The organism is Streptomyces sp. NPDC058620 (genome assembly GCF_042717135.1).
GTDB lineage: Bacteria > Actinomycetota > Actinomycetes > Streptomycetales > Streptomycetaceae > Streptomyces.
On the sequence record NZ_JBHXQO010000012.1, the window covers coordinates 1 to 57671 of the forward strand.

44 protein-coding genes and 4 pseudogenes (1 of these 48 running past the window's edge) are annotated in these 57671 nt (G+C 68.2%); 21 read left to right on the forward strand and 27 right to left on the reverse strand.

Features of this window, described 5'->3' with window-relative positions:
• The 3 genes from ACFWSK_RS14525 to ACFWSK_RS14535 all read left to right on the forward strand — a co-directional run.
• The coding region (locus tag ACFWSK_RS14525) for an IS4 family transposase (protein ID WP_383784926.1) at positions 1 to 926 on the forward strand (926 nt) is incomplete at its 5' end.
• Positions 927 to 2237: 1311 nt separating this feature from the next.
• Positions 2238 to 3338 carry a substrate-binding domain-containing protein gene (locus tag ACFWSK_RS14530; RefSeq protein WP_383784929.1) on the forward strand — a complete coding sequence of 367 codons (1101 nt, stop codon included), beginning with the start codon at positions 2238 to 2240 and terminating at the stop codon, positions 3336 to 3338.
• Between the two features lie 254 nt (positions 3339 to 3592).
• Positions 3593 to 6019 carry a polysaccharide lyase 8 family protein gene (locus ACFWSK_RS14535; protein ID WP_383784933.1) on the forward strand — a complete coding sequence of 809 codons (2427 nt, stop codon included), beginning with the start codon at positions 3593 to 3595 and terminating at the stop codon, positions 6017 to 6019.
• 135 nt (positions 6020 to 6154) lie between these two features.
• Here the strand turns inward: ACFWSK_RS14535 and ACFWSK_RS14540 are convergent, their stop codons facing one another.
• The 3 genes and pseudogenes from ACFWSK_RS14540 to ACFWSK_RS14550 form a co-directional block, all read right to left on the reverse strand.
• Positions 6155 to 7423, reverse strand: a complete 1269-nt coding sequence (locus tag ACFWSK_RS14540) for a PP2C family protein-serine/threonine phosphatase (RefSeq protein ID WP_383784936.1) — start codon at positions 7421 to 7423, stop codon at positions 6155 to 6157.
• Complete coding sequence (locus ACFWSK_RS14545) at positions 7423 to 8223, reverse strand: alpha/beta fold hydrolase (protein ID WP_383784939.1); 801 nt, start codon at positions 8221 to 8223, stop codon at positions 7423 to 7425. Before ACFWSK_RS14545 ends, ACFWSK_RS14540 begins: the two co-directional genes overlap by 1 nt.
• Before the next feature lie 978 nt (positions 8224 to 9201).
• A pseudogene (locus ACFWSK_RS14550) lies at positions 9202 to 9631 on the reverse strand (metalloregulator ArsR/SmtB family transcription factor); the annotation flags it as partial.
• A gap of 318 nt (positions 9632 to 9949) precedes the next feature.
• Here ACFWSK_RS14550 and ACFWSK_RS14555 point away from each other — a divergent pair.
• A complete protein-coding gene (locus tag ACFWSK_RS14555; protein WP_383784942.1) occupies positions 9950 to 10207 on the forward strand; it encodes a WhiB family transcriptional regulator in 258 nt (85 codons plus the stop codon).
• 145 nt (positions 10208 to 10352) lie between these two features.
• Here ACFWSK_RS14555 and ACFWSK_RS14560 read toward each other — a convergent pair whose 3' ends face one another.
• From ACFWSK_RS14560 to ACFWSK_RS14570, 3 genes are all read right to left on the reverse strand, one after another.
• Positions 10353 to 11129 carry a hypothetical protein gene (locus ACFWSK_RS14560; protein WP_383784944.1) on the reverse strand — a complete coding sequence of 259 codons (777 nt, stop codon included), beginning with the start codon at positions 11127 to 11129 and terminating at the stop codon, positions 10353 to 10355.
• A gap of 195 nt (positions 11130 to 11324) precedes the next feature.
• Positions 11325 to 12896 carry a PQQ-binding-like beta-propeller repeat protein gene (locus ACFWSK_RS14565; RefSeq protein WP_383784947.1) on the reverse strand — a complete coding sequence of 524 codons (1572 nt, stop codon included), beginning with the start codon at positions 12894 to 12896 and terminating at the stop codon, positions 11325 to 11327.
• Between the two features lie 461 nt (positions 12897 to 13357).
• Positions 13358 to 14521 (reverse strand): serine hydrolase domain-containing protein, encoded by a 1164-nt coding sequence (locus ACFWSK_RS14570; protein WP_383784950.1) that lies wholly within the window; start codon positions 14519 to 14521, stop codon positions 13358 to 13360.
• Between the two features lie 606 nt (positions 14522 to 15127).
• Here ACFWSK_RS14570 and ACFWSK_RS14575 point away from each other — a divergent pair.
• Positions 15128 to 16624, forward strand: a complete 1497-nt coding sequence (locus tag ACFWSK_RS14575) for an esterase/lipase family protein (protein ID WP_383784953.1) — start codon at positions 15128 to 15130, stop codon at positions 16622 to 16624.
• A 104-nt stretch (positions 16625 to 16728) separates the two neighbouring features.
• On the opposite strand, the gene ACFWSK_RS14580 is transcribed toward ACFWSK_RS14575, so the two are convergent.
• Both ACFWSK_RS14580 and ACFWSK_RS14585 read right to left on the reverse strand, forming a co-directional pair.
• Positions 16729 to 18147, reverse strand: a complete 1419-nt coding sequence (locus tag ACFWSK_RS14580) for a family 43 glycosylhydrolase (RefSeq protein WP_383785332.1) — start codon at positions 18145 to 18147, stop codon at positions 16729 to 16731.
• Between the two features lie 50 nt (positions 18148 to 18197).
• Positions 18198 to 19652: a family 43 glycosylhydrolase gene (locus tag ACFWSK_RS14585; RefSeq protein ID WP_383785334.1), complete on the reverse strand. Its 1455-nt coding sequence runs from the start codon at positions 19650 to 19652 to the stop codon at positions 18198 to 18200.
• Between the two features lie 583 nt (positions 19653 to 20235).
• Between ACFWSK_RS14585 and ACFWSK_RS14590 the strand changes: the two genes are divergently transcribed.
• Positions 20236 to 22509 carry an immunoglobulin-like domain-containing protein gene (locus ACFWSK_RS14590; protein ID WP_383784956.1) on the forward strand — a complete coding sequence of 758 codons (2274 nt, stop codon included), beginning with the start codon at positions 20236 to 20238 and terminating at the stop codon, positions 22507 to 22509.
• A gap of 88 nt (positions 22510 to 22597) precedes the next feature.
• Here ACFWSK_RS14590 and yjfF read toward each other — a convergent pair whose 3' ends face one another.
• The 5 genes from yjfF to ACFWSK_RS14615 form a co-directional block, all read right to left on the reverse strand.
• Positions 22598 to 23620: a galactofuranose ABC transporter, permease protein YjfF gene (yjfF, locus tag ACFWSK_RS14595; RefSeq protein WP_383784958.1), complete on the reverse strand. Its 1023-nt coding sequence runs from the start codon at positions 23618 to 23620 to the stop codon at positions 22598 to 22600.
• Positions 23617 to 24702 (reverse strand): ABC transporter permease, encoded by a 1086-nt coding sequence (locus ACFWSK_RS14600; RefSeq protein ID WP_383784961.1) that lies wholly within the window; start codon positions 24700 to 24702, stop codon positions 23617 to 23619. Before ACFWSK_RS14600 ends, yjfF begins: the two co-directional genes overlap by 4 nt.
• Complete coding sequence (locus tag ACFWSK_RS14605; protein WP_383784964.1) at positions 24699 to 26237, reverse strand: sugar ABC transporter ATP-binding protein; 1539 nt, start codon at positions 26235 to 26237, stop codon at positions 24699 to 24701. Before ACFWSK_RS14605 ends, ACFWSK_RS14600 begins: the two co-directional genes overlap by 4 nt.
• Before the next feature lie 103 nt (positions 26238 to 26340).
• Positions 26341 to 27363, reverse strand: coding sequence for an ABC transporter substrate-binding protein (locus ACFWSK_RS14610; RefSeq protein ID WP_383784967.1), 1023 nt, complete (start codon positions 27361 to 27363; stop codon positions 26341 to 26343).
• Between the two features lie 121 nt (positions 27364 to 27484).
• Positions 27485 to 28522 carry a LacI family DNA-binding transcriptional regulator gene (locus tag ACFWSK_RS14615; RefSeq protein WP_383784970.1) on the reverse strand — a complete coding sequence of 346 codons (1038 nt, stop codon included), beginning with the start codon at positions 28520 to 28522 and terminating at the stop codon, positions 27485 to 27487.
• A gap of 473 nt (positions 28523 to 28995) precedes the next feature.
• Between ACFWSK_RS14615 and ACFWSK_RS14620 the strand changes: the two genes are divergently transcribed.
• Entirely contained in the window at positions 28996 to 29337 is a 342-nt protein-coding gene (locus ACFWSK_RS14620) for a HEAT repeat domain-containing protein (RefSeq protein ID WP_383784972.1), read from the forward strand.
• Between the two features lie 196 nt (positions 29338 to 29533).
• On the opposite strand, the gene ACFWSK_RS14625 is transcribed toward ACFWSK_RS14620, so the two are convergent.
• Both ACFWSK_RS14625 and ACFWSK_RS14630 read right to left on the reverse strand, forming a co-directional pair.
• Positions 29534 to 29929 carry a hypothetical protein gene (locus ACFWSK_RS14625; protein ID WP_383784975.1) on the reverse strand — a complete coding sequence of 132 codons (396 nt, stop codon included), beginning with the start codon at positions 29927 to 29929 and terminating at the stop codon, positions 29534 to 29536.
• Positions 29930 to 30029: 100 nt separating this feature from the next.
• A complete protein-coding gene (locus tag ACFWSK_RS14630) occupies positions 30030 to 33908 on the reverse strand; it encodes a GDSL-type esterase/lipase family protein (RefSeq protein WP_383784978.1) in 3879 nt (1292 codons plus the stop codon).
• Positions 33909 to 34716: 808 nt separating this feature from the next.
• Here ACFWSK_RS14630 and ACFWSK_RS14635 point away from each other — a divergent pair.
• From ACFWSK_RS14635 to ACFWSK_RS14650, 4 genes and pseudogenes are all read left to right on the forward strand, one after another.
• Positions 34717 to 34968 (forward strand): hypothetical protein, encoded by a 252-nt coding sequence (locus ACFWSK_RS14635; RefSeq protein WP_383784981.1) that lies wholly within the window; start codon positions 34717 to 34719, stop codon positions 34966 to 34968.
• Positions 34969 to 35068: 100 nt separating this feature from the next.
• On the forward strand, positions 35069 to 35947 hold the full coding sequence (locus ACFWSK_RS14640) for a hypothetical protein (protein WP_383784984.1): 879 nt from the start codon (positions 35069 to 35071) through the stop codon (positions 35945 to 35947).
• Between the two features lie 162 nt (positions 35948 to 36109).
• Positions 36110 to 36383, forward strand: a pseudogene (locus ACFWSK_RS14645) (ABC transporter ATP-binding protein); the annotation flags it as partial.
• 102 nt (positions 36384 to 36485) lie between these two features.
• The gene (locus tag ACFWSK_RS14650; protein ID WP_383784987.1) at positions 36486 to 36845 is read left to right on the forward strand and encodes a hypothetical protein; all 360 of its coding nucleotides are present in this window, start codon (positions 36486 to 36488) and stop codon (positions 36843 to 36845) included.
• A 38-nt stretch (positions 36846 to 36883) separates the two neighbouring features.
• Here the strand turns inward: ACFWSK_RS14650 and ACFWSK_RS14655 are convergent, their stop codons facing one another.
• The 4 genes from ACFWSK_RS14655 to ACFWSK_RS14670 all read right to left on the reverse strand — a co-directional run bounded on the left by ACFWSK_RS14655 (position 36884) and on the right by ACFWSK_RS14670 (position 40856).
• Positions 36884 to 37435, reverse strand: a complete 552-nt coding sequence (locus tag ACFWSK_RS14655; RefSeq protein ID WP_383784989.1) for a uridine kinase — start codon at positions 37433 to 37435, stop codon at positions 36884 to 36886.
• A 177-nt stretch (positions 37436 to 37612) separates the two neighbouring features.
• Positions 37613 to 38467, reverse strand: coding sequence for a carbohydrate ABC transporter permease (locus tag ACFWSK_RS14660; RefSeq protein ID WP_383784992.1), 855 nt, complete (start codon positions 38465 to 38467; stop codon positions 37613 to 37615).
• Entirely contained in the window at positions 38464 to 39402 is a 939-nt protein-coding gene (locus tag ACFWSK_RS14665; RefSeq protein WP_383784995.1) for a carbohydrate ABC transporter permease, read from the reverse strand. The genes ACFWSK_RS14660 and ACFWSK_RS14665 overlap by 4 nt, the downstream gene beginning before the upstream one ends.
• A 134-nt stretch (positions 39403 to 39536) precedes the next feature.
• Positions 39537 to 40856 (reverse strand): ABC transporter substrate-binding protein, encoded by a 1320-nt coding sequence (locus tag ACFWSK_RS14670; protein WP_383784998.1) that lies wholly within the window; start codon positions 40854 to 40856, stop codon positions 39537 to 39539.
• 279 nt (positions 40857 to 41135) lie between these two features.
• Here ACFWSK_RS14670 and ACFWSK_RS14675 point away from each other — a divergent pair, with 279 nt between their 5' ends.
• Together ACFWSK_RS14675 and ACFWSK_RS14680 are read left to right on the forward strand one after the other, a co-directional pair.
• Complete coding sequence (locus tag ACFWSK_RS14675; protein ID WP_383785001.1) at positions 41136 to 43541, forward strand: glycoside hydrolase family 2 protein; 2406 nt, start codon at positions 41136 to 41138, stop codon at positions 43539 to 43541.
• Complete coding sequence (locus ACFWSK_RS14680; protein WP_383785004.1) at positions 43538 to 44569, forward strand: LacI family DNA-binding transcriptional regulator; 1032 nt, start codon at positions 43538 to 43540, stop codon at positions 44567 to 44569. Before ACFWSK_RS14675 ends, ACFWSK_RS14680 begins: the two co-directional genes overlap by 4 nt.
• A gap of 185 nt (positions 44570 to 44754) precedes the next feature.
• On the opposite strand, the gene ACFWSK_RS14685 is transcribed toward ACFWSK_RS14680, so the two are convergent.
• Together ACFWSK_RS14685 and ACFWSK_RS14690 are read right to left on the reverse strand one after the other, a co-directional pair.
• Entirely contained in the window at positions 44755 to 46377 is a 1623-nt protein-coding gene (locus ACFWSK_RS14685; protein ID WP_383785007.1) for a cellulase family glycosylhydrolase, read from the reverse strand.
• Positions 46378 to 46739: 362 nt separating this feature from the next.
• Positions 46740 to 47717, reverse strand: a complete 978-nt coding sequence (locus ACFWSK_RS14690; protein ID WP_383785336.1) for an ROK family protein — start codon at positions 47715 to 47717, stop codon at positions 46740 to 46742.
• Between the two features lie 204 nt (positions 47718 to 47921).
• On the opposite strand from ACFWSK_RS14690, the pseudogene ACFWSK_RS14695 reads away from it, so the two are divergent.
• A pseudogene (locus tag ACFWSK_RS14695) lies at positions 47922 to 48056 on the forward strand (family 1 glycosylhydrolase); the annotation flags it as partial.
• A 56-nt stretch (positions 48057 to 48112) separates the two neighbouring features.
• Here ACFWSK_RS14695 and ACFWSK_RS14700 read toward each other — a convergent pair.
• Both ACFWSK_RS14700 and ACFWSK_RS14705 read right to left on the reverse strand, forming a co-directional pair.
• Positions 48113 to 48298, reverse strand: a pseudogene (locus ACFWSK_RS14700) (hypothetical protein); the annotation flags it as partial.
• Positions 48241 to 48408, reverse strand: a complete 168-nt coding sequence (locus ACFWSK_RS14705; RefSeq protein WP_383785010.1) for a hypothetical protein — start codon at positions 48406 to 48408, stop codon at positions 48241 to 48243. The pseudogene ACFWSK_RS14700 and the gene ACFWSK_RS14705, both read right to left, overlap by 58 nt.
• Positions 48409 to 48478: 70 nt before the next feature.
• On the opposite strand from ACFWSK_RS14705, the gene ACFWSK_RS14710 reads away from it, so the two are divergent.
• Both ACFWSK_RS14710 and ACFWSK_RS14715 read left to right on the forward strand, forming a co-directional pair.
• Complete coding sequence (locus ACFWSK_RS14710; RefSeq protein ID WP_383785013.1) at positions 48479 to 49213, forward strand: TetR/AcrR family transcriptional regulator; 735 nt, start codon at positions 48479 to 48481, stop codon at positions 49211 to 49213.
• Positions 49214 to 49263: 50 nt separating this feature from the next.
• Positions 49264 to 50709, forward strand: coding sequence for an MFS transporter (locus ACFWSK_RS14715; RefSeq protein WP_383785339.1), 1446 nt, complete (start codon positions 49264 to 49266; stop codon positions 50707 to 50709).
• A gap of 12 nt (positions 50710 to 50721) precedes the next feature.
• Here ACFWSK_RS14715 and ACFWSK_RS14720 read toward each other — a convergent pair whose 3' ends face one another.
• Positions 50722 to 51339, reverse strand: a complete 618-nt coding sequence (locus ACFWSK_RS14720) for a TOPRIM nucleotidyl transferase/hydrolase domain-containing protein (RefSeq protein WP_383785015.1) — start codon at positions 51337 to 51339, stop codon at positions 50722 to 50724.
• Between the two features lie 235 nt (positions 51340 to 51574).
• A complete protein-coding gene (locus ACFWSK_RS14725; RefSeq protein WP_383785018.1) occupies positions 51575 to 52804 on the reverse strand; it encodes a PQQ-binding-like beta-propeller repeat protein in 1230 nt (409 codons plus the stop codon).
• Positions 52805 to 53294: 490 nt separating this feature from the next.
• Here ACFWSK_RS14725 and ACFWSK_RS14730 point away from each other — a divergent pair, with 490 nt between their 5' ends.
• The 4 genes from ACFWSK_RS14730 to ACFWSK_RS14745 all read left to right on the forward strand — a co-directional run bounded on the left by ACFWSK_RS14730 (position 53295) and on the right by ACFWSK_RS14745 (position 56274).
• Positions 53295 to 53978 (forward strand): isochorismatase family protein, encoded by a 684-nt coding sequence (locus ACFWSK_RS14730; RefSeq protein ID WP_383785020.1) that lies wholly within the window; start codon positions 53295 to 53297, stop codon positions 53976 to 53978.
• 169 nt (positions 53979 to 54147) lie between these two features.
• A complete protein-coding gene (locus ACFWSK_RS14735; RefSeq protein WP_383785022.1) occupies positions 54148 to 54675 on the forward strand; it encodes a hypothetical protein in 528 nt (175 codons plus the stop codon).
• A gap of 145 nt (positions 54676 to 54820) precedes the next feature.
• Complete coding sequence (locus ACFWSK_RS14740) at positions 54821 to 55561, forward strand: class I SAM-dependent DNA methyltransferase (RefSeq protein WP_383785025.1); 741 nt, start codon at positions 54821 to 54823, stop codon at positions 55559 to 55561.
• 113 nt (positions 55562 to 55674) lie between these two features.
• Positions 55675 to 56274: a GNAT family N-acetyltransferase gene (locus tag ACFWSK_RS14745; protein ID WP_383785027.1), complete on the forward strand. Its 600-nt coding sequence runs from the start codon at positions 55675 to 55677 to the stop codon at positions 56272 to 56274.
• Positions 56275 to 56431: 157 nt separating this feature from the next.
• Here ACFWSK_RS14745 and ACFWSK_RS14750 read toward each other — a convergent pair whose 3' ends face one another.
• Positions 56432 to 56827: a hypothetical protein gene (locus tag ACFWSK_RS14750; protein WP_383785030.1), complete on the reverse strand. Its 396-nt coding sequence runs from the start codon at positions 56825 to 56827 to the stop codon at positions 56432 to 56434.
• Positions 56828 to 56890: 63 nt separating this feature from the next.
• Complete coding sequence (locus ACFWSK_RS14755; RefSeq protein WP_383785032.1) at positions 56891 to 57052, reverse strand: hypothetical protein; 162 nt, start codon at positions 57050 to 57052, stop codon at positions 56891 to 56893.
• Positions 57053 to 57524: 472 nt separating this feature from the next.
• On the opposite strand from ACFWSK_RS14755, the gene ACFWSK_RS14760 reads away from it, so the two are divergent.
• Positions 57525 to 57671: the beginning of a VWA domain-containing protein gene (locus ACFWSK_RS14760; protein WP_383785035.1), read on the forward strand. Its footprint extends 912 nt past the window's final position; only the first 147 of its 1059 coding nucleotides appear in the window; its start codon is at positions 57525 to 57527; the stop codon falls past the right edge of the window.

Below are 57671 nucleotides of genomic sequence, written 5' to 3' on the forward strand. Positions count from 1 at the left end.
GGCGGTTGGGGCCGGAGCCGTTGAAGGCCCTGTTCGCGCGGGTGTGCCGGCCGGTGGCCGCCCCGGACACGGCCGGCTCCTGGTATCGCGGGTGGCGGTTGGTGGCCGTGGACGGCACTGTCTTCGATGTCCCGGACACCGAGGCGAACAGCACGTTCTTCGGCCGTCCCGGCTCCGGCCGGGGACCGCAGCGCAGTGCATATCCGCAGGTGAGGGTTGCCGCCCTGGTGGAGTGCGGGACGCACGCGGTGTTCGCCGCGGCGACCGGTCCGCTCTCGCTTCACGAGCAACAGCTCATCCCCGCCCTGCTGGTTCGGCTCGAGCCGGGGACCCTCCTTATGGCCGACCGCGGCATCACCGGCTTCGAGCTGTGGAAGGCCGCTTCAGACACAGGGGCGGACCTGTTGTGGCGCGTCCGGAAGAACATTGTGCTCCCGTTCCCCGAAGCCTTCGAGGACGGCTCCTACCTGTCCGAGATCGTGGCAACCGGCGACCGTCACCGCCGTAATCCGGCCCGGATCCGCGTCATCGAATACACCCTCGGCCGAGCCGGCGACGAGACGGTCTACCGGCTGATCACGACCATCTGCGACCCGGACCAGGCGCCCGCCAACGACCTTGCGAACCTCTACCACCAGCGGTGGGAGATCGAGAACACCCTGGACGAGATCAAAACCCACCAAGGTGGCCGCCAGCTGGTCCTTCGATCGCAATACCCCGATGGCGTCGAGCAGGAAATCTACGGTTTCCTACTCGTGCACCACGCATTACGCGACGTCATGCACCACACAGCTCACCAAGCCGGCCTCGACCCCGATCGGCTGTCCTTCACCCGAACCCTTCGCATCGCCCGCCGCCACGTCACCGACCAAGCGGCACTTTCCCCCCTCACGACTCAGCCGAGCCCTGACCCACACCACCCATGAACTGCTGGAACGACTTCTCCCACCCCGAAGACAACGCTCCAACCCCCGCGTCATCAAACGCAAGATGAGCAACTGGCACCTCAAACACACCCACCACCGCAACCCACCCCAACCACCCACCAGGGCCATCACACTCGTCCCACCCACCAAAGCAACCAGCAGACGCCAGAAGAGCACCTAAATCACCGGTATTGGGACTAGACCGTGTGAGGGCGTGCTGACGCCGGGCTGCGGTCCTGTCCTGATCCTGCGGCGAGAGCGTGATTGCGCATGTGGGTAACAGACTGGACCGCATGGTTCGCCGTGGTGTCGGGCAGCACTGACCGGGTGGGGCAGCTTCGGTGCGGAGCGACGAGGCTGACGTTGATGGAGGCACGTCACCCGAACCTTTACATCTTGGCAATGCTCGGCCGGCCCGGATTCCCGCCGGACCTGCGCATCGGCCCGGCACCACGCCGTTAGTCCGCGAGTCGCTGGGAACGACTCAAAGCGAGTCCCGGCCCGGACGAACTCAGGGCGTCGCATGGTCCGATCGCCGATCCCCGAGGAACGCGGAGTGGCGCTGGTACGGCTGGGACCTTCCCTGCGGCAGGAAGCGAGATCGAGCAGCGAGGCGGTGAGCGAACGGACGTCATGGAACCGAGCCGAGTGCGCCAAGCTCCTATTGGACGATTTCAGTTTCCCACTGATCGATTGCTTTGCAAGCGAAGCATCCGCAGCGTCCGCTCCGTTTCTTCCTGGAGGTGTCGAAGTGAGATCAGGCGGCGCCACTCAGGGTCCGGCACACCGGGAAGCGTGTTACCGCAGGCGGACCACAGGCCCATCATCTCCGCGTACAACGGTGCCGCCTCCGCCTCACTTTTGGTCACAATCTGCTGTATATGCGGCAACATGGCGCGAGGTGCAGGGCGGACGCGCCTGGGCCCCGGGACCGTCCCCATTCGCTTACACGCTTGGCCTCCGGGGACCAGCGATGCGGAACCACCGCTGCCAGTTACCGTTGGAGCATCAGGTGCACTCATGGTCGTAGGAACGATTCTCCTGCCCCCTCGTCACTCACAGAACGATTCTTTCGTGAAATCTCCCGTAGCGGTGGTCGCGTTACGGGCCTGGGTTGTCAGGACAACGGGTCCGCAGGTCGGTTCGCCGTCAAGGGGCGCTCCGCCTCGATCAATACGATCACAATGGCGTTCGACGGCCCCGGGCCGGGCTCCCCGCGGACATCATGCGGTCATGGAGCGCGGAATCAGGCTGGACAGGCCGCGGCGGCCGGGAGTCGGACCGTGCGGTGGGACGGAGAGGAACGAGCGCATGCGCGAGCGCGTGGACGAGCGGCACAAGCGGGTACTCCGGCTCGTGCGGGAGCACGGGAGCGTACGGATAGCCGAACTGGCCGCCGAACTCGGAACCTCCGTGGAAACGGCCAGGCGGGACGTCGCCGCACTCGCCGACGTGGGGCTCATACGGCGACTGCACGGATCGGCCGTCTGGCCGACGGCCCGGCTCAGCCCGCGCGAGACGCGTCTCGCCCGGTCGGCCCCGCCGGCGCCGGGCGGACTCATGCTCGGAATGGTGGTGCCGGCTGCCGGCTACTTCTACCCCTCGGTCATCCGTGGCGCCCGCGACGCGGCCGCGGCCGTCGGCGCGCGGCTGCTCGTCGGAACGACCGACTACCGCAGGGACCAGGACGCGACACGGATCAAGACCCTCGTCGAGGCCGGCGCCACCGGTCTGCTCCTGACCCCCAGCTGGGGTGTCGAAGGGCCGGACGCAGGCGACCTGCAGCAGCTCGCGGATCTGCCGGTGCCCGCAGTACTGGTGGAGCGGCACGTTCCGATGGGCGCACCGGGGGCAGAGGGCGACCGGGTCAGCTCCGCCCATGCGCAAGGCGCAGCCTCCGGTGTGCGTCATCTGGCGGCCCTCGGTCATCGCCGTATAGCCCTGCTGTCGCGGACCACGCACTCGTGCCCACACATCCGGCGCGGGTACCGCGCCGCGATCACCTCTCTCGGCCTCCCCGAGGACGATCTGTCCCCGCTCGGGTCCACCGGTCCCGGCGGATTCGAAACCTTCGAGCAGGACGCGGACCGGCTGCTCGACCTCGCCGAATCCGACGGGGTGCGGGCCGCGATCGTGCACACCGACGCCGACGCGATCAATCTGCTCCAGCGGCTGACAGTCCGAGGGCTGCGCGTACCCGAGGATTTCGCGATCGTCTGCTACGACGACGAGTTGGCCGGGCTGGCGGATGTACGGCTCACCGCTGTCGCGCCCGCGAAGCACGCGATGGGCGAAGCAGCCGTGAAACTCCTGCTGCGCCGGCTCGGGGAACCCGGGTCGGAGAGCTCACACATCGAGCTGATGCCGCAGCTGCGCGTGCGGGAGTCGTGCGGAGCCCACCCATCCGACTGACCATCGGATGACCGCTTCTTGACCGATTGAACGTCGAGTGTTGACTTCGGGAAGCCGAAATCCCAGTCTGGCCAACCAGTAAGACCGCTCACCGCGGTCCGATCTGAAGATGTCCGGCACCTTGCGAAGCCTTCCGATGCGCCGCACCGCGCGCATCGTGGCTCCGCATCGGCCGACGCAGCCACGACGAGGATGACCAGGCGTCGGACCGGGAGTCCGGCAGCCAAGGCATCCCCACAAGGATTGGGTCCTCCATGACTGCTTTCGCCTGGCACCGCCGCGCCTTCCTGCACGCCGCCGGGGGCACCGCCCTCGCCGCGGGGCTCACAGGACTGACGCTCCGCCCCGCCGTCGCCGTCGCCGGTGAAACAGTCGCCACGGACGAGCAGTTCGCCGCCCTGCGGGCGAAATGGCGCGACCTCCTCCTGGGCACCGGGTTCAGCCCAACCGCCGAGCCGTTCAAGACACTGCTTGCCAACCTCGGCACGTCCGCGCGGGGTTACCTGTCGACCATGGCTCCGGCGAGTGGTTCGCTCTGGCCGGGGCTGGTGTGGAGCGACCCGGAGCCCGACCTCGACGCGGAGTCGTACGCCTTCTCGGCGCGTATGAACGACACCTACAACAGGCTGAATGTGATGGCGCAGGCCTTCTGTCAGCCCGGTACCGGGCTGACAGGTGACACCGTACTGCTCCATGCGATCGTCGCGGGACTCGACCACGTCCACGCCGAGGTCTACAACGAGAACACCACCCGGTACGGAAACTGGTGGAACTGGCAGATCGGCGGCGCGCAGGCACTCATGGACACCTGCGTGCTCCTCCACGACCAACTGTCGGCAGACCGGAAGGACGCCTTCTGCAGGGCCGTCGACCATTTCGTCCCCGACTCGGCGGTGGCCGCGTACACCGGCACCAGCACGGGCGCGAACCGTGTCGACCTGTGCCGGAGCATCATCCTGCGCGGCATCGTCGGCGAGAACCCGGACAAGGTCGCGCTCGCCGCCCGTGCGCTGGCCCCGGTCTTCCCCTATGTGACCTCGGGAGACGGCTTCTACTCCGACGGTTCGTTCATCCAGCACCGCAACGTCCCCTACATCGGCGGATACGGTGCGGTGCTTCATGACGGCGTCGGACGTCTGCTCGCGCTGCTACGCGGATCCGCCTGGCAGCTGAACGACCCCAACACCCAGCTCTTCCTCGACACCGTCGAGAAGGCAGTCGCACCGTTCATCTACAACGGACTGATGATGGACAACGTCACATCCCGCGGCATCAGCCGCAACGGTGGCAACGAGCATCAGCGCGCCCACGGCCTCCTCGCCACCCTCGTTCTGCTCGGCCAGGGCGCGAGCCCCGAGGAGAACGCCCGCTGGCGCGCGATGGTCAAGGGCTGGATGCTGCGCGACTACTACTACCCGGCGCTGAAGAACCCCGGCCTGAGCCTGATCCGGGCGTCGCTGCTGCAGAGCCTGCAGGACGACGCGTCCGTCACGGCGACTCCCGAGCCTGTCGAGCACCGGCTGTTCCACAACATGGACCGTGCCACGCACCGCCGCCGCGGCTGGGCCGCATCGGTCTCCATGGCCTCGAAGCGCATTGCGCACTACGAGTTCGGCAATGGTGAGAACGCCCGTGGCTACCACACGGGCGCCGGGTGGCTCTCCTGGTGGGGCAGCGACTTCGGCCTCGAACAGTACTCCGACGCCTACTGGCCGACGGTCGACCCCTACCGTCTGCCCGGGATCACCGCATCCCGCAAGCCGCTCGCAGACGGCGAAGGGGGCAACTGGGGACAGCCGATGCCCGACGCCGCCTGGGTCGGCGGCACCACCGACGGCGAGTTCGGCGCCACCGGCCAGCACCTGAAGGGCCTGGCCGGCACGATGGAAGCCAAGAAGTCCTGGTTCTGGCTGGACGACTCCATCGTCTGCCTCGGCGCCGGCATCACATCCGCCGACGGGTACCCCGTCGAGACCACCGTCGACAACCGCCACCTCGGCTCCAGCGGTGCGCCGGCCCTGACCGTCGACGGCAGGACCCAGCCGACGGCACAAGGCTGGACGGCCACCTTCGAGAACGCCGAGTGGGCGCACATCGCCGGCCAGGCCGGCTACGTCTTCCCGGGGGGAGCCGACCTCGGCGCGGTACGCGAGGAACGAACCGGCGCCTGGAAGGACATCAACACCGGCGGGCCCGCCGACCCGCTCACCCGCCGCTACGTGACCCTGTTCACCGACCACGGCCCCGACCCCGTCGACGGGCGTTACGCGTACATCCTCATGCCGGGTGCGAGCGCCAGGACCACGGCCCGGCGCGCCGGCGACCACGGCTGGCTCAGGATCCTCGCGAACTCGGACCGTCAGCAGGCGGTACGGGTGAGCCGCCTCGGCTTCACCGCGGTCAACTTCTGGGCGGCCGGCGCCGTGGACAGAATCGCCTCGAACGCACCCGCCTCCGTCCTTGTCAGGGAACACGGCAACGGCACCGCGACGATCGTCGTCTCGGACCCCGCCAGGGAGGCCGTCTCCCTGGAAGTCGTCTGGAACCGGCGGGTCTCCAAGGTGCTCTCCAAGCCGTCCACCCTGGTCGGCGCCACCGCCGGACCGTCGCTGAAGCTGACGTTCGGCGACCTCACAGGCCAGGCGGGCGCCCCGCAGAAGATCACCGTCCGACTCGGCTGAACCGTACGGCGGTGGCCCGCCACCGACGACGGGCCACCGCCCCCTCCCCCGTTCCCTGCCCGCTCGACAGGTCTGCCGATCAGGCGGCCGTCGCCGGAACCGGCGGCTCCTCGCCCAGGCTCCTGACCCCTTTCGTCACTGCTCGCCGACCGGCCGGGGTACGCCCCGGGGCACGCCCATCGCCAGGAGCGCGGTGTCATCGTCGAGTCCCTCGCCGAACGAGTCCAGGAGCGCGTTGAGAGCCTCGACGACACCGGGAGCCGAGGTGGGCGCGAGGGCGCGCGCGAAGGCCAGGAGCGCTTCGTCGCCGTAACGTTCCCCTCCGTTGGGGGTACGTGCCTCGGTGAGACCGTCGGTGTAGAGCAGCAGCGTGTCACCGGGTCTCAGATCCACACTGGTTGTGGTGAACTGCGCGTCTGCTACGACCCCGACCAGTTGACCGCCGGGCGTCGGCAGATAGTCGGCACTGCCGTCGGCCCGTAGCAGCACGGCAGGGGGGTGGCCGCCGCCGGCCAGGACGACACGAAATCCCACGTCGTCCTCCTCGGGTGTGAGCAGGCCGAAGATCACGGTGCAGAAGCGCGGCTCGTCGTCGTGGAACTCGTTGTTGAGCGCGGTGTTGAGGTTGGCCAGGACCGTGGCCGGTACCGGGTCGGAGACCGCCGCGGCCCGCAGGGTGTAGCGCGCCAGTGACGTCACCACGGCCGCGTCCGCGCCCTTACCCCGCACATCTCCCATGAAGAACCCCCAGCGTCCGGCGGCCAGCGGGAACAGGTCGTAGAAGTCCCCGCCCACCTCGTCGGAGGAGGCGAAGTGAAAGTGCGCAGCGACGTCCAGGCCCGGAACCGGAACGAGAGCCGGCGGAATCAGGGTGCGCTGCAACGTCGTGGCAAGGCGCTGGAGGCGGGCTCGTTCGCGCTCGGCCTCCTGCCGGGCTCGCAGGAGTTCCCGCTCGTAGGTACGCCTGTCCCGGGCGTCCAGGAGGGTGGTGCGGATCAGCAATGGGTTGCCGCCGCTGTCCTGCTTGACCGTGGAGGTGACCAGGACGGGCAGCCGGCTGCCGTCCGCGGCCTTGAGCTCCAGGGCGATGCCGTTGACCTCGCCCTGCATCTGCAGCAGAGGTGCGAAGTGCGTCTCGTGGTACAGCCTGCCGCCGATGGTCAGCAGGTCGGAGAAGTGTTTGCGGCCGACCAGTTCCTCGCGCCGGTATCCGAGCCATTTCAACAGGGTTCCGTTGACCTTGGCGATCTGCCCGTCCAGGAGTGTGGAGAGGTAGCCGCACGGAGCGTTCTCGTACAGGTCCTCCGCGCTGTCCTCCAGCAGGGCGGAGAACGGCAACTGTTCCTGGTCACGATCCCCCGTGGCCCACAACCCGTTGGTCTCATCGCCGTCCGGGTCCGCCATCACGCCCCCTGCACGAAAGCGATGATCGCCTCGGCCGTCTCCTCGGGGGCGCTCAGCTGCGGGCAGTGGCCCGTCGAGTCAAGAGTGACCAGCTCGCTGCCGGGTATCTGTGCGTGGACGAAGGCTCCGACCTCGCGGGGGGCGATCGTGTCGCGCACGCTCTCGGCGATGAGCGTCGGAACGGTCACCTTGGCGAGATCGGCTCGGTTGTCGGACAGGAAGGTCACTCTCGCGAATACCCGGGCGATCTCCGGATCCGTCCGGCAGAAGCTGTTGGTCAGCTCTTCGGTCAGCTCGGGACGATCCGGGGTTCCCATGATCACCGGTGCCATTGTCGCGGACCAGCCCAGGTAATTGCTGTCCAGTGACTCGAGCAGTTCCTCGATGTCCTGTTCACTGAATCCGCCCCGGTAGTCGCCGTCATCGATGTAGGACGGCGACGGGGTGAGAAGGACCAGCCTGTCGAACAGCCCGGGCTCCTGCGCGACGGCAAGAACACCGATCATGGAGCTGACCGAATGCCCGACGAAGGTCACGGGTCCGAGGCCGAGCTCCTGGCAGATCTCGATCACGTCCTGCGCATAGCCGTCCAGGGTTGAGTACCGCTCGGCACTCCAGGCGGACACATCGGAACGGCCCGCCCCCACATGATCGAAGCGGACCACCCGGAAATGTTTCTCCAGCTCCGGCGCGACAAGACGCCACAGGTTCTGATCACACCCGAACCCGTGCGCGAGCATCACCACCGGGCCGTGCTCCCGGCCCGTCACCGACACCCGGTTCCTCTTCCGAACGTCCATAAAAACATCCTGCCACTCCCGGCACCTGACGGCCCGCCCTGCCGGGAAGGGGCCTCCCACCACGAGGGATCGCGCTGAGTAACCGCTGTGGACGCAGGGGTGTCTCAGGCGGAAGGCAGATAGCTCCACTCGCGGGCGTTCAAGCCAGAAACATGGGACCTCGCGCTCTCTCACAGGTGCTGTACGAGAGGGGTCGGCACGATCGCGAGCTGCAAGGATCTCCGGGGGCAGGGCTGATCCGTCCGACGTCGACCATCGTGCTCAATTTCAGGGAGTAGGGGGATGCCATGGCAGACGTACACGGAGCGCCGGTAGCAGCACCGAGCCCCTCCCCCCTTCAACGGACCGGGACAGGCGGCTTCAGCGCGTACTCCGGACCACCGTCCACCACCTCGACGCCGGCGCTGTCAGCCCTCCTGCCGCCGGTCTCCCGGCCGCCGTGGCCCGCGCACTGCTGCCCTGGCACGCTGCCCCGAGTCCACCCGCTGCGGCTGCGGCCCCGAGGTATGGAACGGTGCCGACGGAAGGCGCAGCGCCGCCGACCGAAGCGGGCGAAGCCCTGGTCACCACGCCAGACCCGCGCCGGGGGTATGGACGGCAGAGACCGTCGGCTGTCCGGGGTGCGGCGGCAAGGACGGCCCATGGACCGTGACCTGCGACTGGCGTCGTACCACGTTGGGCTGTTCCTGCGGGGTGGCGAATCGCGAGCACGGCCTCTCCCTCTCCGAGATCTGGCTCGTGTTGCCCGAGACCTGACTCGGTGTCCGCGTAGACGCGTGTCGCGGGCGGCCCGTCGCTCCGGACGGCTACGGCGTCCGGCCGTCGTCGAGACCGCCGGCCGCTCAGCCCAACGGGTGACACCCTGAACGCCGGCTTGGCCGCGCGGGCCAGCTACAGGTGGCGTGGGCTGGGCGTGGGCGTTGAACACCCGGGCGCACAGAGCCGTCGACGCGCCCGCATTCTGAGGGCCGAAGCCACTCAGCGCAGTACGGCCACCAGCTGGTCGGCCCCCGGCGTCGTCAGATCGGACAGATTCAGGGTGTACCGAATGTAACGACCGTGCCTACGGGCCGTGAGCAGGCCCGCGCGGCGCAGGACGGCGAGGTGGCGGGAAACCTCCGGGGCTGAAAGTTCCCATGCATGGGCCAGCTGACCGGTGGTGTGCGGGCCCGCGGGCGGCCAGGGTGCGCAGCAGCCCCAGCCGAACCGGGTGTGCGAGTGCCTCCAGCCGTGGGGTGACCGCTTCCAGCGATACAGGCTCCGACGGACTCGGCTCGGCCACGGGGTACTGCAGTATCGGCTGCCACCCGGGCGCGTGGACCACCACCAGGTGCGGGCTGCCGAAGACGCTGGGTATGAAGGTGACCCCGGTGGCTTGGGCGGCGGTCCCCTTGTCCTGCAGTTTGTTTCGGTGGCGAGCTGCATACAGGCAGCCTTGCAGCTCCTCGTCGACAGCATTGGCTCAGCCCAGAGCTGACTCGCTCGTGGTGATCCGAACGAGAAGCAGCTCTCATGGCCCGTCCGGATGAGCGAGGGGCCGGGACTGCGAGGTGGCGCCGAGCGCCATCCGCGGAGCCCGCCACCTGGATCGCGGATCGCGGAGACCTTGCGGAGTGTCGTAACAGAAGCAGGCTCGCGCTCAATGGAAGGTGACTCGACGTTTCAACTGCCGATGACCGGTGAGCCGAGTAGAAGCGAGTTCTACGCTCACACCACAGGAGGAATGATGGACAACTGGCGTGCATCCGCAGCCTGTCAGAACGCCGACCCCGACCTCTTCTTCCCGGTGGGGACCGGTGCCCCCGCTCTGATCCAGGCCGAGGAGGCGAAGGAAGTCTGCCGGGGCTGCCCCGTGCGCGAGGCGTGCCTTCGGTGGGCCATGGACGACTCCCGTCAGTTGACGGGAGTGTGGGGCGGCCTCAACGAGGACGAACGGCGTGCTCTGAAGCGGCGGTTGCGCCGCCGGGCGAGCGAGGTGAGCTGAACTCACCCCTGCTGAACTCACCCCAGCTCAGCTCACCTCAGACCACCCCAGCTCCGGGATCGTCTCGCATCACCGGCGGGCCGGCGGAGCTCCACCCCAGCACGCGGAACATCGCCGCGGCGGTGGCGGGCCGTGTTCGTCTCGGTCACCTCGCGCCTCCGTTTGCCGTACTCAGCCTTCCCACCGCAGGAAGACGGCCTGGCAGGAGACGGAACGCGCTGCCTCGCAGGGTGTCAGCGCGGCGACAGCGGTTGGACGAGCTGGGAACGAATACGTGAAAACCGAGAGGAAGGGGAACCATGATGCGACCATCGGGCGAGGCGTGGTTATCCTCCAGGAGACCGGCGGTCAGACGGGCGTGGTCGTCCGCCAGCCGCTCCAGTGCCTCCGCCACCGCGTCCGCCGCATCGAGCGCCGCCCGCCCCAGGATCCGCGCCAGCACCGGCCGCCCGGCCAGCAGGGCCGTCAGGCCGCGCCGGGACGCGGTACGCCCCAGGAAGTCCCGGAAGCGGGCCCGCGAGTCGTCGCCGTCGAGACGCTCGGCGGTCCGGGCCTCGTACAGCTCCAGCACCAGCGTCCGCGCCGCCGCCCGCGCGAGCCTGCCGCTGAGCCGCCGCTCCAGGTCACCCCGCACGGCAGTCATGTTCACGAGCTTCCGCGCCCGCCCCGACACGACCCGCTCCAACCGATTCCCCGCACAGACGGTGAACGGCCGCAGCACCCACTCGAAGCCGCTCAGCCCCGGATACTCCCGCTCGGGCGCCACGGCTTCCTCGGGTGCGGCGACCGACACCTCTTCGGCCAGCGCGGCCCAGTCCGGACGCCCTGCACCCCCGTCACCGCAGACCAGCCCGGCCTCCCACCACCGCTCGACCGCCGCCAGAGAAGCTCCGGCCCGCTCTTGCCCTGCCTCCGCCGCCATCGCCCCTCCTCCGCAACTCGGCCGACCACTCGGTGCCATGGCCGATCCTGGTACGGGGGAGGGCTCCGCTGCATGGGGAATCGCCCCCCATGTTTTCGGCCCCGCCGCGACACCACGAAGAAGCGGGTACGCCTGACCTCGTCCCGTGTGATCCATCGCGCGCGGGGACCCAGCACCAGGGAGCAGGACGCTCACTCACGGAGCGCCGGGTGTTTCGGGGGTCTCGGCCTCGGGGGCGAAGGACAGCATGCGGGGTGCGGGCGGCGCGTCGCGGCCGCTCACGCCCGACGGCGTGATGATGATGCGGCCGTTCACGTAGGCGAGTCTCCCGGCGAGCATTCCCGACTCCGGGGCCCGGGCCGATTCGGGATGCTGCGACACCCGCTTCTTCGTGTCCACCCCGCCCGGGCCGAGCCGGATGATTCCGCCCGGCCGGTTCCACGTGGCCGCCTCGTAGACGAGCGCGAACGCGCCCCCGTCCGCGCGCAGGGGGTGCAACGTACTGTCCTGCGACTTCACGCCCCAGACGAACTCACCGGTGCCGAGGTCGTAGCCTCCGACCCGGTCGGTGCCCCCCAGATAGACGGCGCCCTTGTCGACGGCGGTGCCCTTGCAGTTCTGGAGGTTGTTGTCCGATTCCCCCGTGTCGGCGCAGTACGTGAAACCCTTCGGCCTGGCGTCGATGGTGGTACGGAGCTTCCCGCCGGGCCCCAGGGCGACGACCCGCCAGTTGTCGGTGCGCTCCTCGTTGTGGAGGGTGGTGAAGACGACCGGGTCGACGGAGAGCATCTTGCCGATCTGCCAGCCCGGCCGGGTCCGGAAACGCCAGAGGACCTTGCCGGTACGCGGGTCGATCTCCCGGAGCTGGCTGTAGGTCTTGCTCCGGTCGACGTTGATCGCGCACATGGAGCTCACCAGGAGCCGGGTGCCGCCCGCCACGTTGTCGGGGTAGCACTTCCCGGGGTCCTCCATGGGGATGTCGTAGAGCTTGGTACCGTCGCCGACCCGGTACACAGCGGCTCTCATGCTCTGGACGATCGCGAACGTGTCACCGCTCATGGCGCTGTTCACGATGATCGTGTCGTCCCCGGAGCCGGTCTCGACGAGCTCCTTGTGCCAGCCGGCCTTCCCGGTCCGGAGGTCGATCATCCGAAGCTGGTTGCACCGGTTCCCGCTCTGGGCCTGGCTGCTTTGGTACACCAGCACGACCTTGCCGTCAGGGGCGGGATTCACCGGTGTCTCGCAGACGGGAGCGGGCAGAGGCACGCTCCACACCTCGGCACCGTCCGAGAGGCGGTAGGCCGTGACCTTCTTGTGTACGGCCTGGACGACCGTGTCGCCGACGGTCCACAAGTCGTAGAACGGGATATGCCGCCCCGGAAGATCGGTCCGGTCGTTGACGATCCACGCGGTCGCGTCCCCCGGTGCACGCCCCGCGTTGATCTCCTCCGTGGTCGCAATCCGCTTCGGCTCGCGGGTGGGGGAAACCGGCGTTCGAGGGCCAGTTGGGGTTCCGGAGGGGTGGGGCGTCTTCTCCGCCACGGGCACTGCGGGCCGGTCCTGCCCGCCGTCGTTGAGGGCATACCCCCCTCCACCTGCCGCGAGGAGGAGAAGGGCGACGACGGTAGCGGTGACCGGCCCCTTGCCGAAGCGCCTCCGGCGGGGAGGCGGCCCCGGCGCGGTGTAGCCGTCCGGGGCGTACGGGTTGCCCGGAACCGGCTGCTGCGGTGAGCGCGGCAGGTACCAGGGCTGCGGCGGGCGCGACATGGTGATGTGGCCCCTCTCGACGACGTGTTGGCTGGCTTTCGCAGACCACGTGTTCGCGGTGGTCGCGACTTCTCGCGCCGGGCTGCGCGAGTCGGGAATCCAGTTCGCCGGCACGCGACGCACCATGGGGAACCTTCTCGTGAGGCGCTGGAATGCCGATGAAATCCTGCTGAATCCAGGGACCTGAGAAAGAGGTCCTGATCGAGGCGCTCTCGCCGCGCTCGCGGGCCTCATCGAGGCGGCCGTCGACGTACACGGCCGGGAACTGGCCACCCGCGTCGGTCTGCTCGCTCCGGACACGGCAGGACTGCCGGCTTCTTCGGGTGGCCGTGGCCCCCTACGTCACGAGCACGGTCACGCACCGTGCCGGAGATGACCGCGAAGCATGCCGGCCGAGCGTTCCCGGTGGGCCCGGGTGAGCGTTGAAGGTGGCCGCCGGCCACTTCTCGGGGAGGCGCGGTTCAGCGGCACAGAGTCGCGTCCACGATGCCGTCCATGCGCTCCCTGGTCGCCTGGCTCGGCTGCGTGGTCACGGCGACGTTGACTGCGCGATCCTTCTGGGTGGCGCCGCCTCGGGTCTCGTATCCGGTCATGCTGCCCCCGTGACCCCAGTACACCCCGCCGCACGACAGAGGCGTGCTCACGAGGCCCAGCCCGTAACGGGCGCCTGCGGGGAAGGGGTAACTGGCGGGGACGGTGGTGCGCATCTGGTCGAGCTGAGCCTTCGGGAGGAGGCGGCCGGCCAGCAGCGCGGTGAAGAACCGGTTCAGGTCGGAGTTGGTGGACACGAGCTGCCCGGCGGCCCATGCCCAGGAAGGGTCCCATTCCGTGGCGTCGATCGGTGCCGCGCCTGCCGCATCCTGGTAGTAACCCCTGGGATGACGCTCCCGGATCGCCACCTCTCCAGGGGCGGGGAAGTAGGTGTGGCGCAATCCGATGCGCTTGATGACGCGCCGGTCGATCTCTTCGGCGAGGGGGCGGCCGGTGATGTTCTGCACGATCAGGCCGGCCACCACGTAGTTCGTGTTGCTGTAGGCCCATTCCGTCCCGGGATCGAATTCGGCCTCGTGCTGGAGAGCGAGGTCGAGGAGTTCGCGGGGGTCGTAGGAGCGGATGTCATCACTGAGATATTTGGTGTAGTTGGGAAGTCCGCTCGTGTGCTGGAGCAGTTGGCGGACCGTGATGCGGTGCCAGTCGATCCCGTCCCCTCGGCCGAGGCCGCGCAGATAGGTGTCGACCGGGGCATCGAGGCCGATCCTCCCTTCACCGACCAGTTGCAGCACGACCACCGCGGTGAACGTCTTGGTGTTGCTGCCGATGCGCACCTGACCGTCCCGGGGCACCTGCGCACCGGTCGCCAGGTCGCCGACCCCTGCGGTGTAGGTGCGGACGCGGCCGTCACGGGCTTGGACGCTCGCCAACGCGGCGGGCACGCCGTCGGTGTGCACCAGCGCGTTCAGGCCGCTTCGGGTGGTGTCCGGCCCGGCGGTGGCGGACACCGCGGGCGGGGCCAGGGCGCCCATCATCATGACACCGACGGTCACAGCGGCCGCGAGCGGCACGGTTGTGCGCCGACCACTCCGCCGCCCGGAGGAACGAAACGTCTGCCCTGCCTGCTCTCGCACGAGCCAACTCCTGGGAATCATCGGGAAACCAGCTGCTTGTGGGCCCAGCATCTCCGGAGGCGACCGCGCAGGACGATAGTGCTACCTCCCCAGCTCCAGGTGGGGCTGGCCCCAGGGCGGACGCGACGGAACCCGCGTAACCCTCCATCGCCCCCTCGCCCGCGCCGTCGTTCGGGTCGTTGTACGTGACCTGCTCGATCCTGAGCCGACCGGCGTTCGACGAGGAGGCTGTAACGCCCCGGCAGTCCACCGCGAATCCGGCCTGGCGGCCGAGCTCGGTGAGTGACGTGCAGCCGGGGATGCCATCGGCGTCCGTGCCGCTGTAGCTCTGGGCCTGCTGCTCCGCCGCGTAGGCGGCCCTGGTCTGCTCGCCGAAGAAGCCGGTCTCATGATGCCAGTCCGCCATCATCCCGCAACGGCTATTGCACCGTGTGCACCTTCCGCCGAATGTTGAATTCAGAAGGGGATTATGACGATGGATCATCCGCAATGCCTGGCCGGAATGGCAGCGGTGCCCGTTTCCCAACTCTGCTGGCCGGCCCTGCCGTCCGGGTCTACCCTGAAAAAGAGGAGTATGTGCAGACGGGGGAGATAGCGAGGTCCCGCATGCCCACCAGAACGAAGATCCCGATCGTGTACGTCCGAGGATTCGCCGGCGACACCTCGGGAATCGACAAGGCAGTCAAGGATCCTTTCTACGGATTCAACGAAGGCTCCACCCATGTCCGGGTGGGAGCGGGGAACGAACCGAGTTTCCACCAGTTCGAGAGCCCGCTGTTGCGTCTCCTCCTCGACGACGACTACAGACTTCTGGTCGAGGGCGGTCAGGATGCCTACCTCAATGCCCATGACAGCATTCCCGCCAACTCGATCTGGGTACTGCGTTTCTACGACGTGTCCGCCAGCACCTGGGGATCCGAGCCGAAGGAATTCCGCATCGAGGACGCGGCGGCGGACCTCCTGAGCCTGATCGACAAGATCCGTGCGAAGTCCGGAGCCGACCACGTCCACCTCGTCGCCCACTCCATGGGCGGACTCGTCTGCCGCTGCCTCCTGCAGAAACTGCTCCCCGACCTCGGCCGTGACCCGGCCGACTGCGTGGACAAGGTCTTCACGTATGGATCGCCGCACGGAGGAATCACGTTCGACGCCGGTTTCGGCCTGTTCGAGAAGGTGCGCGACGCCACCGGGCTCAACGGGGCCGAGATCTTCGGGCCGAAGCGCATGTACGAGTACCTCACCCCGAAGTCGGACTACGACCCGCAGGGGCGTCCGTCGGAGTGGCGCGCCCGCGACATGCCCGCGCGCGACGCGGCACACCCCAAGGCATTTCCGCACCCCCGGGTCTTCTGCCTCGTCGGGACCGACCCCACGGACTACGACGTGGCGTTCGGCCTGTCCGCCGCCGCCGTCGGCCCCCGGAGCGATGGGCTGGTACAGATAGAGAACGCCTATGTGCCGGGTGCGCACAGGGCGTTTGTGCACCGCAGCCACAGTGGCCGGTACGGTCTCGTGAACTCGGAGGAGGGCTATCAGAACCTGCGACGGTTCCTCTTCGGCGACCGCAAGGTCGAAGCCACGCTGGCCGACTACCGTCTTCCGCCGGAGGAGGGAACCACCTGGCAGGCCGAGGTCCGCATGTCGGTACGGGGGCTGCCGATCGTGATTCACGAGCAGACGGCCGAGCACTGGTGCCCGCTTCAACTACCGCCGTCGGACGCCCTGGCGGACATCCCCCTCACGAGCACGTTCCTGTGCACCGGCCTGCGGCCTCAGGACGGGCACGGAACCATGCGATACGCGATGCATCTGCGGATCCTGTCGCTGCACGAACGGCGCGGGTTCATGAACTTCGGTGACCACCTCGAGCAGACGGCCGACTTCGACGACATCCTCGTCATCGACGTCGGCCAGGGCACGTGGGCGGCATGGAACTCAGTCATTCCCGGCAGCATCCGGGACCACGACCCCAGCGGCACACCCCTGGCCGACGTGGACTCGGCCGAGGGCAGGTGGGTGGCGAGTGTCCCGCTGCCCGACAGCGCGAAACCGATCCTGGGCGATCAGGCCCGGATTCGGCTCACCGTCACCCCGTGGGAGTAGCAGCAGGCCCTCCGGGTCCGGACCGACGGACTGATCCTTGACCGCCGGGGCGTTCGTGCCCGGCCGCTCCCGGTCGGGAGCGGCCGGGCACGGCGACGCGCGCCCTACTGGGCGTAGAACGTCGCGTCCGCCTTGGCGGTCGTCGTCTCCGCAGGCTGCGTCACGAGCAGGTTCTCGTAGTGACGGAGATAGCGGCCGGGGAAGTTGTACGACTCGAAGGAGACGCCGGCGGCCGTGTCGGCCAGGCCCGGGCGGCGGTGGAAGCCGGCGTCGTTCTTGAAGGTCGTACTGCCGTCGTTCCTCTCGACCCACACCTCGTGGTTCTTGTGCCGGAGGTAGTAGCCGGGGAAATTGGCCGATTCGAGGGAGACGGTGCCGCTGCCTGCGAGGCCGGCGACGACGCGGAACTGTGAGTCCGCGAGGCTGGTGACGTTCGCTTCGAGCTTCGCGCGGAATTCCCAGTGCCGGATGTACCGGTCGGGGAAGTTGAAGGAGGAGAGGCGGACGGGGGTGGCTCCGTCGGCGACCGGAATGCCGAAGTTCGGGGTGCCGTCGGCATTCCAGTAGAGCTTCTGGTAACGGGTACGGCGGTTGGGGTCGTTGAGCGGGTCGCCGCTGATGTCCTTGTAGTTGCGGTCGTGGTAGACGAGGACGTCCGACTTCCCGTCCTCGGACGTGGTGAAGGTGTTGTGCCCGGGGCCGTACTGACCAGTCGCGGCGTTGCTGGTGAAGACCGGATTCGGGTTCTTGGTCCAGGAGGCCGGGTTCATCAGGTCGGCGCCGGCGCCTGCGGTGAGCAGCCCCAGGCAGTAGTTGCTGTCGGTGGCGCTGGCCGAGAAGCTCATGAAGATCTTGCCGCCGCGCTGGATGACCGCCGGGCCTTCGTTGACCGTGTGGCCTGCCTTCTCCCACGCGTGGGTGGGCCGGGAGATCATCACCGGACTGCCGCTGATGGTCCAGGGGTTGGACATCCTGGCGAGGTAGATGTTGGTTCCGGCGCCGACGGCCGGGTCGTTCTGCGCCCAGGAGAGGTAGCGGGTCGAGCCGACGACGAACGTGGTGGCGTCGAGGGAGAAGGTGTCGAGCGGCAGGGCGATGCGGCCCTTCTCGGTCCAGGTGCCCGTCAGCGGGTTGGCCGCGCCGGTCTCCAGGACGTACGGCCGGATCTTCCAGATGTCGCTGGTGGACCCGGCGGCGAAGTAGACGTACCACTTGCCGTCGATGAAGTGGATCTCCGGCGCCCAGATGTGCGCGCCCATCTCCCCGGCGGTGTGCTTGCTCCAGATCGTGGTCTCGGCGGCGGTGGACAGCCCCTGAAGGGTGGTGGCCCGCCGCATGACGATCCGGTCGTACGCGGGGACGGTAGCGGTGAAGTAGTAGTAGCCGTCCGTGTGCTTGAAGATGTGCGGATCTGCGCGCTGTTCGGCGACCGGGTTGGTGAAGGTCACCGCCGGTGATGCGGGCGCGGCCGCGTGCGCGGGGGTTCCGCTGGTCAGCACGGCCAGTGCGGCGAAGAGAGCCATGATCACCCTTGCGATGTCGCGTCCCACTGTCTTCCCCTCCCTCATGGCCGTCATACCGTCGGCTTGAGCTGCCACTGCTGGCAGGCGTTGTTCAGCCAGGTCCACTGCCGTACGTCACTGCCGTTCGCCGTACCGCAGTCCGTGACGTCGGCGACCTTGCCGCTGCTCTCGTTGACGACCCGCACGTAGTCACCCGAGGCGGTGTGCACGAGCCGGAACTTCTGGCAGTTGTTGTTCAGCCACGACCACTGCCTCAGATCGGCACCGTCGGCGGCGGAACAGTCGGCCGTGTCCATGACCTTGCCGGTCGCGACGTTGACGAGCCGGCTGGTGTCGTCGCCGAGGTCCTCGATCCGCCACTTCTGGTTGGCGCCGCCGCTGCAGGTCCACTGCGCGATGTTGGTGCCGTCCGCGGTGTTGCCGCCCGCGACGTCCAGGCACTTGCCGCTGTTCCGGTTCACCAGCGTGTACGCCGTCGGCGTGAGCGCCGTCTCTCCGGACGGGCCGGGCCGGGTGGCGCCCAGGGCGATCGGGGCGCCGAAGTCCGGAGTTCCGTCGGCGTTCCAGGTGAACTTCTGGGCGCGCGTGGTGCGGCCGTTGTCGCAGCCGCCGGAGGCCGAGTCGTTGGCGTGGTAGACGATCCAGTTCTCGGTGCCGTCGGGCGAGGTGAAGAAGCCGTTGTGGCCGGGGCCGTAGACCCCCGCGGAGTCGTTCCGCGAGAAGACGGGCGTGGACTTCTTGGTCCAGGAGGAGGCCAGCAGCGGGTTGCTGCCGGTCAGTTCCAGCCGGCCGAGCTTGTAGTCCGGCCCCCAGCAGGCGCTCGCGGAGTAGACGACGAACGTCTTGCCGTTCCGGTAGAGCGGTTCCGGCCCCTCGTTGACCGTGCCGCCCTGGGTCTCCCAGCTCAGGGTGGGGCTGGAGATGACGGAGAAGGCGGAGCCGCTGAGCGTGTACGGGTTGCTCATCGGGGCGATGACCAGGCTCTGGGCGCTGCCGTTGACGGAGCCGCTGCCGAGCAGGTACAGCTTGCCGCCGTGCCGCAGCACGCTGGCGTCGATGAGCCAGCCCCCGGGGCTGAGGTTCGACCCGCTGAGCTGGTTCTTGTAGGTGTACGGGCCCATGGGGTCGCTGCCGGCGCTCTCCAGGACATGGGTGCGCTGGGAGTCGCAGCAGGCGACACCGCTCTGCCCCGCGGAGTAGTAGAGATACCAGCGGCCGTCGACGAAGTGCAGCTCGGGCGCCCAGAAGTTGGTGTTGCGGGTGGAGGTGGTGTCGCTCCAGACCTGGACGCTCGGGGCCGTCGACAGGCCGGCCAGCGTGGGCGACTTCCGCATGGTCAGTACGCCGGTGAAGGACGTGGTGATCAGGTAGTAGTGGCCGTTGTAGTGCTCCAGCCAGGGGTCGGCGCCCTTCACCGACTTGACGGGGTTCGTGTACGGACGTCCTTCGGCGGCGGCGGCCGGCTGCGTGGCGACCGGGGAGAGCATCACGAGCAGCGCTGCCATGAAGGCGAACCAGTAGCGGGTGCGGAACAAAGCGGAGCCCTTTCGACAGCTGGCAGCCGACAGCAGCCACCGGCACGGCGTGTTCGAAATACCGGACAACGTGCGTAACTTCGACCAGAACATAGGCACGCGCCCTGTACACGTCAACGGTTCGGACAGCTTTGGTTCCGGCGGGATTGCCAGCACGTGACGAATCGCGCGACAGGCACCGCGAGAAACACCGCGAAGGAGACCGCGAGCTCACAGGCGACTTCGTCCGAGGCGCCGAACAAGGCGTCAATTCCGGCGCCTCCTACGGAATTTGGCGCAATCCGCGACGCGTTGTCCGACCCGTCGTGCATTTCACTCCACCTCTTGACGTTGCACTCCTCGACGATTGACACTCGCGCATCGCGACGTCACACAGCCGAAACGGCAGTGCACCCACCACCGGTGGCCTGCCGCCCCCTTTCCGGTTCACCGGTTCACCGGTTCACCGATTTCCGGTTCGCCGATTCTCCGGTTCGGCCGTTCTTCGGATCGCCGATTCTTCGGTTCCGCCCCGATTCCCCTTCAGCCCCCTCCAGCAAGGGAATGTGAAACGATGCAACTCGCCCGACCACACAGCCGCGCGCAACGGTGGGCCGGTCATCTCGCCGCACTCACAGCCGCTTCGGTCCTCCTGAGCGCCGCCGGCCCCGCCGGCCCCGCCCACGCGGCAGAGCCCGCCGGTATCACCGAGGGCCTGGCCCTCCGGTACAAGCTCGACGCCCCCTCCGGCACCGCCGGGACCACCGTGCCCGACGCCTCCGGCAACGGCCGCGACGGTGCGGTCAACGGCGCTGCCGCCTGGTCCACCACCGGTGAGGGGCTGGGCTTCAACGGCTCCGACACCTTCGTCGAGGTGCCGGACAACATCCTGAGCGGCATGGCCGCGATCACCGTCTCCATGGACGTACGGATCGACGCGGCGCAGGCCACGCCTTACTTCCTCTACGGCTTCGGAAACACCAGTGGCACTGCCGGCAACGGCTACCTCTTCACGACGGGCAACACCTTCCGTACCTCCCTCGCCTCCGGCAACTGGTCGACGGAGCAGACCACACAGCCCTCCCCGGGGCGCACTCTGACCCGCTCCGTCTGGAAACACGTCGCCTACGCACAGACCGGCTCCACGGGCGTGCTCTACGAGGACGGTGTGGAGGTGGCCCGCAACACGGCCCTCACACTCACCCCCGGCTCCATCGGCTCCGGGATCACCACCGCCAATCACATCGGCAAGTCGGTCTACCCCGGCGACAAGCTCTTCAAGGGCCGCATCCGCGACTTCCGCGTGTACGACCGCGCGCTGGCCGGACCGGAGGTCGAGCAACTCGCCCTCCCCGTCGCCACCAAGGGGGTCGCCGACGACAAGGCCGCGCTCACACTCGGCGACACCGGCGCCGTCGTCGCCGACCTGACGCTGCCGTCCTCCGGTACCGCGGGGGGCTCCACGATCACCTGGGCGAGCGACGCGCCCTCCGTGGTGTCGGCCACCGGCGCCGTGCGACGCCCTGCCGCCGGTGAGCCGGCCGGTCGTGCGCGGCTCACCGCCACGCTGAGAAAGGGAACAGTGTCCGGCACCAAGTCCTTCGACATCACGGTCCCCGCCGCGTTCGACGACGCCACCGCCACCGAGGAGGCGGCCAAGGCGCTGACCGTCCACGACCTCGACGACGTACGCGGCAACCTCACGCTCCCCACGAACGGCTCGTACGGCACACACGTCACCTGGTCCTCGGCGAAGCCGGCCGTCGTCTCCGCCGACGGTCTGGTCCACCGCCCCGCGCACGGTGCCGGCGGCACGACCGTCGAGCTGACCGCGACCGTCACCAGGGGCGGCGCCCGGACGACCCGCGTCCTGACCGCCCAGGTCCCCGAGCTCCCCGCCCGGGAGCCTCTGAAGGGCTACATGTTCAGCTACTTCACCGGCGAGGGCACCGCCGACGGCGAGCAGCTCTACACCGCGCTCAGCAAGGGCAACGACCCACTGCACTGGCGGGAGTTGAACGACGGCAAGCCCGTCCTGACCTCCACGCTCGGCGAGAAGGGCCTGCGCGACCCGTTCATCATCCGCTCCCCCGAGGGCGACAAGTTCTACCAGATAGCCACCGACCTGCGGATCTACGGCAACGGCAACTGGGACGCCGCCCAGCGCACCGGCAGCAAATCCATCATGGTCTGGGAGTCCACCGACCTCATCCACTGGACCGATCAACGCCTCGTCAGGGTCTCGCCCGACGCGGCGGGCAACACCTGGGCGCCGGAAGCCTTCTACGACGAGAAGCTCGGCTCGTACGTGGTCTTCTGGGCATCGAAGCTGTACGCCGACGCCGAGCACTCCGGCAGCACGTACAACCGCATGATGTACGCCACGACCCGCGACTTCCGCACCTTCAGCGAGCCCAAGGTCTGGATCGACCGCGGCTACTCGGTCATCGACTCGACGCTGATCCAGCACGACGGCCAGTACCACCGGTTCTCCAAGGACGAGCGGAACAACACCTCCTCCACCCCGTACAGCAAGTTCGTCTTCGCGGAGAAGAGCGACTCGATCCTCGGCCTCTCCTACGACTTCGTCGCCGAGGGCATCGGCAAGGGGGCGATGAGCGCCGCCGAGGGGCCGCTCGTCTTCAAGTCCAACACCGAGGAGAAGTGGTACCTCTTCCTGGACGAGTTCGGCGGCCGCGGCTACCTCCCGTTCGAGTCGACGAACCTCGCATCCGGCGTCTGGACCCCGTCCACCGGCTACGACCTTCCCGCCGGACCCCGCCACGGCACGGTCCTTCCGGTGACGCGGAGCGAGTACGACCGGCTGCTCCGCGCCTACCAGCCGTAGCCGGGGAACGCCCGCGGCCTGCTCGAAGCGTGCGTCGAGCAGGCCGCGGTGCGTCACGGGCGGACTTCCCGGGAGGCCCCCCGCCCCGTCAGGTCTTCCCGCGCGCCGTCATCGCCCGCTGGATCAGGATGAACGCACACAGCAGCACGCCCGTGGCGATCTTCGTCCACCAGGAGCTGAGCGTGCCCTCGAACTGGATGATGCTCTTGATCAGGCCGAGGACGAGCACGCCGAACAGGGTGCCCACCACATAGCCGGAGCCACCCGTGAGCAGCGTGCCGCCGATGACGACCGCGGCGATCGCGTCCAGCTCCATGCCGGTGGCGTGCAGGGGGTCACCTGACTGGATGTACAGGGTGAAGAGGAGGCCGGCCAGCGCCGAGCAGAAGCCGCTCACCGTGTAGACGGCGATCTTCGTGCCGCCCTGGGGAAGGCCCATCAGCATGGCCGACTGTTCGTTGCCGCCGATGGCGTACACCCGGCGTCCGAAGCGGGTGCAGTGCAGGACGTAGAAGGCCACGGCCAGGACGACCAGGGCCACGACCGCTCCGATCGACAGGAAGGCGCCGCCCAGGGACACCTGGGTCTGCGCCATGCTGCTGACCGAGGCGTCGCTGATGGCGATCGACTCCTTGCTGATGACCAGGCACAGGCCCCGGAAGAGGAAGAGGCCGGCGAGGGTCACGATGAAGGGCTGGATCTCGAAGTTGTGGATCACGTAGCCCATCAGGAAGCCGCCGAAGGCGCCCACCGCCAGGGCGAGGGGGATCACGAGCAGAATCGGCAGCCCCTGCCTCTCCACCATCCATGCCGTGAACATCGTGGTGAAGCCGATCACGGAGCCGACGGAGAGGTCGATGCCGCCGGAGAGGATGACGAAGGTGGCTCCGGCGGCGGCGACCAGCAGGTAGCCGTTGTCGATGAACAGGTTGAGGAAGACCTGGGGTTCGGCGAAGCCGTAGTTCTGGTACCGGCTCAGACCGGCGACGTACATCGCGAGGAAGAGCGCGGCGGTGACCAGGACGGGCAGCCGCCGGTCACCGAGCAGACGTGCGGCCCGGGACACCGTGCGGCTGTCCGGTGCCTTACGGGCTTGGGTGGTCGCGCTCATCGCGACACCTCCATCCTGGGAGCGTCTTCGGCCATCGTGGAGGTCTCCGCCGGGCTCGCCGCCCGCGTGCGGCCCTTCTTGCCGAACACCTTGGCGCGGAACTTCGGGGACTGGAGCAGGCAGACAGCAATGACGACAGCGGCCTTGAAGACCAGGTTGGTCTGGGTGGGGACGCCGATGGTGTAGATCGTGGTGGTCAGGGTCTGGATGACCAGCGCGCCGACCACGGTGCCACCGATGGAGAACCGGCCGCCCAGGAGCGAGGTGCCGCCGATCACCACGGCCAGGATCGCGTCCAGCTCGATCCACAGACCGGCGTTGCTGCCGTCGGCGGCGGAGGTGTTGGAGCTGATCATCAGCCCCGCGATGCCCGCGCAGACCGCGCAGAACACATAGACCATGACCTTGATGCGCCGGGATCTGATGCCCACGAGACGGCTTGCCTCGGCGTTGCCGCCGACCGCTTCTATGAGCAGCCCGAGTGCCGTGCGACGGGTCAGCGCGACGGTGACGGCCACGACGGCGGCCACCACGAAGATGGAGAAGGGGAGCGTCAGCCAGTACCCGCCGCCGATCAGCTTGTAAGGCTCGCTGTTGACGGTGATGATCTGGCCGTCGGCGATCAGCTGGGCGACGCCTCGCCCGGCGACCATGATGATCAGCGTGGCGATGATCGGCTGGATGCCCATCCGGGCGACCAGGAAGCCGTTCCAGAGCCCGCAGACGACGGCGGCCACCAGGCCCAGCGCCAGGGCGAGCAGCACGCCGGAAAGTGCGTTCTGGTCCGACCGGCCACTGATGTACGAGCAGGCCAGCGCGCCGCTGATCGCGACGACGGCGCCCACGGAGAGGTCGATGCCGCCGGTGGCGATGACCAGGGTCATGCCGACCGCGACCAGGATGAGGGGCGAGCCGAAGAGCACGATCGAGACGAGGCTGCCGTAGAGATGGCCGTCCGTCATCCTGATCGAGAAGAAGTCCGGGGTGAAAGGGACGTTGACGAGCAGCAGGACGACCAGGACGGTGACCGGCCAGAAGAGGTGGTGGTGTGTCAGCGCCCGCCGTCGGGCCGAGGTGGTCACTGGTGTTCTCCGCTCGCGATGGTCTCCAGGATGCGGCTGGGGGTGATCTCGGGCCCGTTGGCGAACCGCGCCACGAGCTTGCGGTCGCGCAGCACTCCGATGGTGTGGCTGATCCGGAGCACCTCCTCCAGTTCGGCCGCGATGTACAACACGGACATGCCGTCCTCGGAGAGCGAGACCACGAGTTTCTGGATCTGCGCCTTCGCGCCGATGTCGATGCCGCGGGTCGGCTCGTCGAGGATCAGCAGTTTCGGCTGGGTGATGAGCCAGCGCGCGAGCAGCACCTTCTGCTGGTTCCCACCGCTGAGCCGGCCGACGCGTGCCTCCGGGTCGGCGGGGCGGATGTCCAGCGCCTTGATGTACTTGGCGACGAGTTCGTCGCGCTGGGCGGCCGGGACGGGCCGGACCCAGCCGCGCGATGCCTGCAGGGCGAGGATGATGTTCTCCCGCACCGTCAGATCCGGTACGAGCCCCTCGGCCTTGCGGTTCTCCGAGCAGAACGCGACGCCTGCGCCGATCGCGTCGTTCGGCGCGCTCATCGGGACCGGCTTCCCGCCGATGGTGATCTTGCCGCTGTCGGGCTGGTCGGCGCCGAAAAGCAGCCGGGCGAGTTCCGTACGGCCCGAGCCGAGCAGTCCGGCGAGGCCGACGACCTCGCCCTTCTTGATCTCCAGGTCGAAGGGAGCGATGCCCCCGGTCCTGCCGAGGCCGTCGGCCCGGAGCAGCGATTCCCCGACCTCGGCGTGGAGTTGGTGGTCGTGGAGCTGCTCCAGCTGTTCCACGTCCTTGCCGATCATCAGCTGGACGAGCCCTGCCTGGCCGAGGTCGCGGACCAGGTGCTCGCCGACCAGGGTGCCGTTGCGCAGCACGGTCATACGGTCGCAGACCTCGTAGATCTGGTCGAGGAAGTGCGAGACGAAGAGGATCGCGACGCCCTCGTCCTTCAGCCTCCGCATCAGGCCGAAGAGTTCCAGGACCTCGTCCCGGTCGAGGCTGGAGGTCGGCTCGTCCAGGATCAGCACCTTGGTGCCGGAGCCCTCGCCGTCACTGTCGCCGGTGCCCACCGACCGTACGATCGCGACGAGTTGCTGTACGGCGAGCGGGTACGAGGACAGGGGTGCGGTCACGTCGATGTCGAGGCCGAGCCGGTCGACGAGCGCCGCCGCCTCCCGGCGCAGCCGCTTCCACTGGATGCGGCCGCCGCGGGTCGGTTCGCGTCCGATGAAGATGTTCTCCGCCACCGAGAGGTTGGGGCAGAGGTTGACCTCCTGGTAGACCGTGCTGATGCCGGCCTGCTGTGCCTGGAGTGGGCTGGCGAACCGTACGGACGTGCCGTCGAGGGTGATCGTGCCGCCGTCGAGGGGGTGGACCCCGGTCAGCACCTTGATGAGCGTGGACTTCCCGGCGCCGTTCTCGCCGAGCAGGGCGTGGATCTCGCCGGGGAAGAGGCGGAAGTCGACATCCGACAGAGCCCGTACCCCCGGAAACTCTTTGACTATGCCCGTCATCTCCAGGACGGGCAGCGGCTCTGCCATGGCAGCGCTCCTCATGGATCTCGTTCAGTCCCGCGGGGAGCCCCCTGGGCCCCGGGCCGAGAGGCTCGGCCGGTCGGGGGCTCCCTGCCGGTGAGTGGGTCGGTCAGTACTTGCGGTTCGGGAGCGCGGCCTTGGCCTGGTCCTGCGTGTAGTCGCTCTCCTCGGTCTTGATCCAGCGCTCGACCTTCTCGCCGGCGTGGACCTTCTTCACGACGTCCATCAACTGGGGGCCGAGGAGCGGGTTGCACTCGACGATGGCGTTGATCTTGCCCTCGGACATCGCGACGAAGCCGTCCTTCACGCCGTCGATCGAGACGATGAGGATGTCCTTGCCGGGCTTCTTGCCGGCCGCCTCGATCGCCTGGATGGCACCGATGGCCATGTCGTCGTTGTGTGCGAAGAGCACGTTGATGTCGGGGTTGGACTGGAGGAAGGCGGCCATGACCTGCTTGCCGCCGGCCCGGGTGAAGTCACCGGTCTGGCTGACGACGATCTTCCAGTCGTCCTTGTGCTGCCGGTCCATGACGGTCTTGAAGCCCTTGGCGCGCTCGATGGCCGGGGCTGCGCCGGTGGTTCCCTCCAGCTGGGCAATCTTCACCTCGCCCTTGTGACCGGCCGTGGCGAGCACCTTCTCCAGGATGACGGCCGCGCGCTCCCCCTCGGCGGTGAAGTCGGAGCCGACCAGCGTGACGTACAGGGACTCGTCGGAGGTCTCCACCGAGCGGTCGGTGAGGACGACCGGGATCTTCGCGGTTCTGGCCTCCTTGAGCACGGCGTCCCATCCGGTGACGACGACCGGCGAGAAGGCGATGACGTCGACCTTCTGCGCGATGTAGCTGCGGATCGCTGAGATCTGGTTCTCCTGCTTCTGCTGCGCGTCGGAGAACTTGAGGGTGTAACCCGCCTCCTTGGCCGCCTCCTTGACCGAGTCGCTGTTGGCGGTGCGCCAGCCGCTCTCCGAACCGACCTGGGAGAAGCCGAGGTTGATCGCCTTGCCGCCGCTTCCACCGCTGTCGCTGCCACCGGAGGAGGTGGACGAGCCCGCGTCGCTCTTGGCGCAGGCCGTCAGGGCGCCCGCGGCTGCCACGCCGACTGCCGCGGCGAGGAAGTTACGTCTGTTGAGCATGTTCTTCTCCTTGTACTCAAGCGGACAGGCGGTCTTACGTCCTACCTGTCGATCATCGTTCGAAATCTCGGACATACGGGAGCACGAGATGGATACGTGCGGCGAGGGCGGGCTGCCCTCGTCAGGGCGGGTAGGGGGAACTGCTGGCGCGGACGACGAGATGGGGCTCGATGACGATCCGGGTCGCCCCCGAGGAGGCCCGGCCCTCGATCAGGTCCAGCAGCAGGGTGATGCTGCGGGCGCCCACCGCCGAGAAGTCCTGGCGGACGGTGGTGAGCGGCGGGGCGAAGAACTCCGACTCCGGGATGTCGTCGAAACCGGCGACCGCCACGTCCTGGGGAGTTCGTACCCCCGCTTCGCGCAGTGCCCGCAACACCCCCAGCGCCATCTGGTCGTTGGCCACGAAGACCGCGGTCAGCCCCCTGCCCACCCAGCCGGCCAGCTCCTGACCGGCCCGGTACCCCGACAGGGGGCTCCAGTCCCCGCTCAGCGGGGGCGGCGCCTCGACGCCCGCCGCCTCCAGAGTCGCCCGCCACCCTGCGACCCGGTCCGCCGCCTCCTGCCAGTCCCCCGGCCCGGCCAGGTGCCAGACGCTGCGGTGGCCGGCGGCCAGCAGATGCCCGGTGACCAGCCGGGCCCCCAGACGCTGGTCCACGTTGACGCCGGGAATCCCCAGACCGTGTTGGCTGCCGACGGTCACCACCGGGAAGGGGTGGCGGAGTTCGGCGAGGGCGGCGACCGCCGGCTGCCCAGGAGCGAAGGCGACCACCCCCTCGACCCCGCCGTCCCTGAGGTGGTCGAGGGCCTCGGAGAACGTGGCGACGGTCATCTCCCGCAGACTCACGGTCGAGACGAGGTACCCCTCCGCCCGCGCCGCCTCCTCCAGCGCGAACAGCGTGCTCGCCGGGCCGTAGAGCGTCGTGTGGGACGCGATCACACCCAGCGTGCGGGTGCGCCGGGTGGCCAGCGCCCGTGCGGAGGAGTTGCGGCGGTAGCCCATCTCCTCGATCGCCCGCAGCACCTTGGCCCGCGTCTCGTTCCGCACGTTGGGGTGCCCTCCCAGCACCCGCGAAACTGTCTGGTGGGACACGCCCGCCCGTCGGGCGACATCGGCCATGGTGGGCGGCCGAAGCGGGGACCGCACCTGCAACTGCTCCATGGCCGCACCTCCTTGGACATCGACGTGTGAACGCGGAGGTCATTGTGAGCGCTAACAATTCATGGCGGTCAAGGGGTCCTACCGAAGTGAGGTCGTCACGTTTGGGTAACGCGACGGAAGCACGACGACAGCTTCCCCCCTCCGCGAAACGTGTCGGGGCGAAGGTATTGACGCACCCTGGGCGCGGCCCTAATTTCAGCACCGACACTTCGAACTGTGTACGAAATACCGGACGCAGGAGACGACCGGTCCTACCCCCGATCCCCGCCCCGGGCTCAACCCGCTTCTGATCCTTCAGGTGGACAGTGCCGACCGCTGCGCCGCCGCGATCGAGTTGCCACGGTCGCCCCGTCCTCGCCGCACCGATCCGACAGCCCGAAGTGCTGGTCGCGCTCGGAGAGCACGCCGATCCGCGCGCGGACACAGCCCTTCTGCCCTGCACCGGCCACCCCGACGCCCGCATACGGCGTGCGGTGGCCACCGGACTCAGCAGTTGGCCGCCGGACTTCTCGGAGGGCGTTCGCAAGTCGTTGCTGGTGCTGATGACCGATCCGGACGCACAGGTACGGCAGAGCGCCTGCCGCACGGTCGCGGAGGGCAAGGACCGCGATCCCGTCTTCGCCGACGCCATGGCCGTCCTGCTGGATGACGCGGACCGCCGGGTCCGGGTCATCGCCATGCACGGGCTCGCCCGCCACGACGACGAGCGTTGCGTGGAAGGGGAGCGCCGTCTTCCCCCGGCGCCGCCGGGCACCCCGCACGAGTACGACCTCGACGAGGTGTGGCGGTACGAGCGGCGCCGCGACGGCCGCTGACGCGCTCCCTCGTCGCCCTCACGGCGCCGTCCCCCACGCGGAACGGTCCGCCGGGGGATACAGCGGGCCGTCACGTACTTCTCCCAACTGGCCGTGAGCGAAGAGCTGCGCCGAAGCACGCACGCCGACGCAATCGTGGAACCCCCACCGCTCCTCTGGTCCGTGACATCGGGCCGCGTGACGCCGCACGTACTACTCAGCTGCGTCTGGCCTTCCCGGACCTGACACCGGCCAACGCCGTACCGAGAAGGACGTACGCGACGAGGGCGGGGATGGGCATGTGTCCGCCGTCGCGGTCGATGTCGTCGATGAAGTACCCGGAGATCAGGATCCAGGCGAACCCGCCGGCGAGAACGAGGAGGGTGTTGCCGGATTCCCGCATCAGGCGCATACCGGCCCACAGCAAGAGCGGCATGAGAGCCCAGGAAGCGGCTGTGGTGAGGAGGAACTCGACAGTTCCCGCGAACATCGTGTCCCCGCTGCTTGTCTCTGAATCCCGGGCCCACTCGTAGCCGGCGGCCATGAGCGTATGGCAGACAGCGGTGGCGACGGCGACGGTAAGAGCTCCTTTGGCGTGACGTATGTGCTTCATCTGCAGAACCCTTCCCTGGACACGCCGGTGGGCCCCAACGCGAATCCGTTGGAGCCCACCGGCCATGTGCGGACGATGACTGGCGATGGTGCGCCCGACGTTACTTCAGGGCGCGTTCCAGAGCGTTGGCGTAGAGCCGGGCTCCGCTGATCTTCGGGTGGAACGACTTCATCGAGGGCTGAGGTGAATCGTTGTCCGCCTCGGAGTACCCACTGAGGACGATCCCGTTGATCGACTCGGGGTCACCGCAGATCGCCTTGCCATTGAAGTCCGGCTGGGGGTCGACGAACGTGGCCCCGGCCGCCGCCGCGGCAGCGCCCATTTCCTTGGTCAGGTGAGCGGCGACCACGTCGTTCAGCCACGGCGCCTCTTCCGTCCCGATGCCCGGAATGCAACCGCCGCTTCCGGTGAGCAGTTTGGGATAGCCGACCAGGACGATCTTGGCGGACGGCGCACGGGCCTTGATCTGGTTGAGGACCTTGGTGATGCGCGGTTTGGTCTGCTCGGTGATCCACTTCGGAATGAAGTCCTTGAGGGGTCCGGTCATTTCGCCGGTCTTGTTCCCCGTGTCCGGGTCCCTCTTCTCGAACTCGGCATCCTGGCAGAGCTTCAGCCCTGCCTTGAAGATGCATTCCTGGATCACATCGGTGAACAGGGAGTCGTTGCCGCCGATGGCGATGGTGACGATATTCGTGTTCTTGTCGAGGTAACCGAGGTCCATCTGCGGAAGCTGGTTGTTCTGGTTCGAGCCCCCGGTCCAGATATTGAACGTGCGGGCCCCCGAGCAGGCGATGAAGCTCAGATCGACATCGGCGTAGGTGTCGGAGAGCTCACCGATGGACTTGGTCTTGCCGGGCAGGGTCGCCTGCCGGATCCAGGCCTGCTTGGAGCGGTGGCACTTGTTGACCACCTGGTCGTTGCCGATGTCTTCCTTGTAGTCCGTCTCGCGGAAGTAGTCCTTGCCGTCCGCGGTGTCGGCGCCTTCACCGGAGGCGAAGGAGTCGCCCATGCCGACGATCTGGGTCGGCTTGGCGGCGAGCTTCTGGAAGGCGACGGCGTCCCAGGCGATGTCGACCCCCACTCCCTCCTCGGTGATGTTGGACAGGGAGACGGAGGCGTTTCCGGTGAAGTTGAAGACACCGAGCGAGCGCCACTCGTTGCTGCGGATGCGCTGCGGGGAGACACGGTGCGGAGAACCGGAGTCGCTGCCCAGCACGGTGTACTTCGCCTGCTGGGACCTGGCCGCGACGTTCGGCATGTGGACCAGGACACGAGTCCAGCCCTTGACCGTGCTGGCGCCGGTCCAGGTGCCCGTGACCTTCAGCCGCGGGGCCTCGGCGGAGCTGGCCTTACGCGTGGTGGAGAACCAGACATGGTTTCCGTATCCCACACCGAGCTGATGGGTGTCCATCTTGGCGGAGGGCGAGGCGAAGTCGAACTTGAAGGACCCTGACGACTGCGCGGTGTCCGTGCATCGCCTGAAGTCGGCGCCCGCGATTCGCTGGCCGGTGTTCACGTTGTCGACGATCGGCGTACCGATCGGGAGTCCGGAGTTGCACCGCGGCGGGTGCGAGTTGCCGTCGGCCTCTTCCGGGTAGGTGTTGTTGAAGCGGAACAGCTCGAATCCGCACTGCGAGGTCGCGCAGTTCTTCCACTCGACCTTGCCGTTCCACCAGCACTTCCAGTCCGACCGCTGGCACGGGCCGAGCGCGGGCGAGTCGTTCGACGCGCCTTCCTTGATCTTCGACGGGTCGCACTCGTTGGACGAGGTGCAGAACAGGCCGACCGGGGGCTTGGCCGTGGTGCGGAAGAGAGGATCGGTCCACCAAGCGGGCCGGTAACCGTGGACGAGCTTGCCCGGCTCCTCAAGGGCCTCCAGCGGGCGCGCGGCCCAGCCGATGACCTTCTCCGGGTACGGCCAGTACTGCGGGTTGGCGGCGTGGGAGTAGTCGTCCCCGCCGACGGCGTTCTCCAGGAACGGGGTGCGGTTGGGCTTGTAGGTGGGGTTGGCGGGGTTGTTGGCCCAGCCAACACCCCACTTCCCGCCGTTCGCGCCCGCTTCCGACTGGGGGTAGAAGCCGGAGTTGTAGGCCCACAGGGCGAAGAACCAGTTCTCGATGCCCTTCGGGTCACCGTTGTTGACGGTGAGGCCCGCGTTGCGGGTCTGGTTCCACTTCTCGGCGAGGATGTTCACGCCTGCGGCGACGTTCGCCGTGTAGTCCAGCGCGACAGCCTCCTGGTACAGGCGCGGCTTGGACGGCCGGACCTCCCCGTTCTCGTACGGCTTGCCGGGCAGCCGCATGCCGTCGGTCACCTGCGTGATGCCGTAACCGCAGTCCGCGGCCTTCCAGTTGATGAGCCAGGGGTCGTTGACCTGGCCGTGCTCATCGTGCTTGAGGCCGTAGTAGTTACCGATGAGGCTGTTGGCGGTGGTGCCCGGTGCGGCGAAGCGGGTCGCCTGCCACATGTTGGACTCCTGGGCGGTGATGCCGAGGAACACCTGTGCCGGGATGCGCCCGCCACCCGCGAGGGGCGTGAGGCCGCCGGCCAGGGACTGGGGCGAGTACGCGCCCATGCCCATGTTCTTCCAGTTGGCGGCCCGGGCGACGTGGCCGTCCATCGTGCCTTCGATGGCACGGTTCACGGCCCACTCGACCTGCCGCGGCTTCGGCTGGAAGGCCTGCTTCTGCGGGTTGCCCCGCTCCACTGCGCAGGTGCGCTCCGACTCCGGCTCGGCGATGTTCAGCATCGTCGAGATGCCGCCGCTCTTGCTGCGCCCACCCGCGGGGGTGGTGCCGAGAGCCGGCGAGCGGTCCTGTCCCTGGGCCGTGTCGGGGCTGACCGGGGACGCGGCCGGGTTGGCTTCGAAGACCGACGTGCTGCCGGTGGGCAGGTGCCGCATCTCGATACGGGCGGTGCGCGCCGTGTCGTACTCCGAGGCGCGGATACGGGTGTCCTTGCCGTCGGCCCACGCGACACTCACGAGGGCGCGGGCCTTGGTGGACACGGTGGCGTCCTTGTCGATCCCACCAGGGTTCCGCACGTTCTTGGGCAGCGCACCGAGGCTCTTCGCTCCGCCGGTGACGATCGCGGTTCCGTCGGCGGCGCGGACGAGGTCGACGCCGGTGAGGCTGCCCTGGGCGACCGTCCGGGCCTTCGCGCCCTTGGTCCTGGTCTGCCCGGCGGTCAGGTACTTGACCTTGGACGTCTGTCCGGCGGACGCGGCCTCGGCGGCGGTGGCGCCGGGCTTCACACCCTTGGCGGCCTTGGCGGCCTTGACACCGGTCTGGTGATCCAGGAAGGCGAGTCCGCCGTCCTTGGTCACGGACAGGTTGAAGGGGGTGTTGTCCGTACGGGTGACCAGCTTGGAGCGGCCGTCCGCGCCGATCCGCACGATCGCGTTGCCCTGTGCGGCGGCGATGCCCTTGCTGGTCGGAACCGCGGAGGTGATCTGTCCCTTCACCGTGACCGGCGTGCCCGTCTTGCCCGATCGGGCGTCGACGGTGATGAGACGCGTCTCGTTCCTGCTCGATGTTCTCTCGTCGGTGAACTGCGAAAGAACGGCCTTCTCGCCGTAGCCGCAGCCGGGCGAGAAGTAGGCGAGGCTCGCCTGGTACGGCAGCTTCTTGACCGTACCGGTGTTCAGGTCGACGGTGGCCGTGAACGCGCCCCGGGCCATCATGTCGGGCTTGTTGGTGAAGGTACGCGGCGCGTAGGCGACGACGGCCCGGTCACCGGAGGCGGTGACGCAGGCGTTGCCGATCCAGGTGTCGGTGTCGAAGAACCCGGGTTCGGAAAGAGTCGCGGCGGTCTTCCAGCGGTAACCGTCGGCCTCGTCAGCGGTCATCAGGTGGAAGCCCGTGGCGTCACCGATGGTGGTCCAGGCGGTATCGGACGACTGGGTGTAGCCGGCGCCGAGAACCTTGCTGCGCTTCTTGGCCGGAACACGGTCCTTGTGACCGTCCTCGTCCGCCCGCACCCTGGGCTCGGAGGCGTCGGACCAGCCTTCGGCCGCGTTGGGGGATGGCGACGGTGGCTGCGGTACGGATTGTGCCTGCGTCGCGGATCCTATGGATATCGCGGCGACAACGGCACAACTGACCACAAGACGAACAGACTTTAATCTGTTGGCCCGTATCAAGGTGTTGCCTCCATGTATATGGGATGGAGCATGGCAATAATGGCCGAGCATGGCCACAGCAGAGGACCAGCTCGCTCCACGCAGGAGAGGGACGAGGAATCCGTGCTCGGAAAGGGTGGACCGGGTCGCTGGACCACGGGATGAGAAGCTGACCGCTGACGGCGTTCACTACGGAACCGGCCCGCCGGAACGGCGAACAGTTCTCATCGGCCGTGGAACCCGACCCCCGGCACGTGACCGAGGACGGCCTTCCCGCCCACCACTTCCCTCGTCCCGGCAGGCGCCCCCATCATCATGGCGACGGACATGCCGATACGTTTCATGACCTTTATAGGCATGCGGAATGAACCCCCCCTGCCCCGCGTGCGCGATGAAACGTCAGGAATCCCGGACGCCTCTCGGTTGATCCACAAAGTATTCACAGAGGGACGCCGCGTCTGTGATCCACGACACAGGAGGGGATTGCGACTGGTTCTTTGGCCTGAACCAGTTCACGCGCGGACGGAGAACTCGTCGACGCGTTCGCTCGCTATTGCCGACGGCGCCACATACGCATATGCACCTGCGACGGCCTTGTTCGAATTTCTACATCCCGGGGAGTCGCGGCAAATCCCCTCTTAGGAGCTCCTGCCAACATCTTGGCGAGATGTCCTGGTTGGGTGCGACGGCTGTGCCGGGACCGGCCTCCGACTCCTTGACGCGCTCTTCCCGAGCGCCTGCGACGATCGGTCCGGACGGCGAGCGGACCGGGGAGTTCGACTTCCTGGCCTACGAGTTCACCCGTGCGCGGATGTGGCTGCCGGTGTCACGGCGGCTGCGCACCCTGTCCTCGACCGTCCGGTGGATCCACCGTCGCGGGGCACGTCACCAGCAGTGGCGCAAAACCAGCAGCCGGTAGCCGGTAGCCGGCGCACTGGCCTCCCCGGCCACAGAAGCCACATAACCTCACCATCAGTGAGAAAATCGACGGGATGACTCCATGGCAGGAAGGGACTCCGGTGGATTTCGAGACTGTCGCCGACCAGCTCTACGGGTTGCGGCCGGAAGAGTTCACCAAAGCCCGCAATGACCGCGCCAAGGCTGCCCGTAAGGCGGGAGACCGTGACCTCGCACAGCAGATCACCGCGCTGCAGCGACCCACCCTGTCCGCGTGGGCCGGCAACCTTCTGGTGCGTGAGCAGCCCGGGGAGGCGGGGCCGCTGCTTCGGCTGGGCGAGCAGCTGCGTCAGGCTCACCAGGACCTGGACGGTGAGCAGCTGCGTGAGCTCACCGGCCGGCAGCGCGTCCTGATCCGCGCACTGGCCCGGCAGGCTCGGCAGCTGGCGGCCGAGGCGGGCCACGAGGTCGGTGAGGACGTCCAGCGCGAGGTGGAAGGGACACTGCACGCCGTTCTGGCAGACCCCGAGGCCGCAGCGCAGTGGGCTGCGGGCCGCCTGGTCAAGCCGCTCAGCGGCACTACCGGGTTCGCCGCTGTCCAGGGCAGTTCGACGCGAACGGCTTCGGCGCCTTCCAGGGCTCCGAAGGCCGCACCCGCCCGCGATGCCGCCGGCGCAGAGGACCGCAGACGCCAGAAGCTGGCCCGTGCCCGGCGGGAGGCGCAGAAGGCGCAGGAGGACTTGCGGGAGCGTGAGAAGGAGGGTGACTCGGTCAGCGGCCAGGCGGAGGACGCCGGGGCACTGGTGGAGCAGCTGAAGCAGCGCGTCACCGAACTGGCCGATGAGCTGAAGTCGACGGAGGAGCAGCAGCGTAAGGCACGAGCCGAGGAGCGTGAGGTCCGTGACCGTGCGCGTGATGCCGACCGCCGCATGCGCGAGGCCCGGCGACGTGCCGAGGCTGCGGCTGCGCAGGTCGAGCGGCTGGCCGACGAAGGCAGCTGAGCATAGATGTGACGGCGGAGCACGAGCTGCCGTCGGACTGATCGCCTTCGCGACGGCAGCGGCCGGACCGACCGCCTTCGTCGGGTTCCTCTCCGGCCCCATCGCGGCCCGGATCGTGGGAGCGGGCGGTGCCCTGCTCGCACCCCGCCGGGGACCCGCCGTGACCTGAACCGGGCGTGCGGCACCACCATCGTCATGGCGCTCCACGACCTCAACCTCGCCGCCCGGTGCGCGGACCCCTCATCGCCCTCGCGAACGGTCGTCTCCAGCGATCGGCTCCCCCGCCGACGTGCTGACCCGGGAGAGCGTCCACGCCGTGTTCGACCCCTACAGCCGCATCATCGAAGACCCGGTATCTGGCCGGCCCCCTATGCTTCCGATCGGCCGGCACCACGTCAGGCCACCAGCCGACGCCCGCACGGCCTGCCTCGACTGACCGTGTGCACGCCGGTGCCGGTCCTCGTACGAGCACGGGGCCGGGGCCGCTTACATCTCGCGACCTGGACCGGCGTGACCATCCCCAGAAGGAGCCCCAACCGTGGATCTGTCCGTTGCCCGGTTCATCGAGGCCGTCACGGCGTTGCCGGCCGACACGCTGGCCACCGTGTACGAGGAGTCGCTCGACCGCTGGCCCCATGGCGGCCGCGACGTCAGTCGCGCGGCCGCGGTCTCCGCTTCGGAGAACTCCGCTATTCAGCACGCGGTCAGGGTCGCGCTCCTCGAACGCGTCCATGACCTCGACAAAGCGCACCCAGGGCTCCGCGGTGGCATCAAGTCCGCGTGCTGCATCGCGGCGAGGGCCGTGATCAAGCGGGCCAAACTGACGGAGGTTCAGTACCGGCTTCTGCTCGACCCGTTCACGGCCGTCGGCGTCCCCGTCCCGGCCCGCGACGCCTGAACCGGCGGCACGAAGCAGTCCGAAGCGCGAAGGGGCTGTCAGCACTCGGGGATTCCTGCGATCGATGACCAGATCTCCTGGGCCAGGGTGTCGGCGGGAGTACTGCCGTCCACCACCAGGTCGCAGTCGTCGCGTAGTGGTTCGACGTACCGGTCGTGGGCGGCGCGGCGGTGGTCGAGGTAATTACGGAGGAGCACGTCGAGGGGAAAGCCGTCCCGCAGACACTTCCGCTGAATTTTCCGGGCAAGCCGGAGATCGGCCGGCGCGTGGACGAAGACGTCGAAGCGTGGGCAGGGCACCCGCCGAGTCGCGCTGCGGGCGAACACGCCGTCGACGATGACCAGAGGGGCGGTGGCCAGCGCGGCGTGCGTGTCGTGGCTGAGCCGTCCGAAGTCCATCGACCGGGGATCGCCGACGTCCAGCCGTGGGATGCCGGCTTCGTCCGGTATCCATACCCCCTGCTCGTGGGTGTCGACGTAGTAGTCGTCGCCGTGCAGTACCCGCACGGGGCACCGGGGCGCGGCGGCTACGAGAGCAGCGGCCAGCGTGGTCTTCCCGGCGCCGGACCCTCCGGTCAGCGTCACCAGCATCCGATGGACCTCCCCGCTTCTGTGACGGACCGAGGATGGCATACGGCCCGGGCTGGTTCAGGCCACGGACCGTCCGACGGGGCGGTCCCACGCCGCACGAGCGCAGACGGCGCCGGGGGCAAGGGCACCTCGGTCCCAGCCCCGCTCCGGCCCCAGCCGCCACGCGCCGCCGCCCCGCTACTTCGTCGAGCCCTGTGCGAAGCCGTTGTAGATCCAGCGCTGGAGGCAGAGGAAGACGACCAGCGTGGGGACGATCACCAGAATGGCGCCCGCCGAGATGTTCTCCCAGTGCGCCCCGAAAGGCCCCTTGAAGCGGAAGAGCGCCGTCGACATGGTGCCGAGCTCTTCCGACGGCATGTACAGGAAGGGGATGTAGAAGTCGTTGTAGACGGTGATCCCCTTGATGATCACGACCGTGGCGATCGCGGGCTTCAGGAGCGGGAAGATGATCCTGCGGTAGATCGTGAAGGCGTTGGCGCCGTCCAGCCGGGCGGCTTCGTCCAGGGAGGTCGGGATGCCTCTGATGAACTGCAGGAAGATGTAGATCGAGACGATGTCCGTGCCCATGTACAGCAGGATCGGGGCCCAGCGCGTGTCGAACAGACCGAAGCTGTTGATGACTTGGAAGGTCGCGACCTGGGTGGTGACACCCGGTACGAGCGTGGCGACGAGGAACAGTGCCACGACGAGCTTCTTGGCCCGGAAATCGAACCGGTCGATCGCGTAGGCGGTCATGGAGCCGATGACGACGGTTCCGCCGATGGAGAAGAGCAGGATGAAGGCCGTGTTCCCGAAGGCGGTGACCAGCTTGCCGTCGTTGAACGCGGTGACGTAGTTGCTGAAGTTCAGCCAGTCGCCCGGCAGCGAGAGTGCGCTCCTGTCGGCGACCTCATCGGACGTCTTGAGCGAGGTCAGGAAGACGACGGCGAGCGGGAGGAGCACCAGCAGGCAGGCCGAGATCAGCGACAGATAGGTCAGGGTCGGCCCGATCCAGCGGCGTGGGCTGCGGCGGGCGGGCAGGGCCGTGGTCATACGAGGTCCACCTTGTCATCGGGCACGAGACGGCGCTGGATCCAGGTGATCAGGAGAATGATCAGGAGCAGCACGACCGCCGCTGCCGAGGCCAGGCCGGTCTTGTTGAACTGGAAGGCGAGCTTCACGGTCTGGATGACGAAGGTCGACGTACCGGTAGCACCGCCCGTCATGATGTACGGGATCTCGAACACGGCGAGGGAGCCGGAGATCGCCAGGATCACGCTGAGAGTGACTACGGGTTTGATGCTCGGGGCGATGATGTGCCGGAACTGCTGCCACTTGCCGGCGCCGTCCAGGTCGGCGGCTTCGTACAGCTCTCCCGGGATGGACTGGATCGCGCCCAGGAACAGCACGAAGTTCAGGCCGGTGAAGCGCCACACGGAGACCCCGGCCAGCGAGGTGTTCGCAGAGGTGGGGTCGCCGAGCCAGGCGTGGTCGGTGTCCGCGCCGAACCAGGACAGCACGGAGTCGAGGGTGCCGCCGTCCTGGAAGAAGTAGAGGAAGACGAAGCCGATGGCGACGCCGTTGACCAGGTAGGGGAAGAAGAGAAGCCCCTTGAAGAGGTTGCGGAATCGCAGGTCGAAACTCAGCACCGTCGCGAAGTACAGCGCGACGACGATCTGCACGGCGGATGCGGCGAGGTAGTAGCCGCTCACGAAGAAGACCTTGAAGAGTTCCGGCCGGGTGAAGATCTGGCGGTAGTTCTCCAGTCCGGTGAAGTTGCGGTCCGGGCTGATGCCGTCCCAGTCGGTGAAGCTGAACAAGACCATGTTCGCCACGGGGACGTAGGTGAACGTGATCAGCAGAACCAGGGGGACCAACAGGAACAGCCAAGGCGTGGCCCGCCGGAGGGGGCTGCTGCGCCAGGAACGACCCGGAGGGCTGCCGCCCGCGCCGCGCTTCGCGGGTCCGCGAAGCGTCTTGTGCGTCATGGGGGCTACTCCTGCGTGGGACGGCGCGGGCGCGGTGTCGATCGATTCGTTCATGTCGGCCTTTCTGTCCGCTGATGCGGTACGACAGGGGCCCCGACCGGTGTGGTGCGGTCGGGGCCCGCGTCCGTGATCCGTCAGGAGCCGGCGGCCTTCGCTGCCTCGTCCCACTTCTTGTTCAGGTCGGAGAAGAAGTCCTGGAGGCTGCCCTTCTGGGCGCCGCGCGCGGTGTCGATCAGCTTCTGGCGGTAGTCGGGCTTGGCCAGACCGATCTCGGCGGCGTTGTCGATGACGTTGACCTTCTCGGTCTCCGCCTCGGAGCGCTCCACCAGCGTGACATCGTTGTCGGCGTAATCCTTGAGGGTGCTCGGGAGGGCAGCCGAGTTCTCCGCGGGGACCGCTCCCTCCTTCTGCGAGTAGCCGGACTTCGTGGTGAACCAGTCGATCCACGCCCGGGACGCGGCCTTGTGCTCGGAGTGGATGCTGACGGCCTGCTGATAGTCCGACACGAGGGTGGCGCAGAACGCCCCGTCCTTCTGCACGGGGAACGGCATGAAGCCGATGTCGTCCGGGTCGGTGCCCGCCGCCTCGGCCGCGGCACGCATCTGCGTGATGGCCCAGGAACCGAGGTGCATCGTCGCTATCTCACCCTTGGCGATGAGCCCCTTGGAGCTCTCCCAGTTCGTGGTGGTCGGGTCCTTCTCGGCCAGCCCGTCGCGGACGATGTCGTAGAGAAGCGTGTCGATGACGTTGAGCTCACTGCCCTGCTTCCAGGGGGAGACGGCGCCGGCGAGCAGGTCGTTGGCCTTGGCGTCGCAGGTGACGGAACCGACGCTGTTGGTCCAGGCGGTGAGCGGCCAGCCGTCCTTGAAGTTGGTGTAGTAGGGGACCGCGCCCGTCTTGTCCTTGATCGCCTTCAGGCCGGTCAGGAACTCCTCCGGCGTGGTCGGCCACTCGGTGACGCCCGCTTCCTCCCAGACGGCCTTGTTGTAGACGAAGCCGTTGGCCGTCCCGAACTGGGCGATGCCGTAGACCTTGCCTCCGACATCCGTCTTGTCGCTGAAGCGGTACGTGTCCGCGAGTTCGGACGTGGAACCCAGCGGGGCGAAGAACTTCGGATAGTCACCCTTGGAGACCGCGGCGGGGATCATCAGGACGTCGCCGTACTGCTGGGTGTTCATGCGGATCTTGACCTCCCCCTCGTAGTCGGTGAGCGCCTCGAAAGTGACCTTCACGTCGGGGTAGACCTTGTTGAACTCGGCGGCGTACGCCTTCATCGCACCGCTCTGCACGAGGTCGGTGCGGGCCGTCAGCACCTTGATCTCACCCGACACGTCGGCCGGGTCGGTGGGAGCTGCCGCCGTCTCGGTGGAGGGTGTGCCTCCACCGCTGCACCCCGCCACCGTCAGCATTGCGACGGCCAGTAGCGCGCCTGTGAGCGACTTCGTCTTCCCCATGTGCCCAGCTCCTTCAAAGTTGCGGCTCAGGTGGTGCAGGTGGGATGACGGCACTATGCCAGCCAGTAGTGAACCGGTAAAGCTATGATTTCCAGCATGATGCCTAATCGTTACCGGTGTTGCAGAATCGACTGTTCAGAGCAGCAGATCGCGCACTCTGTGTGACAACTTGCTACCTGAACTGAGCTTTACCGGTTTATGGACAGCGGGTTGGGTCCGGGTTAGGTTGTGCGGCGTCGTACATCCACCTGGCCTGAGTCAGGCGATTGGAGCCGCACCATGAAGGACGTCACCCAGCTGACCGATGACTGGAGCCTGCGCCACGAAGGGGCGCTGCTCCCCGCGCAGGTCCCCGGCTGCGTACACACCGATCTGCTGGCCGCTCGGCTCATCCCCGACCCGTTCATCGGCCGCAACGAGACGGAGGTCGCCTGGGTCGGGGCGAGGGCGTGGTCCTACGTCACCCACCTGTCCCACACCAGCGGCCACGAGCGGAGCGACCTGGTTTTCGACGGCCTGGACACCGCAGCCGAGATCTCCCTCGCCGGCGAGGTCCTCGGCACGACACGCAACATGCACCGCGGCTACCGCTTCGACGTCACCGGGCGCACCGGAACGCTGGAGGTCGCTTTCGCCTCCGCCTACGACGAAGCGGCAAGGGTCAGGGAGCTGACCGGTGACCGGCCCAATGTGTATCCCGAGCCCTTCCAGTACATCCGCAAGATGGCGGCCAACTTCGGCTGGGACTGGGGGCCCACCGTGGTGACCGCGGGCATGTGGCGTCCCGTTCGGCTGGAGCACTGGTCGACGGCGAGAATCGCGCAGGTGCGCCCGCTCGTCACAGTCGCTCAGGACGGCACGGGGCACGTGGAGATACGCCTCAGGATCGAGCGCACGGAGCGGGGCGCCGGACGCCGGCTCGTCGCGCGCGCCCGCGTGGCCGACGCGCGGACGGAGGTCACACTCGACGGCGAGGAGGCGGTGCTGCGCCTGGAGGTACCCGACGCGCGGCTCTGGTGGCCCCGCGGCTACGGCGAGCAACCCCTCTACGCTCTCGACGTCACCCTGCTGGACGACACGGGCGGCGACCTCGACAGCTGGCACCGGCGGGTCGGATTCCGTACGGTCGAGCTCGACCGCTCCGCCGACGAGCACGGCACCGGATGCACCTTCGTCGTGAACGGCGTGCGCGTCTTCGCCCGCGGGGTCAACTGGATCCCGGACGACGTCCTGCCCAGCCGCGTCACCCCCGAGCGGTACCGCAACCGCCTGACCCGGGCCGCCGAGGCCAACATCGACCTCGTACGGATCTGGGGCGGCGGAATCTACGAGGACGACGCGTTCTACGACGTCTGCGACGAGCTCGGCCTGATGGTCTGGCAGGACTTCCTCTTCGCCTGCGCCGCCTACCCCGAGGAGCAGCCGCTGCGCGGCGAGGTCGAGGCGGAGGCCAGGGACAACGTTGTCCGGCTGATGCCGCACCCGAGCCTCGTGCTCTGGAACGGCAACAACGAGAACCTGTGGGGCTTCAGGGACTGGGAGTGGGAGCCGTCCCTCGCCGGTGACTCGTGGGGCGAGGGGTACTACCTCGGGCTGCTGCCGCGGATCGTCGCCGAGCTCGATCCCACCCGCCCCTATACAGCGGGAAGCCCGTGGTCGGGTTCGTGGGACCACCACCCGAACGACCCGCGTCACGGCACCCACCACTCCTGGGAGGTGTGGAACCGGCAGGACTACGCCGAGTACCGGGCGAGCGTGCCCCGGTTCGTCGCCGAGTTCGGCTGGCAGGCCCCGCCGGCGATGGCGACCCTTCAGAGGGCGCTGCCCGGTGAGCACCTCGCCCCCGACTCCCCCGGCATGCTGCACCACCAGAAGGCCGAGGACGGCAACGGGAAGCTCAACCGAGGGGTGGCGCGCCATTTCGTACTGCCGGAGGGTGACTTCGACCGGTGGCACTACCTCACCCAGGTCGTCCAGGCGCGCGCGGTCGCGGCGGGCATCGAGCACTGGCGGGCACAGTGGCCGGTCTGCGCGGGCACGGTGGTCTGGCAGCTGAACGACTGCTGGCCGGTCAGTTCCTGGGCCGCGATCGACGGCGACGGGCGGCTGAAACCCCTCTACCACGAGCTGCGCCGGGTGTACGCGGACCGCTTGCTGACCCTCCAGCCCGAGGCCGGCGGGCTCGTCATCGCCGTCGTCAACCAGTCCGCCACACAGTGGCGGACGGCCGTCACCCTCCGCCGGTGGGAAGCGGACGGCACCGTGGTGCGCGAGTCGGTGCTCGACGTCGTGGCGGAGCCACGTTCGGTGGTGCGTCTGCCTGTCCCGGTGGACCTCCTGCCGGCCGAGCGTTCCTCCAAGGAGTTCCTCGTCGCCGACGCGGACGGACTGCGTGCGGTCCACTTCCCGGTTCCCGACAAGGAGTTCGCCTATCCGGAAGCCCGCTACGACGTCCGGCTGGAACCGGTGACGGGCCGGAGCGATAGGGTCGACGTCGTGGTGACTGCCCATACCTTGGTGAGAGACCTCCTCCTGCAGGCCGACCGCCTCGGCCCGGAGACGACCGCGGACTGCGGTCTGCGTACGCTGCTGCCCGGCGAGGAGACCCGTATCGGGATCAGCGGCCACAGGCCGGCGGACGCCGAGGCCGTCCGGGCCGCGCTGTTCAGTGTGGACACGGCATGAAACCCCCGTCCGGACGCATCACGATCAACGACGTCGCCTCTCGGGCGGGCGTGTCCAAGGGTGCCGTCTCCATGGCGTTCAACAACAGGCCGGGGGTCTCGCAGACCACCAAGGAGCGCATTTTCGAGGCCGCGCGCGAGCTCGGCTGGGCGCCCCACCAGACCGCGCGCAGCCTCTCCAACCAGCGCATCGACATCGTCGGACTCGCGATCTGCCGACCTGCCCGCCTGCTGGGGCTCGAACCCTTCTACATGGAGTTCATCTCCGGCATCGAGAGCGTCCTCGCCGACCGGTCGTGTTCGCTCCTCCTCCGTCTGGTGCGTGATCTCGACGAGGAGATCGCCCTGTACGAGAACTGGTGGCGCAGCAAGATGATCGGCGGTGGCATCCTCGTGGACTTCCACCAGGACGATCCGCGCGTTCCGGCGCTCCAGGCCATCGGGCTTCCCGCCGTGGCGGTGGGGCACCCCTCCCTGACCGGATCGTTCCCGTCGGTCTGGACGGACGATGCCACCGCGGTCGCCGAGGCCGTCCGCTATCTGGCCGCCCTGGGCCACCGGCGCATCGCACGGGTCGGCGGGCCGGCGGGTCTTGGGCACAGTGGTATCCGGGCGACGGCGTTCGATTCCACGACGCGTGAGCTCGGCCTGGAGCAGCACCGCCAGGTGGCCACGGGCTTCGCAGGCGAGGACGGTGCCCGCGCGACCCGCAGTCTGCTGTTGTCGCCGGACCGGCCGACGGCGATTCTGTACGACAACGACATCATGGCCGTCGCGGGCGCCGGAGTGGCGGCCGAGATGGGACTCGTCGTGCCCGACGATCTGTCCCTGCTGGCGTGGGACGACTCGCAGCTGTGCCGGCTGACGCATCCGACGCTGTCGGCGATGAGTCACGACGTGCACCACTTCGGCGAGGAGGTCGCCCGCACCCTTTTCGGGGTGATCGCCGGTACGCACAGCGGGTCGCTCCAGGCGCCCACGCCCTCCCTCACACCCCGTGGCTCCACCGGTCCGCCACCGCGCGGATAGCACTCACGGCTCAGGGCCGTGTCTCGGTCGTCGAGGCACGGCCCTGCGCCGTCTCCGCTGTCACGTCACCGGTTCCTGTACCGGTTCCGTGCCGGCCGGTACGGGTGTGCTGCCGACGGCCTCCCCCGCCATGGACGCCGACGAGGGGAGGCCGCTGCGCGCCCCACGGCGGAGCGCTGGGGGCATCAACCCCGGCTACAGAGGGTGCTGTTGAGGCTGAACTCGGCCGGGATGCCGTTCGAACCGGTGGAGGAGCCGCTCATCCCGAAGCTCACCGTGCCACCGGCAGGGATGGTCTCGGTCCACGACTCGTTCGTGGCGCGCAGCTGCTTGCCGTCCTGGACGACTTTCGCGTTCCAGGAGGACGTGAGCGTCTGGCTGCCCGGGAAGGCGAAATCGAGCCGCCAGCCCTTGATCGCTTCGGTTCCGGTGTTGCGGATGGTGACGTCGGCGTTGAACTGGTGGCCCCAGTCACTGAGGCGGTAGGTGACCGCGCATTTCCCCGTGGCAGGTCCTGCCACGGTGGTGACACGCACCGTCGCGGAGCGCGGGGAGCGGTTGCCGGCCGCGTCACGCGCGTACACGGCGAAGGTGTGGCCGGTGGCGGGGGTCAGGCCGCTGAGACCGGCGCTTGTGGTGGTCGTGGTGGTGACCCGGGACTCCTGGGTGCCGTCGACCCGTACGACGTCGTAGGCGGTGACCGCGGTGTTGTCCGTGGCCGCTGCCCAGCTGAGGCGGGCACTGCTGGAGGTCACCTCGGACGCGGACGGGGCACCGGGCGCGGTGGGTGCTTCGTTGTCTCCGGTGGCCGCCCCGAAGACGCTTGCCTCGTCGGCGGTCTGCTTGATGCCGTTGGAACCGTTGAAGATGCGCTGGCCCCAGGGGCTCAGCCGGCTCGCGTCGAAGCCGGTGGCCATGTCGAGGTACTCGACGCCGCCGCCGTTCCCGCTCCACGACCATCCGAGGTAGCCGAGACCGAGCTGCTCGGCGGTGGCCAGGATGGCGTCCTCGTCCGGGTTGCCGTCGGAATGCGCGTCACCGAACTCGCCTACGACAATGGGCAGGCCGCGGGACACGAACCGGTTCAGATAGTCGCTGACTTCGGGTGCGGTGTCGAAGACGCCGTACATGTGAATGGAGAAGACGGTGTTGCGCCTCGGGTCCGCGGCGAAGACACTCGGTGCGTTGTCGCGCATGGTGAACGACCAGTCCTGGCCCCAGTTCGGCGCGTCCACCATGAGCGTGTGCTCGAATCCGGCGGTGCGCATGCGCCCGATCGCATTCGACGTGTCGGCGGTCCAGGCGGCGTATCCGGAGTTTCCGTGCGGCTCGTTTCCGAGGTTCAGGATGATGTACTTCTCCTGCCCCTTCACCGCGTCCTGGACGTCCATCCAGTAGTCGACCGCGCGGTCCAGGGAGACCGCTCCGCTCTGCTCTCCGTAGCCCGTGGTGTCGTGGGCTTCGAGGACGCAGATGAGTCGGTTCGCCCGGCACTGCGCGACGACGGCCTTGACGTCGGCCGTGCCGTTCTTCGTCCAGCGGTCGCCCGTACTCAGCACGACACGAACGGAGTTGGCGCCCAGCGCCTTGACGTCGGCCAGTGCCCGCTCGGTACGCCCCGGATACCACGTGTGGGCGTGGTTCACGCCCCGGAGGACGAAGTCGTTGCCGTTCGCGTCCAGCAGCCGGCCGGCAGTGACGTGGAACCCCGGTGCCGGCTCCGCAGCCTGCGCGGCGGGTGGAGCGGCGAACATCGAGGCGACGACGGCCAGCAGCGCTCCCGCCGCGGTGGCCAGTTTCTTTCTCATCCTTGCTCCCAACTCGGTGCGCGCACAGCCGGGCTCGATGGCACGGGCGTGCGGCATTTCCTGTATGGAGGGTGCTGAACTCCCCGGCGCCTACGGAGTTGACGTTCTCCGAATGAGGCACGAGCCGGGTTTTCCCGCTGTCCGGCCATGGGATGCGGCTCACGCCGAACAGCGGGAAGCGCCCACCTCGCCGATAGCTGCGCATATTCACGCTCAACTGAGCGCATTGCAGAGCCAGTTGAATGATCGGCCTGGCGGCTGAGAGAGAGATTATGGGCTCGTTCCGACCCGCACAACACTTCGAACCGAACCGGTTAAGTTCAGATGTCGTTTTAGCTGTGCAAAGGTGTCGACGGAGCCCGTTACGGGCGGAGAGCAGGAACGCGAGTCGCACCGCCGGCCCGGGACAGCCCCGCCACCGCGGCCCCGGCGGCGGCAGCGCCGATCAGTCCGGCGTCCAGGGCGAGGCCCGCCGGAACGATCGGTACGTTGCGGGCGAAGTCGAGGACCGCGTACTCGTCCATACGACGGCGAAGCGGCCCGAAGAGGGTCTCCCCGGCCTGGGAGACTCCTCCCCCGATCACCACCAGGTCGAGTTCCACGAGTGCGATGGTCGCCGCGATGGCGGCTGCCAGTGCCTGCCCCGCCCGGTCGTACGCCGCCAGGGCGCGCTCGTCACCACCCCGCGCTGACACATCGACAGCTGCCGCGGTCGGTGCCTGCCCTGCCGGAGGAACCCAGCCGGACGCGAGCGCATGGGCGGCGATCGCGGTGCCGCTGGCGAAGCCCTCCACACAGCCCCGTGCGCCGCACGGACACAGCGGACCGTTCAGATCCACGGAGATGTGACCGATGTGACCAGCGTTCCCCGAAATCCCCGCATGGAGGCTGCCGTTGAGGATCAACCCGCCACCCACCCCGGTGGAGACCACCATGCAGAGTGCGTTGTCGACACCTCTGGCGGCGCCCGTCCAGTGCTCGGCGGCGGCCATCGCCACCGCGTCGCCCACCAGCAGCGGCTTCATGCCGACGGGCATGCGCGGATGCGCACGCACCTCGTCCACCAGCGGATAATCGCGCCAGCCGGGGATGTTGACCGGACTCACGGTCCCGGCGGTCGTGTCGACAGGGCCCGCACTCGCGATACCCATACAGGCGAGGTCCGCCCACGCGGGAAACTGCGACAGATCGTCGAGGACGGCAGTCACCGCCCCCATCAGCACATCCCCCGACTCCCGCGCCGGGGTGGCTCGTTGCGCCCGCGCCAAGAGGCGCCCTTCCGCATCGACGAGCGCCCCGGAGATCTTCGTCCCGCCGATATCGAGTGCCCCGTACACCATCACGTTCAGCCCTTCCGTCAGCACGAGTCCGTGGTCCAGCAGACACTCTGCACAGGGTTGACAACGTTGTCTAGTAAACCAGTTCAGTTAAGTCATCGTTTAGTCAAACATGATCTAGCTCCATCTGAATCCCCTGTACAGATCAACTGAAGCGCTCCATCATCTGGCGTGTTCCGACCCTGATGAGCCACTACCGAAGGACATATGAACGTGAACCAGTTCCCGCCACTTCCAGCCGGTTTCGTCCTCGGTGCCATCACAGCTGCCCACCAGATCGAAGGGGCTGCACAGGAGGACGGGCGCGGCCCGTCCACCTGGGGCACGTTCTCCCGGCGCCCGCCCAGGCTGTGCCCGACCAGGGGGATCCGGTCGGTGCCGAATTCCTTGCGGAGAGATTCGACGACGGCCGGGAGATCCGTCTCCAGGATGTCCGCGTAACCGAAGGAGACCCCGCGGGAGGCCCGGACCGAACTGCGCCCGGTTCCGCGATGGTCGGCGAGCACCGCGTGACACCCGTGCTCGGTCAGCGTGCGGGCGAGTGTGCGGTAGTAGTCGCCCGTACGCCCATGGCGGGGAGGCAGAGAACGGCCACGGCATCGGGCGATGTCGTGCGGTGCACCTGGAGGTCGGTCGTGCCACCGTCCGGGAAAGCGACCCGGACGAGGTCCGGCGTGGGGTAGGTGTCCGTCACTGTGTCCTGCTCCCTGTCATGCCACCGATTGACATAGACAGTGTCTACAGCAAACTGGTAGACACTGTCTATGGAACGCGAAACCTCCCTCAGGGAACGACTGATCGACGTCGGAGTGGACCTCGTCATGACCGACGGCCCCGCTTCACTCGGGCTGCGTGAGATCGCGCGCCGCGCGGGAGTGTCACATGGCGCTCCGCGCCGGCATTTCCCCACACACCACGCCCTCCTCTCCGCGATCGCCCGGCGAGGCTTCGCGGACCTGGGTGCCCGATTCGCGGCTGCGACGAGCAGCGCGGCGTCACCGAGGGGCCAACTGGAGGCTCTCGCCCGGACTTACCTCCGCTACGCGTTGGAGCACCGCGGTATGTTCGAGCTGATGTTCCGTCATGATCTGCTCGACAGTGAGACGCACACATCGGACCTGCCGCCCCTGCGCGAGTCGACTCTGCCGCTGTTCACACACATCGTCGAGCTCGTCACCCGTGACCTGGCGGAGCACGCGGCGCCCATGTCCTGTACATCGATCGACGCCGCACTGCCGCCTGCCGTGACAGCCATGGCCCTGTGGACGAACCTGCACGGCGTCGCACAGCTGTGGGCGTGGGGCAGCCTGCAACTCGCCCTGGGCGCCAAGTCACCAGGCGATGGGCCAGAGAGCGACCGGCTCGACCAACCCGACCGAGCCGACCAACCCGACCGAGCCGACCTACCCGACCGAGCCGACCTACTCGACCCGTCCGAGCGGCTCGACCGGCTGGTCACGGCGGTGCTGGACGCCCATCTCTCCCCGACGCACTCGTGACGGCATCCGCACGACCGCGCACCGCGCTCCTGGCAGGTGTGGGCGGCGCGATGATCGTCGCGCTGGACGGCACGGTGCTGCTCGTGGCGCAGCCGGACCTCCAGCGGGACCTCCGGGCAACCGTGACGCAGGTGCAGTGGACCAGTACCGGCTACCTCCTGGCGGTCGCCGCGTTTCTCGTCATTGCCGGACGCCTGGGAGACCGCTACGGGCACGAGCGGCTGTTGTTCGTCGGCGTGCTCGGCTTCGGGGCGACCTCGGCGGGCATCGCCCTCGCGCCCGGGGTCGGCTGGGTGATTGGACTGCGTACCGCGCAGGGCTTCTTCGGCGCGCTCCTGCAACCAGCGACGCTCGCGCTGCTGAGGCTGGTGTATCCGGCTGACCGACTCGGCGCGGCGGTCGCCATCCGTACGAGCGCGATCGGGGTGGCCGCAGGCGTCGGCCCCGTGCTCGGGGGCGTCCTGGTCTCGCAACTGGGCTGGCGTGCCGTGTTCCTGATCAATATCCCGGTCGCGTTCACCATCGCCGCCCTCACCCTCGCGGTCCGCGCGCCAACGCCGCCGCCGCGTTCCGGAGCCCGGCGGTTCGACCTCGCCACGGCGGCTCTGTTCGCGGCCATGCTCGCCGTCCTGGTGCACACCCTGGCCGGCGTGCCGGTGCACGGGTGGACCGCTGCCCCGACGTTGCTCGGGTTCGTTCTCGTCGCAGGTCTCGCGGCGGGAGTCGTCGGGCGCGAACGTCGCACCGCGCAGCCGGTCGTGCCGCCCGCGGTCGCCCGTTCGACACCCGTGGTGGCATCGATGGCGATCCTGCTCCTCACTACGGGCGGGATGTTCGGGGCGCTGTTCGTGGCCAGCTTCTACTTGCAGGACGGCATGGGGCTCAGCCCGCTCGACAGCGGCCTGCAGGTCCTCCCACTGACCGCGCTGATGGTCCTCGGCGCACCCGTCGCCCATGTGGTGCTGCGCCGGTACGGCCCGCGGCGCACCGTCATCGGGGGGCAAGTCCTTGTGGTGCTCGCCATCGTGGAGTTGTCCCGAATCGGTCCGACCAGCCATTGGACGGCAACGAGCGTGGTCTTCGCCGCCCTCGGTGCGGGGTTCACCACCGTGATGGTCACGGCTACCGGGACCGTGGTCGGCGAGGCACCACCCGAATACGCCGGTGTTGTCGGCGGACTCAAACAGACCGCCATGAACGTCGGCCCGACCCTCGGTATCGCCGTCGCCGCGGGCATGATGCCCATGGGGCCGTCCATCCTCACCACGCCGGGCGAGGGCCCGGCCCCGGCGATGTCCGGCTCGGCGATGGGCTCCGCCCTGCTGGTCCTTGCCGCCCTCGCCGCTCTCGGCCTGCTGCCGGCGGTGCTGCTGCCACCGCGGCCCGTTCACGACGTCGGACGCGGGCGGCTGTGGGGTGCCGCGCGTCGAGGCCGGTGCGTCGCGGCCGGCAGTGGCCGGCGCTCGCCCGAGCTCTTCTGCCGAGTCCGCGACTGACGTCGCCGACCGTCACAGACCGGCGAACAAGCCGTCGAGTGGTGCGGGTACGCGCTCGGGATCGAGCGCCTCGACGAGGACGTGGCCGTAGCGGATCTTTCGCCCCTTCTTCGTGCCGAGGAAGCGCCGCAACTGCTGCTGCGAGGTGCGGCCCCGCTGTGCGGGCTGATGCAGGAACGTCTGCAGGGCGCGCAGGTCCCCCTCCGCCCGTACGAGCTCCTCCACCCGCGCTGCGCCCAGTGCGCGGATGAGTTCGTCCTCCAGATCCGCCGTGCAGACGAAGAACTCCTGCTCCGCGGCACCGGCCCGTTCCAGGCCGCGGGCGTAGTAGCCGCGCTCCGCCTCGTCGCACAGTCCCGTGAGGCGGAGGTCCAGGCCAGGTGGCCCGAGGAGCTGGGCGAAGCGCCCGACGCTCATCGCGCCGCCCATCGACAGAACGCACACTCCTTCGGCCGCCAGGTCCCGGCCGCGGCTCGCGGCCAGCGCACTGACCGCTGCGACGTCGCTCGGCCCTTCAAGCAGGACTGCTGCCCGGACGGACAACTGTCCGGCCAGCTCGCGCGCGGGGTCACCGGCGCCACCGGCCGCCCACGCGGTGACCGCCCGCCGAAACGAATCCATGTCAGCCATGGGACGAGTCTCCGTCTTTCCCGGCCGGCAGGGTAGCGAATTCCGCCGGGTCGGCCGGCGGGGAACAGCCGGGCACGACAGGGCGGACGAGAGAGGAAGCCGGCGCCGCGTACAGCCCAGGGCGGCAGCGAAGGGGAGCGCCTCCCCGCACCTGCTGACTGCGACGAGAGGACGCCGTCTTCACTCCTCCTACGTGAACGGGGGCCGGCGGGAAGCCGGGCGGTGGCGCGTCGGTTCACACTGCGGGCAGTGCGTACAGCCGCTTCCCGTGCATCACGGCAAGCCGCTTGCCCGCCGCCATGACGTACCACTGCTGAATGTCGCCGGTCTTGTCGTTGTACGTCCACCGCAGCTTGCCGGTCGCCGCGTCGAAGGCGTGCACGCCGCCCTCGTCGTCGAACTCGGTCGCGCCGTACAGGGTGCCGCCCACCTTGGCGAACTGCCATGCGTGCGCCGCCGACTCCAGCAGGTCCTCGTTGTGCCAGATCTGCTTACCCGTGGCGGGGTTCACCGCCCACAGGCCACGCACACTGTCGGACGCGTAGAGCACCCCGTCCAGCACCTGCGGGTCCTTGAACAGGCTGAACTCCTCCGTCGCCAGGGACCAGCGTTCCTTGCCTGACGCCAGGTCGAACGCCCGCAGCCGCTGCCCGTCCGCCACGATCACCACATCCTCGTGGAGGGCGAAACGGCGGTAGTTGGACTTGCCGATCTTCTTCGTCCACACCTGTCGGCCCGTCGTCGTGTCGCGGACGGTCAGGTTCTCCCGGTAGTCCGTGTACACGAGGCGCTTGCCGACGACCGAGGCGGTGATGCCGTGCTCCTCGGTGCCCGCGTCGCGCTTCTCGCTCCAGGCCACCTTGCCGGTGGTCGTGTCGATCGCGGCGATCACGTTGGTCGGCGTCGAGAAGTCCTTCTCCAGGACGCCTGCGAGCACGTAGACGTGGCGGTCGTCGGCCGCCATCGGGCGCGGCTGCTGGTACGACTTCCCCAGGCGGCTTCGCCAGGTCTCCTTGCCGGTGGCCGGGTCCAGCCCCACGACGTCGCCGTCGTACTCGGCACTGGAGAGGTACAGCGTTCCGCCGCCCGTGATGAGCCGGGCGCCGGGGGTGGTGATGCCTGCCCGCGACCACATCTCCTTGCCGCTGACGACATCCCGTCCCACCAGGGGGTCGCCCGACACCAGGACCACGTCCCCGACCACAACGAGGGCCTGGATGCCGGCCAGATTGTCGTTCGCGGCGTCCGCCTGCCAGAGGGGCTCGGGCGCGGTGCCCGGAGGCGGAGTGGTGAAGGCGTCACCGTTCTTGCCCCCGCTCGGCTTCGCGCTGCCCACCGGCTTGTCAGCCGGGTCCTCGGGACCGCACCCCACTGCTCCGGCCCCTATGACGGCGAGCCCCAGCCCTGTCCCGGCGAGCCTGAGTATCTGCCTGCGCGACACCGATCGACCGTTGCTTGTGCTCATGTCTGTTCCCCCGCATTCGTCCGGCTGTGACGACATTCCTCGGACGTCTTCAGCGCCGAAAGACTAACCGTCGACTTTCAGCCGGGCGCTGGGTGGTACATGATCGGGACAGTGCTGTGAAGCTCTCGTCATCGCGTCACAGGACGCCGGGGAGATACGGAGCCCAGCAGAGTGTGCGGTTGCAATGCCCGGGGACACCGCCTGGCACGGAAGCGCCGCGTTCCAGCCTGTCGGGATCGGCGTGGTTCGGGCAGGGTTGTGGGTGAACTGACCGGGTCCGGACCAACGCGTTGCTTCAGGTGCATTTACGCCGGGTCGGGCCTTGATGAGCCAGGGGACCGGCTCATCACCATCCACCACCCACTCGCCCCCCGACCGTCGACCTCCCCGAACGCCTTCACATCGTCAGCCGGCGCATGGACGCGGGTACCGGCCCACTCCGACATGACGAGCATGCTCCACCCGCACCGCGACTGACAGGAGCACCACCGTGACAGAGACAGAGTCCCTCGTTCACGCATGGCGCATCGACGACCGGGAGTACCGGCGCCAGGAAGAGCGACGTGGACGCCGGTTCGCGTACACCACCCTCGAACCGGCCCGCACAGCACTGGTGGTGATCGACATGGTGCCGTTCTTCGTCGACGCCAACCCCTACGCACGCGGCATCACCACGAACATCCAGCACCTCGCCGACACGCTCCGCAGCGCCGGCGGAACCGTCGCCTGGGTTCTGCCTGCCCGCACGGAGCGCACTGAAGTCGGCGACGAGTTCCACGGGCCGGAAGCAGCCGAGATGTTCCGTAATTCCGGCGGCACCGGACCGCTCACGGACAGACTCTGGCAGGGCTTCACCCCGGTCACGGAGGACTTCATGGTGGAGAAAACCGCACCCAGCGCCTTCTTCCCCGGCCGCTGCCCGCTCCCTGAACTCCTCCGTGAGCGCGGAATCAATGCCGTCCTGATCACCGGCACGGTCACCAACGTGTGCTGCGAATCCTCCGCACGTGATGCCTGGACGCTTGGCTATCGGGTGGTCATGGTGGCCGACGCGAACGCCACCGGGCGGGACCAGGACCACAACGCGACCCTGCATACGATCTATCGGTCGTTCGGAGACGTGCGACCGACAAGAGACGTGATCGCACTGATAGAGAGCGGCGAGACGGTCTGAGGGGTCGGCGGCCCGTGACGGCCGGAGAGACACCGCCAGCAGTCCGGGCAGCGCGTGTGGCTACGGGAAAAGCGGGAACTTCACGGATCTTTCGCACGTTGCCGAAGGCGACCTGATCGTTTGATATGTGACACGACGGCGTTGCTGTCGTCGGGGGAAGTGAGCAACCATGGCCATGGTGGGCCTGTTCTGGATCGTCGAGGGCGACGTGTACATAGGCGCGAAGCCGTCCGGCCTGGCTCCCGGGGTACGCCTGACCCCCGAGGGCGTCGTGGCCCTCGGGGACGGGCAGGCCGGCTACCACCTGTGGGAGGACGTGCACGCCCTGACGGTGGCGGACGTTCCCGTGAAGTCCTTGAAGCGGCAGGTCGGCGCGTTGAGGGACGTGGCTCTGGACACGGTGATGAACCTGGCCATGACCGTCGGTCCAGGATGGGTGGACGAGGCCCCGGTCATGATGACGGTGTGCATGGAATCACCCGATGGTGACCACGAGTTGTCGGCCTACGCGGCCGCAGCCGTTGGCTACTCACCGACAGAGGTCGATCTCTCCAGAGCCCTCCTGTCCCGCCTCACGGAGGGCGCCGCGACGATGGCCACGACGCTGGCGGCGATGTCGGAATGGGGCCGCGCGTGGGAGGGAAGTTCGCCTCGGAGGGCGGAGCGGGAGGCGTTGCTGCGGGGGTGGGTGGGTTGAGAACCCCCACCGAAATGATCTTCAAGGTGGTTGGATCACTCCGCAATTCATGATCCGGACCGGCTCGCCCCGAACGGTGTGATCGGGGCCGGTGGAAGGTAAATGCGTCGACAGCACCCATTGGTACCCGGCAGAGTGGCCGCCCGTGACGAGCAGTGAGCTGTGGACCCGTGCGACCGCCGACCGCTACGACGCCGAGGAGGCCGAAGCGTCCTCGGCTGCCGTTCTCGAACCCACTCTCGCCTTCCTGTCAGAGCTCGCGGGAGATGGCCGTGCGTTGGAGTTCGCCATCGGGACCGGACGGGTAGGCGTCCCGCTCCGGGAACACGGCGTGCCGGTAGTGGGCATCGAACTGTCCGAGCACATGGCAGCGGTGCTGCGGCGCAAGATCGACGAGGTCATGCTTCCGGTATCCATCGGGGACATGGCCACCACTGTCGTCCCCGGTGAGTTCACCCTGGTCTATCTCGTCTACAACACCATCACGAACCTGCTCACGCAGGACGAGCAGGTCGAGTGCTTCCGCAACGCCGCACGTCATCTGGAGCCCGGCGGCCGATTCGTCATCGAGCTGGGCGTGCCACCGCTGCGGTTCCTGCCGCCCGGCCAGGTCGCGGTGCCGTTCGACGTCTCCGAGCAGCATCTCGGCTTCGACACCTTCGACCTGGTCGAGCAGGTTCTCGTCTCGCACCATTTCACCCGCGATGGCGACGACGGCCGCTACCGTCGCGACACCTCCCGGCACAGGTATGCCTGGCCGGCGGAGCTCGACCTGATGGCACGGATCGCTGGGCTGGAGCTGGAACGTCGCGTCGCGGACTGGGACGGGGCGCCGTTCACCCAGGACTCCACGAAGCACATCTCCGTATGGCGCAAGCCAATCTGAGGTCGGCCCCCGGGCTGTCGACTGAGCCGTGCCTGTCCTGAAACTCACGCACCGCCTGCCGCCCGGTGACCGCACAGCCTGGCTGGACGAGACGCTCGCCCGCGCCCGCGCCTATGCGACGGCCGGCGGACGGCATCTTCGTTCTCGGCGCACCGGACGCCGAGACGGTCAGGACGCTCGCGGGCTCAACTCCTGCCGGTGAATGTCCTGGCCGGCCCCGGCGCACTACCCGTGTCCGAGTTCGCCGAGGCGGGAGCCGCCCGTATCAGCGCGGGATCCTCCATCGCCGAGTCAGCGTATGGGCTGGTTCGGCGAGCCGCCCGTGCACTGCTGGAGAAGGGCACGACGACCACTCTGGTGTCGACGAGGAGGTCGTACGCCATCTTGTCGATCGTCGCGAGGCTCGCCGACGCGGGGCCGACATCGTTCGGTTCATCGGTGCCCGCACGGAGGAAGGCGAGGTCGCCTCATGGACCGACCTCTATATGGACCCGGCAGCCGGAATCGCCCAGATCGAGGACCTGGTCACCTCGGAGGCCCATCTCAGGCGCGGCCATGCCGAGGCTGTCCTGACCACCGCGCTGCGCCAGGCTGTCGATGGGGACTGCGGTACCCGGTTCCTGACCGCCGACGCGACGGACTGGCCCCGTCATTGGTACGAGCGCCGCGGTTTCTCCGGCATCGGCCACTTCCACTGTTTCGAACGCGGCTGATCGAGAGACACTTGCGGCCGACCCGCCGTCTCAAGCAGACTGCGAGGCCAGGCATGCGGTCGAGTGCGGCATCAACCGCCTCAAGGGGCACCGAGCCGTGGCCACTAGGTACACAAACCATCCGTGCGCTAGCAAGCAACTGTTCTGGTCGCAGCCATCAACGAGTGGCTGTGAGGGGGTGGTGACGGGCGCATGACTCTGCGGGTGACCACGGGACCCAGGAAAGAGCCTCACGCCAACCTGACCGCCCGCAGGCCCAGCCCTGGAGCACCTCAGCCACAGGTTCCACTGCGAAGACCTCGTGCTCACGGGGTACCCATGCCTGGAAGTGCTTGTCCGGCCCTCCCTCGCGGTATTCCACCTGATAGCTCAGGTCGTCGTTGAGATACACCTGCATGTAGTGCTGGTCGGCGGGTTCCAAGTCGAGCCGCCTCACGACGACAAATCGCCATGCAAGGCTCATGTCCGCCAACAGGTCGTGTAGCTGTTCCTCGGACGGGTCGTCCCAGGTCGTCCCGTCCGCCTCAACTGCTTGAAGCACTGGTGTTGCCATGCAGCTGACTCTAGTAACCCACCCTGATCTCAACCTTGGCGGGTTCCACTTCCGAGGCACGCTTTATACGACGACCTCCCTGGTGCGGTGCAGGTCCGCGAGATAGTCCGTCGGCACCGTCAGCCGTCGGGCGGCGTCGAACGGGGGCGTGCCGTTTGCCGGCTGGACGCGCAGCACCGTGTGGAGGACCGGGTTGTGACTCTGGAAGGTGTTCGTGCTGCTCATCTGCATGAACCGCGCACGCCCAGTACGCCACCGCGCTGTGACCACCGTCGGCTGACGGAGCCGAACGCTGCCGACTCGCCCGTTCCGCAGCCCTGCCCTGCACTACCTCCAACCACGTCCCTGCCAACGCCCATCCGGCGCGTGCGTAGGTCAAGGACAGGAGTCGGGATCGAAAGACCGTGGGATGCCAACAGGTTCATCAGGGCCCAGATCACGTCGGGGCGTCCGGTCAGGGGGATTTCCTCACCGTCGGGCGCGATGACCACGGCCGGGGTGGTGCCGGCGAGGAGGTTGGTGCGGGCCCAGTCGATGACGTACGACCTGCCGTTCGGGTCGGCGGGGGAACTTCGGCCAGGAGCTGCGCCAGTGGGTCTGCTGGGGAGCGCAGGGTGATCGTCCGGCAAACTCCGTTGTCAGTGCCTCCCCATAGTGTGAAGTCATCACTCGGGGAGCTCGGAGAAGGAGCACAAACGTGTCCACCAACAAGATCCAGCACAAGGTGAATCACGTCGCACTGGTAGTGGACTGTTCAGGTTCCATGCATCAGCACCAGAGCCAACTCATCCGTGTTGTCGACGAGTTCGTGGCGGGATTGAAGGCCGAGTCGGACAGTCTCGGT

Excerpts from the sequence above, each read along its gene's own strand:
- ACFWSK_RS14530 (WP_383784929.1), top strand. The coding sequence starts at position 2,238 with ATGCGCGAGCGCGTGGACGAGCGGCACAAGCGGGTACTCCGGCTCGTG.
- ACFWSK_RS14535 (WP_383784933.1), top strand. The coding sequence starts at position 3,593 with ATGACTGCTTTCGCCTGGCACCGCCGCGCCTTCCTGCACGCCGCCGGG.
- ACFWSK_RS14540 (WP_383784936.1), bottom strand. The coding sequence starts at position 7,423 with ATGGCGGACCCGGACGGCGATGAGACCAACGGGTTGTGGGCCACGGGG.
- ACFWSK_RS14545 (WP_383784939.1), bottom strand. The coding sequence starts at position 8,223 with ATGGACGTTCGGAAGAGGAACCGGGTGTCGGTGACGGGCCGGGAGCAC.
- ACFWSK_RS14555 (WP_383784942.1), top strand. The coding sequence starts at position 9,950 with ATGGACAACTGGCGTGCATCCGCAGCCTGTCAGAACGCCGACCCCGAC.
- ACFWSK_RS14560 (WP_383784944.1), bottom strand. The coding sequence starts at position 11,129 with ATGGCGGCGGAGGCAGGGCAAGAGCGGGCCGGAGCTTCTCTGGCGGCG.
- ACFWSK_RS14565 (WP_383784947.1), bottom strand. The coding sequence starts at position 12,896 with ATGTCGCGCCCGCCGCAGCCCTGGTACCTGCCGCGCTCACCGCAGCAG.
- ACFWSK_RS14575 (WP_383784953.1), top strand. The coding sequence starts at position 15,128 with ATGCCCACCAGAACGAAGATCCCGATCGTGTACGTCCGAGGATTCGCC.
- ACFWSK_RS14580 (WP_383785332.1), bottom strand. The coding sequence starts at position 18,147 with ATGGCTCTCTTCGCCGCACTGGCCGTGCTGACCAGCGGAACCCCCGCG.
- ACFWSK_RS14585 (WP_383785334.1), bottom strand. The coding sequence starts at position 19,652 with ATGGCAGCGCTGCTCGTGATGCTCTCCCCGGTCGCCACGCAGCCGGCC.
- ACFWSK_RS14590 (WP_383784956.1), top strand. The coding sequence starts at position 20,236 with ATGCAACTCGCCCGACCACACAGCCGCGCGCAACGGTGGGCCGGTCAT.
- yjfF (WP_383784958.1), bottom strand. The coding sequence starts at position 23,620 with ATGAGCGCGACCACCCAAGCCCGTAAGGCACCGGACAGCCGCACGGTG.
- ACFWSK_RS14605 (WP_383784964.1), bottom strand. The coding sequence starts at position 26,237 with ATGGCAGAGCCGCTGCCCGTCCTGGAGATGACGGGCATAGTCAAAGAG.
- ACFWSK_RS14610 (WP_383784967.1), bottom strand. The coding sequence starts at position 27,363 with ATGCTCAACAGACGTAACTTCCTCGCCGCGGCAGTCGGCGTGGCAGCC.
- ACFWSK_RS14615 (WP_383784970.1), bottom strand. The coding sequence starts at position 28,522 with ATGGAGCAGTTGCAGGTGCGGTCCCCGCTTCGGCCGCCCACCATGGCC.
- ACFWSK_RS14625 (WP_383784975.1), bottom strand. The coding sequence starts at position 29,929 with ATGAAGCACATACGTCACGCCAAAGGAGCTCTTACCGTCGCCGTCGCC.
- ACFWSK_RS14635 (WP_383784981.1), top strand. The coding sequence starts at position 34,717 with ATGTCCTGGTTGGGTGCGACGGCTGTGCCGGGACCGGCCTCCGACTCC.
- ACFWSK_RS14655 (WP_383784989.1), bottom strand. The coding sequence starts at position 37,435 with ATGCTGGTGACGCTGACCGGAGGGTCCGGCGCCGGGAAGACCACGCTG.
- ACFWSK_RS14660 (WP_383784992.1), bottom strand. The coding sequence starts at position 38,467 with ATGACCACGGCCCTGCCCGCCCGCCGCAGCCCACGCCGCTGGATCGGG.
- ACFWSK_RS14665 (WP_383784995.1), bottom strand. The coding sequence starts at position 39,402 with ATGACGCACAAGACGCTTCGCGGACCCGCGAAGCGCGGCGCGGGCGGC.
- ACFWSK_RS14670 (WP_383784998.1), bottom strand. The coding sequence starts at position 40,856 with ATGGGGAAGACGAAGTCGCTCACAGGCGCGCTACTGGCCGTCGCAATG.
- ACFWSK_RS14675 (WP_383785001.1), top strand. The coding sequence starts at position 41,136 with ATGAAGGACGTCACCCAGCTGACCGATGACTGGAGCCTGCGCCACGAA.
- ACFWSK_RS14680 (WP_383785004.1), top strand. The coding sequence starts at position 43,538 with ATGAAACCCCCGTCCGGACGCATCACGATCAACGACGTCGCCTCTCGG.
- ACFWSK_RS14685 (WP_383785007.1), bottom strand. The coding sequence starts at position 46,377 with ATGAGAAAGAAACTGGCCACCGCGGCGGGAGCGCTGCTGGCCGTCGTC.
- ACFWSK_RS14690 (WP_383785336.1), bottom strand. The coding sequence starts at position 47,717 with ATGGTGTACGGGGCACTCGATATCGGCGGGACGAAGATCTCCGGGGCG.
- ACFWSK_RS14710 (WP_383785013.1), top strand. The coding sequence starts at position 48,479 with ATGGAACGCGAAACCTCCCTCAGGGAACGACTGATCGACGTCGGAGTG.
- ACFWSK_RS14715 (WP_383785339.1), top strand. The coding sequence starts at position 49,264 with ATGATCGTCGCGCTGGACGGCACGGTGCTGCTCGTGGCGCAGCCGGAC.
- ACFWSK_RS14720 (WP_383785015.1), bottom strand. The coding sequence starts at position 51,339 with ATGGCTGACATGGATTCGTTTCGGCGGGCGGTCACCGCGTGGGCGGCC.
- ACFWSK_RS14725 (WP_383785018.1), bottom strand. The coding sequence starts at position 52,804 with ATGAGCACAAGCAACGGTCGATCGGTGTCGCGCAGGCAGATACTCAGG.
- ACFWSK_RS14735 (WP_383785022.1), top strand. The coding sequence starts at position 54,148 with ATGGCCATGGTGGGCCTGTTCTGGATCGTCGAGGGCGACGTGTACATA.
- ACFWSK_RS14745 (WP_383785027.1), top strand. The coding sequence starts at position 55,675 with ATGCGACGGCCGGCGGACGGCATCTTCGTTCTCGGCGCACCGGACGCC.
- ACFWSK_RS14750 (WP_383785030.1), bottom strand. The coding sequence starts at position 56,827 with ATGGCAACACCAGTGCTTCAAGCAGTTGAGGCGGACGGGACGACCTGG.
- ACFWSK_RS14755 (WP_383785032.1), bottom strand. The coding sequence starts at position 57,052 with ATGAGCAGCACGAACACCTTCCAGAGTCACAACCCGGTCCTCCACACG.